The sequence below is a fragment of the Candidatus Bathyarchaeota archaeon genome, assembly GCA_026014725.1.
Classification (GTDB): Archaea; Thermoproteota; Bathyarchaeia; order Bathyarchaeales; family Bathycorpusculaceae; genus Bathycorpusculum.
On record JAOZHV010000022.1, the window covers coordinates 57,672 to 115,342 of the forward strand.

General features: G+C 44.0%; 62 protein-coding genes (2 of these 62 cut by a window edge). 25 read left to right on the forward strand and 37 right to left on the reverse strand.

The window, feature by feature from the left end; translation table 11 throughout:
• From NWE95_02735 to NWE95_02745, 3 genes are all read left to right on the forward strand, one after another.
• Positions 1–335, forward strand: partial view of an aspartate kinase gene (locus NWE95_02735; GenBank protein ID MCW4002811.1) — the final stretch only. It extends 1,072 nt beyond the left edge of the window; 335 of the gene's 1,407 nt are visible here — the last part of the coding sequence; its start codon lies beyond the left edge, outside the window; it ends in the stop codon at positions 333–335.
• A 272-nt stretch (positions 336–607) separates the two neighbouring features.
• Positions 608–3,331: an N-6 DNA methylase gene (locus tag NWE95_02740; GenBank protein ID MCW4002812.1), complete on the forward strand. Its 2,724-nt coding sequence runs from the start codon at positions 608–610 to the stop codon at positions 3,329–3,331.
• Between the two features lie 381 nt (positions 3,332–3,712).
• On the forward strand, positions 3,713–4,012 hold the full coding sequence (locus tag NWE95_02745; GenBank protein MCW4002813.1) for a nucleotidyltransferase family protein: 300 nt from the start codon (positions 3,713–3,715) through the stop codon (positions 4,010–4,012).
• 34 nt (positions 4,013–4,046) lie between these two features.
• Here the strand turns inward: NWE95_02745 and NWE95_02750 are convergent, their stop codons facing one another.
• From NWE95_02750 to NWE95_02760, 3 genes are read right to left on the reverse strand one after another with little or no spacing between them, the layout of a single operon-like run.
• Entirely contained in the window at positions 4,047–5,162 is a 1,116-nt protein-coding gene (locus NWE95_02750) for a SufD family Fe-S cluster assembly protein (GenBank protein ID MCW4002814.1), read from the reverse strand.
• The gene (gene sufC, locus NWE95_02755; GenBank protein ID MCW4002815.1) at positions 5,155–5,913 is read right to left on the reverse strand and encodes a Fe-S cluster assembly ATPase SufC; all 759 of its coding nucleotides are present in this window, start codon (positions 5,911–5,913) and stop codon (positions 5,155–5,157) included. Before sufC ends, NWE95_02750 begins: the two co-directional genes overlap by 8 nt.
• A gap of 60 nt (positions 5,914–5,973) precedes the next feature.
• Complete coding sequence (locus NWE95_02760) at positions 5,974–6,573, reverse strand: DNA-3-methyladenine glycosylase (GenBank protein ID MCW4002816.1); 600 nt, start codon at positions 6,571–6,573, stop codon at positions 5,974–5,976.
• Between the two features lie 142 nt (positions 6,574–6,715).
• On the opposite strand from NWE95_02760, the gene NWE95_02765 reads away from it, so the two are divergent.
• The 4 genes from NWE95_02765 to NWE95_02780 all read left to right on the forward strand — a co-directional run bounded on the left by NWE95_02765 (position 6,716) and on the right by NWE95_02780 (position 9,125).
• Positions 6,716–6,886 (forward strand): hypothetical protein, encoded by a 171-nt coding sequence (locus tag NWE95_02765; protein ID MCW4002817.1) that lies wholly within the window; start codon positions 6,716–6,718, stop codon positions 6,884–6,886.
• A gap of 120 nt (positions 6,887–7,006) precedes the next feature.
• Entirely contained in the window at positions 7,007–7,843 is an 837-nt protein-coding gene (locus tag NWE95_02770; GenBank protein MCW4002818.1) for a restriction endonuclease, read from the forward strand.
• Between the two features lie 125 nt (positions 7,844–7,968).
• Positions 7,969–8,526 carry an Hsp20/alpha crystallin family protein gene (locus NWE95_02775; protein ID MCW4002819.1) on the forward strand — a complete coding sequence of 186 codons (558 nt, stop codon included), beginning with the start codon at positions 7,969–7,971 and terminating at the stop codon, positions 8,524–8,526.
• Positions 8,527–8,651: 125 nt separating this feature from the next.
• Positions 8,652–9,125, forward strand: coding sequence for a hypothetical protein (locus NWE95_02780; protein MCW4002820.1), 474 nt, complete (start codon positions 8,652–8,654; stop codon positions 9,123–9,125).
• A 12-nt stretch (positions 9,126–9,137) separates the two neighbouring features.
• Here the strand turns inward: NWE95_02780 and NWE95_02785 are convergent, their stop codons facing one another.
• From NWE95_02785 to NWE95_02810, 6 genes are all read right to left on the reverse strand, one after another.
• Positions 9,138–9,341, reverse strand: coding sequence for a hypothetical protein (locus NWE95_02785; GenBank protein ID MCW4002821.1), 204 nt, complete (start codon positions 9,339–9,341; stop codon positions 9,138–9,140).
• Between the two features lie 80 nt (positions 9,342–9,421).
• A complete protein-coding gene (locus NWE95_02790; GenBank protein MCW4002822.1) occupies positions 9,422–10,021 on the reverse strand; it encodes a hypothetical protein in 600 nt (199 codons plus the stop codon).
• Between the two features lie 135 nt (positions 10,022–10,156).
• Positions 10,157–10,450 carry an Hsp20/alpha crystallin family protein gene (locus NWE95_02795; protein MCW4002823.1) on the reverse strand — a complete coding sequence of 98 codons (294 nt, stop codon included), beginning with the start codon at positions 10,448–10,450 and terminating at the stop codon, positions 10,157–10,159.
• Between the two features lie 86 nt (positions 10,451–10,536).
• The gene (locus tag NWE95_02800) at positions 10,537–10,929 is read right to left on the reverse strand and encodes a GIY-YIG nuclease family protein (GenBank protein ID MCW4002824.1); all 393 of its coding nucleotides are present in this window, start codon (positions 10,927–10,929) and stop codon (positions 10,537–10,539) included.
• Positions 10,930–10,952: 23 nt separating this feature from the next.
• The gene (locus NWE95_02805; protein MCW4002825.1) at positions 10,953–11,411 is read right to left on the reverse strand and encodes a ferritin-like domain-containing protein; all 459 of its coding nucleotides are present in this window, start codon (positions 11,409–11,411) and stop codon (positions 10,953–10,955) included.
• A gap of 90 nt (positions 11,412–11,501) precedes the next feature.
• On the reverse strand, positions 11,502–13,556 hold the full coding sequence (locus tag NWE95_02810) for a thioredoxin domain-containing protein (GenBank protein MCW4002826.1): 2,055 nt from the start codon (positions 13,554–13,556) through the stop codon (positions 11,502–11,504).
• 208 nt (positions 13,557–13,764) lie between these two features.
• Between NWE95_02810 and NWE95_02815 the strand changes: the two genes are divergently transcribed.
• Positions 13,765–14,583: a hypothetical protein gene (locus tag NWE95_02815; GenBank protein ID MCW4002827.1), complete on the forward strand. Its 819-nt coding sequence runs from the start codon at positions 13,765–13,767 to the stop codon at positions 14,581–14,583.
• Positions 14,584–14,826: 243 nt separating this feature from the next.
• Here NWE95_02815 and NWE95_02820 read toward each other — a convergent pair whose 3' ends face one another.
• The 3 genes from NWE95_02820 to NWE95_02830 form a co-directional block, all read right to left on the reverse strand.
• Positions 14,827–15,666: a hypothetical protein gene (locus tag NWE95_02820; protein ID MCW4002828.1), complete on the reverse strand. Its 840-nt coding sequence runs from the start codon at positions 15,664–15,666 to the stop codon at positions 14,827–14,829.
• Between the two features lie 18 nt (positions 15,667–15,684).
• On the reverse strand, positions 15,685–16,350 hold the full coding sequence (locus tag NWE95_02825) for a hypothetical protein (protein MCW4002829.1): 666 nt from the start codon (positions 16,348–16,350) through the stop codon (positions 15,685–15,687).
• A gap of 348 nt (positions 16,351–16,698) precedes the next feature.
• A complete protein-coding gene (locus tag NWE95_02830) occupies positions 16,699–17,010 on the reverse strand; it encodes an ArsR family transcriptional regulator (protein ID MCW4002830.1) in 312 nt (103 codons plus the stop codon).
• A gap of 434 nt (positions 17,011–17,444) precedes the next feature.
• Between NWE95_02830 and NWE95_02835 the strand changes: the two genes are divergently transcribed.
• Positions 17,445–18,626 (forward strand): archaeosortase/exosortase family protein, encoded by a 1,182-nt coding sequence (locus NWE95_02835; protein MCW4002831.1) that lies wholly within the window; start codon positions 17,445–17,447, stop codon positions 18,624–18,626.
• On the opposite strand, the gene NWE95_02840 is transcribed toward NWE95_02835, so the two are convergent.
• Both NWE95_02840 and NWE95_02845 read right to left on the reverse strand, forming a co-directional pair.
• Positions 18,619–19,404 (reverse strand): glycosyltransferase family 2 protein, encoded by a 786-nt coding sequence (locus tag NWE95_02840; protein ID MCW4002832.1) that lies wholly within the window; start codon positions 19,402–19,404, stop codon positions 18,619–18,621. The two genes, NWE95_02835 and NWE95_02840, sit on opposite strands and share 8 nt — an antisense overlap.
• 17 nt (positions 19,405–19,421) lie before the next feature.
• Positions 19,422–20,471: an NAD-dependent epimerase/dehydratase family protein gene (locus NWE95_02845; GenBank protein MCW4002833.1), complete on the reverse strand. Its 1,050-nt coding sequence runs from the start codon at positions 20,469–20,471 to the stop codon at positions 19,422–19,424.
• Between the two features lie 305 nt (positions 20,472–20,776).
• Between NWE95_02845 and NWE95_02850 the strand changes: the two genes are divergently transcribed.
• A complete protein-coding gene (locus NWE95_02850) occupies positions 20,777–21,796 on the forward strand; it encodes a flippase-like domain-containing protein (GenBank protein ID MCW4002834.1) in 1,020 nt (339 codons plus the stop codon).
• Between the two features lie 97 nt (positions 21,797–21,893).
• On the opposite strand, the gene NWE95_02855 is transcribed toward NWE95_02850, so the two are convergent.
• The 9 genes from NWE95_02855 to NWE95_02895 all read right to left on the reverse strand — a co-directional run bounded on the left by NWE95_02855 (position 21,894) and on the right by NWE95_02895 (position 34,030).
• Positions 21,894–22,718 carry a hypothetical protein gene (locus tag NWE95_02855; GenBank protein ID MCW4002835.1) on the reverse strand — a complete coding sequence of 275 codons (825 nt, stop codon included), beginning with the start codon at positions 22,716–22,718 and terminating at the stop codon, positions 21,894–21,896.
• Positions 22,719–22,816: 98 nt separating this feature from the next.
• Positions 22,817–25,165, reverse strand: coding sequence for a hypothetical protein (locus tag NWE95_02860; GenBank protein ID MCW4002836.1), 2,349 nt, complete (start codon positions 25,163–25,165; stop codon positions 22,817–22,819).
• A 64-nt stretch (positions 25,166–25,229) separates the two neighbouring features.
• On the reverse strand, positions 25,230–28,229 hold the full coding sequence (locus NWE95_02865) for a glycosyltransferase family 39 protein (protein ID MCW4002837.1): 3,000 nt from the start codon (positions 28,227–28,229) through the stop codon (positions 25,230–25,232).
• Between the two features lie 101 nt (positions 28,230–28,330).
• Positions 28,331–29,485, reverse strand: a complete 1,155-nt coding sequence (locus NWE95_02870; protein ID MCW4002838.1) for a M20/M25/M40 family metallo-hydrolase — start codon at positions 29,483–29,485, stop codon at positions 28,331–28,333.
• Entirely contained in the window at positions 29,451–30,665 is a 1,215-nt protein-coding gene (locus NWE95_02875) for an aspartate aminotransferase family protein (protein ID MCW4002839.1), read from the reverse strand. Before NWE95_02875 ends, NWE95_02870 begins: the two co-directional genes overlap by 35 nt.
• Positions 30,658–31,464 carry a [LysW]-aminoadipate/[LysW]-glutamate kinase gene (locus NWE95_02880; GenBank protein ID MCW4002840.1) on the reverse strand — a complete coding sequence of 269 codons (807 nt, stop codon included), beginning with the start codon at positions 31,462–31,464 and terminating at the stop codon, positions 30,658–30,660. The genes NWE95_02875 and NWE95_02880 overlap by 8 nt, the downstream gene beginning before the upstream one ends.
• An 8-nt stretch (positions 31,465–31,472) precedes the next feature.
• Positions 31,473–32,525, reverse strand: a complete 1,053-nt coding sequence (gene argC / locus NWE95_02885; protein ID MCW4002841.1) for an N-acetyl-gamma-glutamyl-phosphate reductase — start codon at positions 32,523–32,525, stop codon at positions 31,473–31,475.
• A gap of 26 nt (positions 32,526–32,551) precedes the next feature.
• Complete coding sequence (locus tag NWE95_02890) at positions 32,552–33,736, reverse strand: hypothetical protein (GenBank protein ID MCW4002842.1); 1,185 nt, start codon at positions 33,734–33,736, stop codon at positions 32,552–32,554.
• A 75-nt stretch (positions 33,737–33,811) separates the two neighbouring features.
• A complete protein-coding gene (locus NWE95_02895) occupies positions 33,812–34,030 on the reverse strand; it encodes a lysine biosynthesis protein LysW (protein MCW4002843.1) in 219 nt (72 codons plus the stop codon).
• A gap of 257 nt (positions 34,031–34,287) precedes the next feature.
• Between NWE95_02895 and NWE95_02900 the strand changes: the two genes are divergently transcribed.
• The 4 genes from NWE95_02900 to NWE95_02915 all read left to right on the forward strand — a co-directional run bounded on the left by NWE95_02900 (position 34,288) and on the right by NWE95_02915 (position 36,316).
• Positions 34,288–34,698 (forward strand): Lrp/AsnC family transcriptional regulator, encoded by a 411-nt coding sequence (locus NWE95_02900; GenBank protein MCW4002844.1) that lies wholly within the window; start codon positions 34,288–34,290, stop codon positions 34,696–34,698.
• A gap of 396 nt (positions 34,699–35,094) precedes the next feature.
• Positions 35,095–35,688: an Hsp20/alpha crystallin family protein gene (locus tag NWE95_02905; protein MCW4002845.1), complete on the forward strand. Its 594-nt coding sequence runs from the start codon at positions 35,095–35,097 to the stop codon at positions 35,686–35,688.
• A 51-nt stretch (positions 35,689–35,739) separates the two neighbouring features.
• Positions 35,740–36,147, forward strand: coding sequence for a hypothetical protein (locus NWE95_02910; GenBank protein MCW4002846.1), 408 nt, complete (start codon positions 35,740–35,742; stop codon positions 36,145–36,147).
• A gap of 46 nt (positions 36,148–36,193) precedes the next feature.
• Positions 36,194–36,316, forward strand: coding sequence for a hypothetical protein (locus NWE95_02915; GenBank protein ID MCW4002847.1), 123 nt, complete (start codon positions 36,194–36,196; stop codon positions 36,314–36,316).
• Between the two features lie 6 nt (positions 36,317–36,322).
• On the opposite strand, the gene NWE95_02920 is transcribed toward NWE95_02915, so the two are convergent.
• Positions 36,323–36,625: a DUF131 domain-containing protein gene (locus tag NWE95_02920; protein ID MCW4002848.1), complete on the reverse strand. Its 303-nt coding sequence runs from the start codon at positions 36,623–36,625 to the stop codon at positions 36,323–36,325.
• 52 nt (positions 36,626–36,677) lie between these two features.
• Between NWE95_02920 and NWE95_02925 the strand changes: the two genes are divergently transcribed.
• Positions 36,678–36,875, forward strand: coding sequence for a hypothetical protein (locus NWE95_02925; GenBank protein ID MCW4002849.1), 198 nt, complete (start codon positions 36,678–36,680; stop codon positions 36,873–36,875).
• A gap of 133 nt (positions 36,876–37,008) precedes the next feature.
• Positions 37,009–37,851, forward strand: a complete 843-nt coding sequence (locus NWE95_02930; GenBank protein MCW4002850.1) for an OB-fold nucleic acid binding domain-containing protein — start codon at positions 37,009–37,011, stop codon at positions 37,849–37,851.
• Between the two features lie 2 nt (positions 37,852–37,853).
• Here the strand turns inward: NWE95_02930 and NWE95_02935 are convergent, their stop codons facing one another.
• The gene (locus tag NWE95_02935; protein MCW4002851.1) at positions 37,854–38,315 is read right to left on the reverse strand and encodes a hypothetical protein; all 462 of its coding nucleotides are present in this window, start codon (positions 38,313–38,315) and stop codon (positions 37,854–37,856) included.
• 188 nt (positions 38,316–38,503) lie between these two features.
• Between NWE95_02935 and NWE95_02940 the strand changes: the two genes are divergently transcribed.
• Positions 38,504–39,451, forward strand: a complete 948-nt coding sequence (locus NWE95_02940; protein ID MCW4002852.1) for a TIGR03560 family F420-dependent LLM class oxidoreductase — start codon at positions 38,504–38,506, stop codon at positions 39,449–39,451.
• Position 39,452: 1 nt separating this feature from the next.
• Here the strand turns inward: NWE95_02940 and NWE95_02945 are convergent, their stop codons facing one another.
• The 3 genes from NWE95_02945 to NWE95_02955 form a co-directional block, all read right to left on the reverse strand.
• On the reverse strand, positions 39,453–39,803 hold the full coding sequence (locus tag NWE95_02945) for a hypothetical protein (protein MCW4002853.1): 351 nt from the start codon (positions 39,801–39,803) through the stop codon (positions 39,453–39,455).
• A gap of 139 nt (positions 39,804–39,942) precedes the next feature.
• Positions 39,943–40,389: a DUF523 domain-containing protein gene (locus NWE95_02950; protein MCW4002854.1), complete on the reverse strand. Its 447-nt coding sequence runs from the start codon at positions 40,387–40,389 to the stop codon at positions 39,943–39,945.
• A gap of 75 nt (positions 40,390–40,464) precedes the next feature.
• Positions 40,465–41,346, reverse strand: coding sequence for a hypothetical protein (locus NWE95_02955; GenBank protein ID MCW4002855.1), 882 nt, complete (start codon positions 41,344–41,346; stop codon positions 40,465–40,467).
• A 446-nt stretch (positions 41,347–41,792) separates the two neighbouring features.
• Here NWE95_02955 and thsB point away from each other — a divergent pair, with 446 nt between their 5' ends.
• Positions 41,793–43,481 carry a thermosome subunit beta gene (gene thsB / locus NWE95_02960; GenBank protein ID MCW4002856.1) on the forward strand — a complete coding sequence of 563 codons (1,689 nt, stop codon included), beginning with the start codon at positions 41,793–41,795 and terminating at the stop codon, positions 43,479–43,481.
• Between the two features lie 11 nt (positions 43,482–43,492).
• Positions 43,493–43,726 carry a DNA-directed RNA polymerase subunit K gene (locus tag NWE95_02965; protein MCW4002857.1) on the forward strand — a complete coding sequence of 78 codons (234 nt, stop codon included), beginning with the start codon at positions 43,493–43,495 and terminating at the stop codon, positions 43,724–43,726.
• Between the two features lie 68 nt (positions 43,727–43,794).
• On the opposite strand, the gene NWE95_02970 is transcribed toward NWE95_02965, so the two are convergent.
• Entirely contained in the window at positions 43,795–44,298 is a 504-nt protein-coding gene (locus NWE95_02970) for an amino acid-binding protein (protein ID MCW4002858.1), read from the reverse strand.
• Between the two features lie 142 nt (positions 44,299–44,440).
• On the opposite strand from NWE95_02970, the gene NWE95_02975 reads away from it, so the two are divergent.
• Entirely contained in the window at positions 44,441–45,853 is a 1,413-nt protein-coding gene (locus NWE95_02975) for a TrpB-like pyridoxal phosphate-dependent enzyme (protein ID MCW4002859.1), read from the forward strand.
• Positions 45,854–45,937: 84 nt separating this feature from the next.
• Positions 45,938–47,074 (forward strand): ATP-NAD kinase family protein, encoded by a 1,137-nt coding sequence (locus NWE95_02980; GenBank protein MCW4002860.1) that lies wholly within the window; start codon positions 45,938–45,940, stop codon positions 47,072–47,074.
• 34 nt (positions 47,075–47,108) lie between these two features.
• On the opposite strand, the gene NWE95_02985 is transcribed toward NWE95_02980, so the two are convergent.
• Entirely contained in the window at positions 47,109–47,720 is a 612-nt protein-coding gene (locus NWE95_02985; protein ID MCW4002861.1) for a hypothetical protein, read from the reverse strand.
• Positions 47,721–47,969: 249 nt separating this feature from the next.
• Here NWE95_02985 and NWE95_02990 point away from each other — a divergent pair, with 249 nt between their 5' ends.
• Positions 47,970–49,076, forward strand: coding sequence for a DegT/DnrJ/EryC1/StrS family aminotransferase (locus NWE95_02990; GenBank protein ID MCW4002862.1), 1,107 nt, complete (start codon positions 47,970–47,972; stop codon positions 49,074–49,076).
• 100 nt (positions 49,077–49,176) lie between these two features.
• A complete protein-coding gene (locus NWE95_02995) occupies positions 49,177–49,560 on the forward strand; it encodes a cyclophilin-like fold protein (GenBank protein ID MCW4002863.1) in 384 nt (127 codons plus the stop codon).
• Here the strand turns inward: NWE95_02995 and NWE95_03000 are convergent.
• The 3 genes from NWE95_03000 to NWE95_03010 are packed head-to-tail and all read right to left on the reverse strand — an operon-like array spanning position 49,557 to position 51,925.
• The gene (locus tag NWE95_03000) at positions 49,557–50,036 is read right to left on the reverse strand and encodes a hypothetical protein (protein MCW4002864.1); all 480 of its coding nucleotides are present in this window, start codon (positions 50,034–50,036) and stop codon (positions 49,557–49,559) included. The genes NWE95_02995 and NWE95_03000 overlap by 4 nt on opposite strands.
• A 37-nt stretch (positions 50,037–50,073) precedes the next feature.
• Positions 50,074–50,397 (reverse strand): hypothetical protein, encoded by a 324-nt coding sequence (locus NWE95_03005; GenBank protein ID MCW4002865.1) that lies wholly within the window; start codon positions 50,395–50,397, stop codon positions 50,074–50,076.
• Positions 50,398–50,434: 37 nt separating this feature from the next.
• Positions 50,435–51,925, reverse strand: coding sequence for a radical SAM protein (locus tag NWE95_03010; GenBank protein MCW4002866.1), 1,491 nt, complete (start codon positions 51,923–51,925; stop codon positions 50,435–50,437).
• 104 nt (positions 51,926–52,029) lie between these two features.
• Here NWE95_03010 and NWE95_03015 point away from each other — a divergent pair, with 104 nt between their 5' ends.
• Entirely contained in the window at positions 52,030–52,782 is a 753-nt protein-coding gene (locus tag NWE95_03015) for a hypothetical protein (protein ID MCW4002867.1), read from the forward strand.
• Between the two features lie 54 nt (positions 52,783–52,836).
• Here NWE95_03015 and NWE95_03020 read toward each other — a convergent pair whose 3' ends face one another.
• Positions 52,837–53,514 (reverse strand): hypothetical protein, encoded by a 678-nt coding sequence (locus NWE95_03020; protein ID MCW4002868.1) that lies wholly within the window; start codon positions 53,512–53,514, stop codon positions 52,837–52,839.
• Positions 53,515–53,610: 96 nt separating this feature from the next.
• Positions 53,611–54,963 (reverse strand): glycosyltransferase family 39 protein, encoded by a 1,353-nt coding sequence (locus NWE95_03025; protein ID MCW4002869.1) that lies wholly within the window; start codon positions 54,961–54,963, stop codon positions 53,611–53,613.
• Between the two features lie 154 nt (positions 54,964–55,117).
• Here NWE95_03025 and NWE95_03030 point away from each other — a divergent pair, with 154 nt between their 5' ends.
• Positions 55,118–56,503 carry a cobalamin-dependent protein gene (locus NWE95_03030; protein MCW4002870.1) on the forward strand — a complete coding sequence of 462 codons (1,386 nt, stop codon included), beginning with the start codon at positions 55,118–55,120 and terminating at the stop codon, positions 56,501–56,503.
• Here NWE95_03030 and NWE95_03035 read toward each other — a convergent pair.
• Positions 56,459–56,833, reverse strand: a complete 375-nt coding sequence (locus tag NWE95_03035) for a DUF1616 domain-containing protein (GenBank protein MCW4002871.1) — start codon at positions 56,831–56,833, stop codon at positions 56,459–56,461. The genes NWE95_03030 and NWE95_03035 overlap by 45 nt on opposite strands.
• Before the next feature lie 77 nt (positions 56,834–56,910).
• Positions 56,911–57,671: the 3' portion of a tetrahydromethanopterin S-methyltransferase subunit H gene (gene mtrH / locus NWE95_03040; protein MCW4002872.1), read on the reverse strand. The gene runs 151 nt beyond the window's last position; only the last 761 of its 912 coding nucleotides appear in the window; its start codon lies beyond the right edge, outside the window; it ends in the stop codon at positions 56,911–56,913.

The following is a 57,671-nucleotide window of genomic DNA, read 5'->3' on the forward strand; positions in this document are numbered from 1 at the left end:
CAGCATCAGAAGCCAACATATCAATGATAATCAAACGCGGACTCTTAGGACGAGCCATCAGCAACCTAGAAATTGCACTGCTGGAGCGCGGCGGAGTAGTCAGCGAAGTCACAGCAGAAGACGACGTGGTAGTCATCGCAGTTATGGGCGCGCACATGAAAGGCACCCTCGGCGTTGCCTCACGCATATTCTCAGTCGTTGCCAAGAAAGGGATAAACATTCGCATGATTGCTCAAGGTAGCTCAGAACTCAACATTTCGTTTGTTGTTAAAGAGAAAGACGGAGCAGCCGTAGTTAGAGCAATACATGAGGAATTTAACCTAGACAAAATATAACCCTTATTTTTGCTATGTCTCTTTTTTATTTTTACATAAAAGATTTTAACGATAGGTAGAAAGGATACTGTTAACTTAAAAGGATATGCCTTCAAAAATAGTTTTTTGAGGTGCTGTTACTTCTTCGGTTATTTCTGCCGATGGGAAAGAGTGTTACTTTTAGGTTGATAAATAACGTGACCGAGCCACACTCCATTTACTAAGTACCTTACTATGACTTTTAAAAGTATGACAAATTTAATAAATAAATCATTGGCACTAAACGGTTAACTATGGACAAAGCAAAGGCTCTAGATGAAATCAAAATTTTAGTTGAAAACTATGAGCGAGTTGTAAATGAAAACAGGGTAAAAACCTACAATGAAGAATCGACAAAGAAGGATTTTATCCTACCATTGTTTGAGGCTCTGGGTTGGAAAGTCAAGGATTCGAGAGAGGTTTCGGCTGAAGAAACAATATCTAAGAAAAGAGTTGATTATGGTTTTAGGATTAATGGCATACCCAAGTTTTTCTTAGAGGCAAAATCATTAAAAGAGGACTTGGATGCCCCTAAATTTGTGGAGCAAGCAATTAACTATTCTTGGCTTAAAGCCTGCACTTGGGCTATTTTAACAAATTTTGAGACTATACGAATTTTTAACGCTGAATGGAAAACAGCGCGTCTTTTTGATAAACATTTTCGAACAATCCATTGCTCTGAGTTTGTAAAAAGATTTGATGAATTATGGTTTCTTTCAAGGGACAGTTTCGTATCAAACGCTTTGGATGATGAAGCTGAAAAGTTAGCTAAACGAACTAAAAGGATGCGTGTTGACAAACAGTTATGGACAGACTTATCACGGTTTAGAGAGATGCTTTCAAAGAGTGTAACTAAGCTTAATCAGACAAAACAACTCAGTCACGAAGATTTGGATGAAGCCATTCAGAGAGTATTGGACAGACTGATTTTCATACGATGCTGTGAGGATAGGGAACTAGAGCCAAGAATTTTGATTTCAAATCTTAGAGACTGGGAAAGCAAAGGTAGAGGACAATTAATAAAAAGTTTGCGAGAAGTTTTCAGTTCCTTCAAAACAATATATAACAGCGAAATCTTTGCTCCCTCAGAATGTGACGAACTAGAAATTGACAATGATAGCCTTCATGAAATTATTCAAGGATTGTATTACACCAAGGATGAGATGGGGCAATATGATTTTTCTGCTATTGACGCTGACATTTTAGGCAATATTTACGAGCAATATCTTGGGCATATCCTAAGAAAAACCGAAAAGAGAGCCACAGTAAAGCAGAACTACAGGCATCGAAAGCAAGAAGGAATCTATTATACACCTACCTACATTGTAGATTATATTGTGGAAAGCACTGTAGGAGAACTTCTCAAAAGAAAGAAGGTGGATGTTCGAAAAATCCGTGTGTTAGACCCTGCTTGTGGTTCAGGTAGTTTTCTGATTAAGGCTTTTGATTATCTTTATAGTAATTACGCAAAAAGTGACGAAGGAAAACAGGCATTATTAGATTTTAAAACGGGCATCATATTTCAGATGGAAGTTCAAATTCTTTTGAACAATATCTTTGGCGTGGATTTAGACAAACAGGCAGTTGAAATTGCAAGACTTAATATTCTGCTAAGACTCGCTGAAAGTGGTCAAAGACTACCGCTGCTGAAACAGAACATTAAACTTGGAAATTCATTAAGTAGCGACCAGACAGTAGCTGGCGACCGAGCATTCAATTGGAATGAACAGTTTAAGGATATAATGAGTCAAGGTGGCTTTGATGTAGTAATGGGAAACCCGCCATACTTAGACTCTGAAGAAATGGTGAGGTCACAACCAGAGCTCCGAAAAGCATATGCTCGTACTTTCGAAACGGCAAAAGGTAATTGGGATATTTTCTGTATCTTCTTGGAAAAAGGAATTAGCCTTCTTAAAGACGGTGGCTATTTGGGTATGATTGTTCCGAATAAGTTGCTGTCTGCCGACTACGCAACCGCAATCAGGAATTACATAAAAAAGTACAGAGTTGTTTCTATACGGGACTATTCAAACGTTCCAGTTTTCCAAGCAAGTGTTTATCCTGTGGTGATTGTTATTCAAAAAGTACCACCAAAAAACAACAAATTAATAGCAGAAGTAATGGAACCCTATGCGGGTGGAGTTCAAATTGAAAACCGTAGAGATGTTAATCAAAAAGACTTAGCTAGCGTTGAAAATACTTGGTCACATATTTTCGGTGAAGCAGGAGAAAAAGTCAGAGATAAGGTTCTAGCAAACTCCGAACGTCTGGGCAACATTGCTGACGTTTCAGGCGCTGCTTCAGTATCCGAAGCTTATGCAATAAAGCCACTAATAACTGAATTAAGGGGTCAACGGAGCTATTTCAAATTTATAAATACTGGGACTGTTGACCGCTACTCTTGCCTATGGTCTATTTTTAAGACTGCTTACATAAAAACAAGATACAACCAACCAATAATAACAAAAAATGACCTCTATAAGTTCTCCAAAAGCCGTTATGAACAAGCCCAAGCAACCAAAATCGTTATCGGTGGAATGAACAAGAGAATCGAGGCTTATCTCGACGATGGAAACTGCTTTGCAGGAAAATCTACAGGAATAGTGCTGAATGCTAAAATAAACCCGAAAATTCTTCTAGCACTCTTGAACAGTAAACTGATGACGTTCTATTACAAGAATGTTTTCAAAACCTTGTCCCTTGCAGGTGGTTTCATGAGAATAGGTTCTCCACAGATAAAAAAACTCCCGATTAGAAATGTTCCTTCCGATGTAGAACCGCGGCTAATTCAACTAGTCGATAGAATAATTGCCCTTAACCAACGATTAAACATGATATACTTCAAAAAAACAGAAGAACACTATTTTGTGGAAGAAGAAATACGTAAAACCGATGCCAAGATTGATGAATTGGTTTACCTGATATATGGAATAACTGAGCCAGAAAAGAAAATCATAGAAAAAAATGTTCAAGTTTAGGTTTTGGGAATTGTAAAGCTCAACTTGCCATTATGATAGTATTCAAAAATGTTCTTCTTACAATTTGGACATGGATACCTTTTAACATGATAATAATGATTATGAAAATCCCATTCTTTAACAGGTTTGTCTGGTACTTCTGAACCGCATCTCGGACATTTCAAACCTCGTCGCCTCTGCCTACTTTACATTCGGTTTATTTATATAATTTTACTTTGCCAGTCACAAAAAACTATTTTTGAAGGCATATCCTTTTAAGTTAACAGTATCCTTTCTACCTATCGTTAAAATCTTTTATGTTGGGTCACTTAACTTATCAGTATCTATTAGCGTTAAAACTTAAAAAGCAAATTAACCCAATTAGTCATGGAAGACTGGTTCATGAAGTCGCTAACAGACATGAAGGCTCAACTCGAAGAGCTAAAACCGATTCTTAGAAAAAGATTCCAAGTGGAAACCATTGGGATTTTTGGCTCTTACTCAAGAAAAGAACAGAAAAAGAACAGTGACATTGACCTCTTGGTTACTTTCGTTGAGCCAAACGATATTGACCTCGTAGATTTTATTGAAATCAAGCAGTTTTTAGAGCGCAAGCTAAAGATGAAAGTAGACTTGGTGACAAGAAGCGCGTTAAAGCCATTGATTCGAGATAGAATTCTTGAAGAGACGATTTACGTTTGACCAGTACCCAGTTCTATCTTTAGTGGATAGCAGATTATTCTGCGTTTGCTGAGGTATCGATAATGTTTTTGATTTCCCTATTCAAGCTGTCTGGCAAGCCCAGGATGCCCACGTCCATGAAGCCGCGAATTATGAGTGAAACCGCTTGTTCTCGGCTTAGTTTGCGTGTCATTAGGTAGGTGATTTCTTTTTCGCTGATTTTGCCTACTGCTGCCTCATGTGTTATTTCCACGCCTTTCTTTTTAGCGATGAGTTCAGGGATTGACTGCATCACTGATTGGTCGTCCATAATTAGCCCCTTGCATTCTAGGTGCCCCTTGCAGTCAGGGTTGTCGCCTTCTATTAGTCCTCGAATAATCATTTTTGAACCTTCGCGCGAGATGGCTCTGCCAACCATTTCGGCTTTGCTTGCCCTTCCAGTCAGCACCGCTTTGGAGCCGATGTCGAGGTTGCTATTTTTGTGCCCGTAGAGTATGCTGTTGAAGCTGACTTTGGATTCTTCGCCTTTGCAGTATGCTACTGGATACATCTGGATATCTTGAACTGGGCGCATGCACACGTAGTTTGAAACGAATGTAGCTTTGTCGTCTATTTCTGCGGCGCTTCTTGGGCGCACAAGCGTTTTTTCGCTCCACTGATGAATCATCGTAAAGTTCAGCATGGCGCCTTTTTTCACGTAAATTTCAGATATGCCAAGGTGCGCTGCGTTGGGAACGCTGGAGTGTTGCAGGCAGCTTGTGATTATGTGGGCTTTTGAGTCTTCTTCGGCTATGATGATGTTGTGCACTCTTTGCTCAAGGTTTTGCTTTGTAATCAGTAGGCACGATTGTAGTGGGAACTCTATTTCTGCGCCTTTTAGGATTCGCATGAAGTAGCCGCCGCTGAAGTCTTGGGCGACTTTTTTTGTGTATTCGTCTTTGTCTTTGTTTACTAATCGCCACCGATAGTCTTCTAGCCACGGGTATTTCTTGAGGGCTGCTTTGGTGTCCATGAGTTCTAGTTTGCCTTCGTAGTACTCGTTGACTTTTGCGGCTACGGTTTCTTGGTTTAGGTGCATGAATGTGGCTGAACGGTTTTTTTCTTGGGTTTCAATGCCAGCTTTTTGTGCTTCCGCGAGGATTTCGTGCGGAATTTTTGTCAGGTCACTCACTTTTCCATCCCTCACGTTCTCTTATTCTGCAGGCGACGCATTCCTCGTATCCTAAACGTTTGATGTCCTCGTAGATGCGCAGTGGCTCTCTGAAGCAGTGGAATTGACCGTTAAGCAGTATGCACCCGTATGAGGCTTTGATGTACTCGAGGATGTCTCCTTTATGCGTTATTAGCAATGCTGCACTGCCCGTGCTCTCAACGTATTTTTGAATTTCAGTGGCAATCATGCGCAAGCTGTCCACGTCAACGCCTGAGTCAGGTTCATCCAACAAGAGCAGTTTAGGTTTGAGGAAAATCAGTTGCAGAATTTCAGAGCGTTTTCTTTCTCCGCCGCTGAAACCAACGTTGACATCTCGGTTTAGAAAATCGGTTAGTCGGAAAGCGTCAATTTGGGCTTTCTCTTGAGGGCTGAATTCGTCAGCGACGGTTTTTCCTAAGCAGAGCTTAAGCAAATCACCCAATTTTATTCCTGTTATCTCTGGGGGCGTTTGGAAGCTGACGATTATGCCAAGTTTAGCTCGTTCATCAACGCTTTTGTTGGTGATGTCAACGCCGCGGAAGCTTATCTTGCCTGAGACCACTTGATAGCCCGGCAACCCCATTAGGGTGCTGATGAGTGTGGTTTTTCCTGAACCGTTAGGTCCAAAGAGGATGTGGCTTGCGCCTTCTTTGAGGCTGAAGGTTAAGCCTTTTAGTATTTTTTTGCCTTCAACTTCAACCGTTAGATTGTTTACTTCAAGAATGTCCATGGTTAGTCAAGGTTAATTATTTTCTATCAAGATAAGCCTTGTGAAAAAACAAGCGCTGGTTTATTTTACTGAAACATAGCTGTTATCTTTAATGTAGAAGCGCCAAGGTTTATTTTTCCACTCGTCTGGGGCATATTCAACCCCTATACGCGTTGCTTCCACAATGTCCTCTTTAGGCACAGGCGGCGCATCCTTGATGTATAGTGGCGAAGCGGTTAGGTCTGTGTTGTTTTGTGCTTTGGAGATGCCCATTGCCATGCATAGCTTGCTTGGACCATTAGTTAAGTTAGTAACGTTACCGTTTGCTAAGGCTCGCCTTTTTATCATAATTTCCTCGCCTACAACTGGCTCAAGCGCTCTCAGTAGGACCGCTTCAGGCTTTCCCGGCACAGCCCCCGCAGTCACGTTAAAGCAAAAGTACAAGCCATAAATGAAGTAAACGTAAGCGTGCCCTTTTGGTCCAAACATAACTTCGTTTCTTGCTGTTCTGCGCCCGCCAGAACTGTGTGCGGCTTGGTCTTCTGGTCCTCGGTACGCTTCCGTCTCAACAATTCTGCCCGCTGTCGTGCCCTCTGCACTTTCATGTACAAGAATTTTGCCAAGCAGGTCTTTTGCTACTGTTATGGTGTCTCGTTGGTAGTATGGTCTTTGCAGGATCATAGCCTTGAATAAGCGTTTATCAGACAAATAAGTTTGTCCTCGCAGAATTTTGCTGTGAAGCGGTTAAAGCTAGTAAGCGTTGAAATGACATTAAGGATATAATCTATGGTGTAGAGATGCTTTATTCAAGAGAGGGGAAGATATGTCTGAGTTTGAGAGAATCGAGAGTAGAGAGCGAAACAGTTACCGAATCGACATTGGCGCTTACGGCAGCATTTGCATCGAAGCCCCAACAAAGGAAGAGTGTTTGGAACTTTTCAAGGAAGTCACCAGCACTAAACGCGAATCGCGCATTGATCGAGCCATAAGATAAATAGGCCGTTTACACCAAGCTATCGTAAGCTAAAAAGGGCATGCCAAGGTAGGGTTTCCGCATAACTTAAAAACTGAATCCTAATACCTATTTTATTATCGCTCGCTTGGTGCAACTCTCTTGGATGTTTTGGTTACTAAAGCCAACGGCTACAAACAACCCTTTGACAAAGGCAAGATAGTGCAGACCTGCTTGCGAATGGGAGCAAGCCCTCAAGTTGCTAATCAAGTAGCGGATATGGTTGAGCGTCGTCTTTATGAGGGCATTTCTACGCGCGAGATTTTGCAGTTGACTTTTAAGTTTATGCGCAAGTACAAACCCGCCGTCAAGCACCTCTTGGATCTTCGAAGGGGCTTAAGCATGATGGAGCCCAAGCCAGAATTTGAACTATACATACAAGCGCTGTTGGCGAACAGCGGCTATGTGGTCGAGCCGAACCTGATTTTGAGAGGCAAGTGTGGAGAGCATGAGGTCGATGCAATCGCCAAAAAGGACGGCGTCACCTACTTTGTTGAGATAAAGCATCATTGCAGCTATCATGCACTAACGGGGTTGGATGAGAGCCGAATCGCTCAAGCAATCCTAGAAGACGCAAACGATGGCTACGCGCTTGGCACGACGAACCTCAAAGTTGACCGCGCCATGATAGTTACCAACACACGGTATTCAGACCATGCAATAAAGTATGGAAGCTGCAAGAACATCCTTCAAATCGGCTGGAGTTCACCGCACACTCTGGGAATTAGGGATATGGTTGAGAACAGCACGCTGTACCCTTTGACTTGCCTGCGAGGCATAAAATACGAGACAAGAATGAGGCTGGTGAAAAGTGGCATAGTGCTGGTAAAGCAGTTGCTTGATGCAGACGCGCATGAACTCGCGAGAAAAGCAGGCTTGCCCAAAGAAGTTGCTTTCGAAGTCATAGAGAGAGCCCACGCCAGCGTAAACACAGTTTAACGATTTAGATGGGCGACCGCTTTGATGCTTGCTATAGATGCGAGTTTGCGTTTGTGACTGCTATGATACAAGCACATATGTTAATACGGCAGTTTTTGGGGTAATAAAAAATGAGGTTTTTAGTTATGAGTGAAGAAAAGAAGAAAAAAATGTACTATTACTATGGCGGCAAGGAAAAGAAAGCCAGAGAAGCCAAAGAAGAAGCAGAAGGAGAAATCATGCCCTACACCTTCGGCGACATTCAACGAGACTTTGACAGGCTCATGGACAGGTTTGAGCGTGAGTTCGAGGATTTTATTCCAAGATGGAGGCGTGGAATGCGGTGGCGTGGGCCAATGATGCCGATGATGCCGTTCGAAGCAAGGATGCCTTCAGTTGACATAGAAGATAAAGGCAAAGAATACCGTTTGACCGCGGACTTGCCAGGTTTTAGCAAGGAAGACGTAGAGCTTGACGTTACCGAAGATTCTGTAACTATCAGCGCTAAGAAAACTGAGGCAAAAGAAGAGAAAGACAAAAACTACGTTCGCAAGGAAAGGCGTGCTCAAACATTCTACAGGCGAGTGCCACTACCCGAAGAGGTTCGCTCAGATGATGCCAAGGCAACTTTAAACAACGGCATCTTAGAAATCACCTTGCCAAAGAAGCAGCCTAAAGAAACCAAAAAAATCAAAATCGACTAATGCCAAACTGAGACCACCATTTGGCATTCTTTTTCTTTTCAACCGCCGCAAGAGCAAGTTTGATTGCGGATAATATTCTGCATAATGCGATACTTTTTTAAAACAAAAAGCTAAAACCAATAGGCATGCGGCTGTCAACACTCGGCTTAGTTCTTGTCATAATCGGAATTGTAACCTTAGCAATAGGAGCCTACACCTATGCCTATCCAACACCACAAACTAAAACGTCAACAATAGCGCCCTCAGCTGGAATTTTTGAACAACTAGAACTAAAACAAGGCGACCAACTCAAAGTTGCCTTAACCGTGATTGACGGCGAAGGCGTAAGAGTAACCGTGGAGGACCCTCTATCAGAGACCGTTTATAATGGCGGAACAGTTTACGCGAATCTTGCTTTCAATTTGAACGCGCAAAGTAATGGTGCGCACAGAATCAATTTTGTAAACATCAGCCCCACAGATGAACTGACTATAGATTATTCGATAATGTATCCAGCGTTTCCGGGGATGCTGACTTACTTCGCGTTAATCTTAGGCGTGGTTTTGGTGGTTAATGGTTTAGTAGTTATATTAATTTTCAAGCGTTCCAACAAACAATAAACTGCTTGGTTCTTACTGCTGTTTTTTCTCGAGTTTGCTCTCTACTTCGTAATTTATTATGTATAAGCCTACGACTGTTAAGAGTACGCCGACAACTAAAAAGACCCACAGGTTTGTGTAGCCTAAATATTGGTCCATTAGAGTCCAAAGGCTTCTGAAGATAAGCACTGACGCGAAGACAAGAATTAACTCGCCTATGAGTATTTTTAGTCGCATAAACTACCAATGCAAGAAACGTTCATAATTAGCTTTCCATAACTCGCCAATCGCTTAGAAAAAATGGAGGGTATTGTAGCTTATTCTACGTTTATGGCGATGTCGTCAATGAAGTACGTCATATGTGTTTCCCATCTGACAGAGATGCCCAACGCAACGTAAACGTCACCTGAACTATCTGCCTGCACCTGTGAGGAAAAGCTGTAAGCCTTCCAGCCTTCCGCTTGGTTAGCGCCACCTAAAATCTCAAAATCCTCTTCTACTTCAGGATTCTCAATACCGACATAGCCTACTACTGCTGCGATTTCATTGAAGCTCTCTGTCTCGCTCCAGAACTGGAAAGACACGCTGACATTTTTGACCGCGTTTGGTTCAATTGAGATTTTTCTCTCAAGCCAAATCGTGCCATCGTCCTGTAACCCGTCAATGTAGAGCAAAGCGGACTTGTTGCCAGTAAAAGAAACGTTGCCTGCAACTTCAATGCTCCAAGCAACAGACTCTCCAGGCCTGTTAGGGTCTTGAGGCACGTCGGCGTCTGGCATCCAGTCTTCTAAGCCATTTTCAAAACCGAACGAAAAGGTTTGTGGCGGCGGTTGCTGTTTTGGCGGAAAAAGAATGAGACTGGTTAATACGGCAACAACTGCAACGACTGCTACAACTGCATAGAGTATCTTTTTCATTTTTTGAACGCTCGTTTCTTAGAGAATTCGCTTTTGGTTAATATATCACTATTTTTTGGAACAAACTGTCTATTAAATGAACAGCCCAATCAGATTTAGGGAAACGAATTACTCATAAAGATATTAATGAAGCGCCTATTGAATTTCTATCTTCTTACCTTCCGCAGGTTCTTTGAGTGGAAGCCTGAGCCTCAACAGCCCATTTTCGTATTTTGCCTCTGCCTTATCGGCATCAACTTCATGAGCCAGCGTATAGCATCCCGCTAACTCGGCATCATCCCTAGAGCCTGTCACGCATAAACTCTGTTCGCTGACGTGTACTTCAATGTGGTCTTTGTCAACTCCTGGCAACTCAAAATTAATCAGGTATTCTTTTTCGTCGTGGCAAAAACATGCAGTTGGAAGATAAACTGGTCGTGTTTCAGACAATTTAGAAACCTCAATTTTATTGCTACCAAGCACTGCGTATAAAACGTATGTGCTTGTATAGAAGCAGTCACAAGAGAAAAAAACTTTCAGCTCTCTAACGGTTGCATGTTTTCTTTGAGGAACTGGAAGCTTTCAGCGCGGAAGAGGTGGCTTATGCAGTGGCAGTCAGAGCATCCAAAGCCCTTGATTGGCACGCTTTCCTCTGCAAGCTTGGCTGCGATTTGGCATTCCTTGGTTTTGTCGTCTTGTGCGTAGAGAACGTCTGTTACGGTTGCTGCTTCATCGTTTAGCAGGTAGTCGATGTGCCAAAACAGCCGCTTGTTTTTACGCTTATGCCTCGCTACCCGAAGCTCCAAATTGTTCTGTGCTGAGCCAACGTAAACATACAAGCCGCCGTCAAAGACAAGCTTGCCTAAAGCACCGACTTTTACGTTTGTGTTTTTGCTTAGTTTTATGATGAGAACGTATATGCCCTTCAACGGTTACTCCAGTTAAACGCGATTTACTCGATTTTTGATGTCCCAGGCTGAGTGAACGGTTCCGTCATGCCGACAAGCAATTTGCCAAACGTGTCGATGTGGGTTTCTTCTTCGGCAAGAATCTCTTCCAGCAGTCTTCTGGTTGTAAAATCGCCCTCATGCGCTGCAACTTGGATTGCCTGCTTGTAGAGGACAATAGCCTGCTCCTCGTCCTGCTCGTCCTGTTTTAGCATTTCAATTAGGCTTCCGCCTACAAAAATCGGGTCTGGTTTAGTTGTAGGTACGCCGTTTAGGTAGTCTAAGCGCTCTGCTAGGCGTTCGGCGTGTTTCATTTCGGCTATGGCGGTTTCCCTGAAAATTTTTTCTACTATGGCGCCTTCTGTTCCTGTGACTTGAACGTGCTGCCACATGTATTGGATACTGACTTGGAGTTCGCGGGCTATAGCTTTGTTTAAAAATTCTAAAAGACTTTTAGAAGCCATTATAATTCACAAAATACTATACGTTTAATTGGTATATAAACAGCCTAGCTTTTGCTTAACAGCGAAGGTTTTGTGTGTCACAGCACTTAATCATGGCTCTATTCCAAGTTGTTTGAGCATTTGCATGGTGCTGTTAGTAGGCGGTAGGCAGGTTTGGTTTTGGCACACATACGCCGTTGCTTTGCCCTCTAACTGCATGTAGCCTGCGCCTGCTTTGCTTGGGTGCTTGAGGGCAATTGTGGTGGTTGGCAGGTAGTGCTTTCGTAGTTGGTTTAGCATTTCTTGTGTGCTTTGCTCTTTTGGTTCACCGACAATCACTACGCTGTAGGATGTGCCCAATTGGAAGTCGAGCGCTGACACAAAGAAAGTGAACGCTTCAGGCATCCCTTCGATTTCTCGCGCAAAAGTCTGAGACATCTGGGTTGCCAGTTTGTCGTATTTGGGTTGGTTGGTTAAGCGGCTCAGCCACAGCAAGTCATGTAGCGCTACTGAATTGCCTGAGGGAGTTGCGCCGTCATAGAGCGGCTTCATTTTAGGCATGGCGGTCTGCTCGCTGGTTTGGTAGAATCCGCCGTTCTCGTTGTCCCAAAACTTTGCTACCATAACCTCAGCTAAATCGGCGGCGGACTGCAAATATTTCTCCTCAAAAGTTGCCTCATAAAGCTCGATTAACCCGTACACCAGAAAGGCGTAGTCATCTAAGAAGCCTTCGATGGCGGTTTCACCTTTTGCGTAGCGGTGGTAGAGCACGTCATCCCTAAACATTTGTGTTAGGATGAAGTCTGCAGCTTTGGTTGCGGCTTCGCTGTATTTTGATTCTTGAAGAACGTTACCTGCTTTGGCAAGTGCCGCAATCATTAAGCCGTTCCAGTCCGCGAGAACCTTATCATCTATTGCTGGCGCGACTCGTTTTTTTCTTGCCTCAAACAATTTGTCTCTTATGCTGTGGAGGCGGTCGATGAGTTCTTGCAGCGTCAAACCCTCGTACGGCGCTAGTTCCTCAAGCGGTTCAGCTATGTGCAGCACATTCTTTCCGCTTTGCCTTCCCGCTTCAACGAAATTGCCCTCAGGTCTCAAACCGTAAATGTGAACTGCCAATTCCGCGTCTGCAGGAGCCAGCGTGTCGAACACTTGGTCTGTTGTCCAGAGGTAGAATTTGCCTTCTTCGCCCTCTGTGTCAGCGTCCTGCGCCGAGTAGAAACCTCCTTGCGGAGACGCCAAGTCACGCATTGCGTAGTCTAAGATTTCTTTGGCTACGAGAGCATAGCGGTTTGCACCAGTTGCTTGATAGGCTTCAATGTAAGCCATCGCCAGCAAGGCTTGGTCGTAAAGCATCTTTTCAAAATGCGGAACCAGCCAGCTCTCATCTGTGCTGTATCGGTGAAAACCAAAACCCAACTGGTCATGTATTCCGCCTTGCCGCATTTCGTTTAGGGTTTTTTCCACCATGGCAAGCGCGTTCTTTTCGTCTGTCCGCTTGTAGTGGCGAAGCAAATAGAGCAGTTTGTGGGGTGTGGGAAATTTGGGTGCTGAGCCGAACCCGCCGTTTTCCTCGTCAAAATCCAGCATCAAACGGTCATAAGTGTCCTGTAGAACTGCGCGGTCTGGTTCTTTTTGAGGTGTTCTTTTTTCCATGGCTACTATGCGGTCTTTAATGTCAGCACCCACCAGTTCCAGTTGCGCTCGTTGCCCCTGCCACAGTTGCATGACTTGTGGAACAAGGTCTAACATGCCAATCATACCGCCCCTGCTGTATTTGGGGATGTAGCTGGCGGCGTAAAACGGGTTAAGCTGAGGCGTCAAAATCACGTTTAGGGGCCAGCCGCAGTTTCTACCCATCGTTTGACACACAGCCATGTACTGAGCGTCTAGGTCGGGTCTTTCTTCACGGTCAACCTTAATGCACACGAACGCTTGGTTTAGCAGGTCGGCGACTTGCTGGTCGCGGAAGCACTCTTCCTCCATGACATGGCACCAATGACAACTAGAGTAGCCAATGCTTAAGAAGATGGGTTTGTCTTCGGCTTTTGCTTTGTCGAGGGCTTGTTGGCTCCACGCAAACCAGTCCACAGGATTGTAGCCGTGGGCGAGAAGATAGGGGCTTTTCTCGTTAATTAGCCTGTTGGGCTTCTTGTCTTGATGCAAAAAGTGATTTCTCCTGCCTTGCTTTATGAGATCGGGGGTTTAATTAACTGTTTGGATAACACACAAAAAAGAAACAAACCAAGTGTACAACAAAAACCCCAGTAAAACAGACGTTAGGAAGTTTTATAACAAACCCCTACTAAATTCATTATTGGTTACTATGAGATGGGCGGTTTTAGCAACTGCTATTCTGGCGATATTTTTTTTAATGGAACCTTTAGCTCAAAAGGGTGCTGTGGAAGCAAATCCTGGACCAGAATACCCTACAATATTCATACAGTCTCCATCTCCCTATCCAATAGAAATCTATCAGGAAACAAGCATTCTCATACAAGTTTGGCGCGAGTTCTCTCCTTTCGAGAAAACAAGGTCTGTGGACATATACTACAGATTAGATGGTGGTCCTAAAACAGAACTAAGTATCACTACGTTTGGAACCAGTACAGACAAATTTGGGGTAGGAACTTTAGAGAACTTGACAGACGGTTTCCATACGGTGACAGCGTATTCCACTGATACTCAAGGAAAAACCATCTCGGATTCAGTAACATTTCTAGTAAACACTACCATAATATTCCCAAAGCTTCTTTTCTGTCCAACCAATACTACTTACAACACCAAGGAAATACCATTAACTTACATTATTGATGACCCAAAATGCGCAGTCACTTACCGCTTAGACCCCACAACTGTCCCCATGATGGATACCCCAAAACCCTTGTATGGCAATACAACTTTGTCAGAACTCTCTGAAGGCAAACATACAATCACGGTTAAAGCAACAAACTCAGATACTGGATTTTTCTCTAAACAAACAGCCAACTTTACCATCGATACCACTAAACCAGCCCCAACACCAACAGTTCCAGAGTCTTCAACACGCTCGCTAAAGTTTCCAGCAGAATTAGCCATAATATTTCTAACTATAATGGCATTAGCAGTTGCAGTTGTACTAATGAAATTTGCCTACAAACGCCGCCGACCAACAGCACAAACAACCCTCCTTGGAGAAAGAAACTATCCCTGAAGAAAAAATACGCTCTGCTATGATCTCTAACCGAAAAACCTACAAATAGAAGGAAATACGCGTTTAGCAATTCTTCTTACCCCTCGCATTTTTATATCAACCCATCGCCCTAAAGAAAGGTATTTTTTAGATCATGCTTTTTGGTCATTAATCAAACGGCATTAGCATCGTTTTAGTGCGTACTTGAATAGATGAGACGGAAAAGAAAAAATTGGGAATAAGAAGGGGGATCTTTACACACAGTTAGCGCTGAGGGTGGAATAAGTCAATTCCCTGTAGCTGTTCGGTTGGCACCAGGTTATTGTAGATAAAGCCGTCTTCATACTTGCTGAGTTGGACCTGAGCTATTGGTTTGTTGTCTATTTCGGGTTCCTCGTGTATAGTGACTGAGCCGTTAGTCATCGTAATATATCCAATCCTGTATACTTCTACCGAGATTGCGTTTGGTGTTCCTGCACTGGATAAGTCAGAACTGCTCGGTTGGGTGAACGTGCTGTTCGTTGTATAAATGCCGACAGAGCCTATGGTTTTGCTTAAGATATATCGATCAGATGCCCAGTTGTAGCACCACGTACCCCCTTTGGTTCGATAGATGCTCTGATGTATTAAGTCACCTCTGTAACTGTTAATTGTAGCAAAGTCATCTTGGGTGAATGCACTATAATTCGCCGTTCCGACAGTCCATCCATAATATTCAGTTATGCCTGTATCTGCAATTATCTTTACTCCATATAACTCAATAACTGCATCAACAGAACTAGTCATAGACGAAACGGGTGTAAAGTCCAAGAAAACTGAAGATGGATACTCACTGCTGTGAACCATGGTCTCATTAGTTTTTGGGTCAACATAGGAAACTTTATCTGGCGGCAGAGGACCGACATACGCATACGCTATTTTTACCTGAAAATTGGTTTCAGGACCAGCTGGTTCTATGGAGGGTATAACCCTGTTAACTGCTTTGCCGCCGAGTGGTGTTAAATGTGTAGAAGCGTATATTGTTGCAAGCAGAGAAAGAATCATGAAAGCCACAACAAAGGCAAATATCAAGGTTTTCTTTCTTAGCGTAATATTTTTTATCATTTTAGCATCTCCTGAATCTTATTGGTACCAAGTATGCAGGTAGCTCCATCCATTGGGGTCACTTGGATTGTAGGGATTCTGCGTATATGCATCTAGGCTCCACATGGGTCCAAAAGTCGGAGGCCATGGTGGATTGCTTGGATGATAGAAGTATGCTGTGGTAGAGCCCTCAACTGAAGCTTTATAGCCTATGTTTACTGGGGTCCCATCGGGCCACCCGTAGCTAGGTGGATCTATTGCGTAATGCAGATAATAGCAATAATACGGATTCCCCTGCCATCCAGGTGGCGCAGGTGGACTTGCCCATTGAGGTGTACCCTGATATTGGTAATAGTGGTGGTCATCGCCGTTAACGCAGGGGTCGATTATAAGACCGCCTAGTATGGCAAGATCGGATGCTCCGTATTGAGCATTAAAATCCCACCATGCATAGTCAAACCAATATTGATTGGCATAGTATGCTCTTACGCCAAGCCCTACTTCAGTGTTATCTGAAGCTCCTGGTTGAGTAGTGTGGATACATTCTGAATAACGGGGAAAATATAATGCTGGATTAGACTGATACTTATTCCAAGAATAGTTTGCTCCGGATTTATGATGATGCTCTCCGCTTGCTAATTGTACTGCAAGTATCGTCATCGCCAATATAGCAATTAGAAGACAAGTAATTGCTTTTTTAATCATTTTTTTGTCTCCTGTTTCTATTTTGGTTTTTTCTTGATTTGTTCTCTTTTAGCCCTTCGCTTAGGGACTGGCGGTGACACGCCTCGAAAGCAGTCAGCTTTCTTTTGAAGCACAATTTCCTTAAAGGTTGGAAAAAGCACTTCGCGTTATGGTTTTCTCGGTTATAATATAAAAGGGAGACGAAAAGTTTCGGAAATAGGAAAGTCAGCACCAATTTACCCCCATAACACGTTAAAATAGCCGATGGAAAGAAGATTATCATTGTTTTCTATAAAACAGGTGATTCTATCTTCTGATGCCCCTGATTATATCCTTCTTTTATTAAAGATAGTATAGGGGAAGATAGAGTCACGGAAAAGCGTCTTTCTGCACGTATTCTTTATGATTGATTTTGAGTAGCCCAATAATCTGAAGCAATAACTTTGTTTTTTCATTTTCTAAATTCAAGCGTATAAGGCATTGTTTGCCTCTGTATCTTTGAGTAACTAAGCCTTCTTTTTCCAAGATAGCCAAGTTACGATTCACTTCATTGTATGTGCTATTGAGCAGCCTGACAAGGAGCATGATGTTCACTTCGTTTAGCGTGGACAGTTTTTGCAGTATCCTAACTCTGCATGTTGATTTTAATATGAAACCAGTATCAAATTTTGACGCAATCACCCTTCACCATTAAAAGATGTGTGATATGAAGCACGGTTTTCTTAAATTCCATATAAAATTTTGCAAAACCCGATAGCCCCAACTGTCTTGTTGAACAATCAGACAAACTCAACATTCAAGTTGCCAATGTCTTGATTGCAGGTGCTCTGCCGCGTTTAAAGGCGCAATTCTGCCGTTGCCAACCGCAACCTGCTTGTACAACGTCCACAACCAATAAGCAACCGAAACCAGACGCAGACACAAAAAAACAATGCGTAGATAACCCCGCTGGAAGATGATGAGTAAGGGAACCACTTTCTTCTTCTACTACTAGAAAAAACAAAACAACCAAACTACAAGTTACCTATGAATCCCTGCAAACGGCAATTCGGCGTTTTTGGCAAAAAACCTAAATGCAGTAGAGTACCAATGCACTATAAAACAGGTTGAATCTAATGAAAAAATACTGGTTCCACATAGCACTAATAACAATCATCATCCTACCCATTGCACTACTATGCATCTTCGACTACTACAACCTCGAAGGCTACAACCTTCGCTACGACGAAGCAACCAACACCTTCCAAAAATGGGACAACACATATTTCAACGAAAACTTCACCTTCGACGTAACATGGAAAGGCAGAATGTTCTACCTATTCTTCGCATGGTTCCTAATAATAGAAACAGCATTCGACTGGAACGAAATAACCGAAAAAAAACCAAAAAACCGCTACCAAACCATCGCCGCCCTAATATTCGCACTAATACCAACAATCTACGCCTTAGCAACAAACTTTCTCGGCTTAGATTTGGCAGTACTACAATACGGACAATCACTAAACATTCCATTCATAAACACCAGCAACAACCCCTCAGACTTCCTACACCTGTTTTGGCCACTATCAGTCGAATACCTCGTGTTTTTCGTTTTCTTCGCACTTGCAATTATGGTGGCTTACAAACCAAAAGCGCTAAAAACATTCTCAATATCCTTAGCCCTCTTAGGCGGAATAGGCATCGCCTACATGCTAGACACTATCTTTCCATTCGGCGTTCTCCGCCCACTCCAAGAAATCGCCCTCCCAATAACAGCCACCACAGCCGCACTCTTTGACATATTAGGCTACAACGTAAGACTAATCTACCCAGCCGCAAGCGGGGGAGAAGCCCTCCCAGGTTTGATAGTAAGTAGCGGAGGAAACACTGCAAGCGTCTCAGTTGCATGGGCCTGCGCAGGAGTCTACAGTTTACTGCTTTACGTGCTGATAATACTGGTTTTCTTTAGAAAAACAAACATCTCAAGCTTCAGAAAAGTACTCTACTTCTTCATCGGACTAATCGGCACATTCTTCTCCTCAGTCCTAAGAATCTTCTCCATAGTTCTGGTTTATCTAAACGAAGGCAGAGAAGCAGCAATGGTCTTCCACGACAGCTACGGAGAACTATACGGCTTCACATGGATATTCACATTCATTATGATAATTGTCTGCATAGAAAGATTCACATTGGTTGAAAAAACAAAAACAGGCATAAATAAAATAAACTCGTACCTTGAAAACACAAAAAATAAACTTGTTTCCAAACTTAAAAAGACAAACCTGAAGACTGAAACTGACTACTCACAGGTCACTTAGCTTTTGACTGCTCTTGTCTTACAGCCCTAAGTGCCTGGAACTCTGAAAAAATAACAGCAGGCATCTTTTTTACACTATAAACCCGACTGCCGCCCAAACGCTCACGATAAGAGATTGGAATTTCTTTAATTTTGTAGCCATTAAGGGACATTCTGGCAGTAAACTCAAGCCAGAAATTATACGGAGAATACTTTACATCTCTCGCTATTTCATGTGCAAGGTCAACTTTCATAAGCCGCATTACGCTGGTAACGTCCTTGCACTTTACAGGGAACATTATCCGCTCCAATATTTGCAGCCCTCGTGAAAGCATCCTGCGGTAAGCTGGTTCCCGCCGAGCCATCCGTCTACCCATAACGATGTCTGGTGAATCACGCTGCATTATACTCCACAGTTTAAAGAAATCATCTGGTTCATACTGCCCATCAGAATCTACAGCCACAACATAATCATACTCTTTAGGACTGATATTTAGAAACGCTTCCCTCATCGCTCGCGGATACCCTTTCTTTTGTCTACTCATTTGTGTATGTAAACCAGAAAATTCATCTTTTAATTTCTCAAGAACCTCTTTCGTTCCGTCTGTACTGCCGTCCTCAAAAACCCATACGTCAACATTACCCATCTTGTTGACGACTTTTTGGTAGAGCTCTCTAACCGTATGCTCGATAGTGTCTGCCTCGTTATAAACGGGCATTATCAGAGCTATTTTACGATCAATTTCGTTTTTGGTGTACTTCTCGTGATTTTTGAGGTCAATACGCACTTTGTTTCGCACTCTGCGTTTACTTTTGTTCACCGCTCTAACAATAATTTCTCTAGATTAGCTTTGACTTCTTCTACATTACGGTGAGCGTAGTACCAATCTATAGTTTTCTTGAAACCTTCCTCGTAAGAAACCTTAGGAGACCAATTCAGAACTTTACGCGCCCTAGTTAAATCTGCAGCTCTTGACGCAACCCCTTGAGGCTTACTTAAATCACGCTTAATCTTTTTCGGTTTCCACCCAACCAGATTAAACACTACTTCGATAGCCTGATTAATAGTTAGGCGGTCGCTACGCCCAGCATTAACTGGCGAACCATCCTCAATTTTTTCCGAGGCCGCCACTAAAGCATCCACAATATCTTGGACGTAAGTGAAGTTTCGGTCCTGTTCACCATTCCCCCAAATCACGTATGGGTCCATTTTGATGAAGGCTTTAGCAATTAGAGCTACAATAGCATGGGTCTCATTCTCTCGTGGTCCGTAAGCAGTGAAAATGCGAACAGCCGCAGTCTTCATGCCATATTCTTTGTGGTATGCTTTTAGAGCCATTTCACCCATAAGCTTCGCCCAACCGTATTCTAAGTCAGCGAATGCCTTGTCCCTAACAAACGGGTCAGCATCATCCTCCTTAAGCAAATAATCAGAGCCTGCCTGTTCTTGAAGATAAGAAGGATACACACACGCGGAACTGGCAAAGCACAATCTATCTACGCCTGCCTTGCATGATTCCTCAAAAACCAGCTGATCCAAAATCATGTTTGAGCAACATTCAGCTGGGTGCGTGTCTATGTAACCTCTTCCGCCGTGAAGGGCTGCAAGATGAAAAACAACATCCACTCCGTTTACCATACGCCTTGTAAAACTTCTGTCTTTGAGGTCGCCTTTGTAAACGGTCAAATTTTTGGATTCCCATTTATCTGGGCTTTTTTGAGTAAATGGATAATTCAAGTTTTCCAGTTTCCCGCTGGAAAAATCGTCAGCTACCAAAACATCAGCGCCTTGGTTTAGGAGGGTATCAACCAAATGGCTTCCAATGAAAGACGCACCGCCTGTTACAAGGACCATTTTTCCTTTCATACTCAACATACACCACAATTGGATAGACTCATGTTCTATCTGCTCTTTTTATGTTTTTTCATAACCTACGGAAAAAACCTTCAAGATAGGAACATAAAATACATTTTTCACCATAGTTGGAAAATGTTCTATATAGTTAATTTCAACAGTATCATTTGCTTTAGTGGGTAGTCAGCACGTACATATTTATGGGTACTAATAGGAGGTGGTTTAACGCTATCTTATTAAGGAGGAAGACCGCAACTCATACAATTCAAGCGTTGGCGAGGCCTCGCATAATTGCAATGGAGGAATAGCTGATCGTTATGCATGTTCGGAAGAGAACCATAATTCAACTCATCGTAGGTATCGCCATACTGCTTTGGTTGCTTCAAGTCGCAAATATCGGTGATACGTTTAACGCAATCTTGCAAGTTAACGCCCTCAATCTGGTGGGTGCGGCATTTCTTTTTGTGGTTTCTTCCACAGTGGTTGGATTTGCGTTATATGTGCCCTTGCGAAACTCTAATCCGAACGTCTCTATTCGAAATGTAATATTGGCTAGTTTTGGAGGTCAATTGCTGAGTGATGTTACTCCGGCGCGTTCAGGCTATTTTTTGACGCCGATTTTTATCAATCGTTTAGCCGGTGTTCCAGTTGAGCAAGGCATGACGGGGGTTCTTGCAACTGGAAGCATCAATGCGCTTGTTAAGGCTGTAGTGTGCTTGCTTGGTTTGGGATACTTTATTAGTTTTCTGCCTCTGCCAGCCACGGTTGTCAACTCGTTGATCGTTGGAGTTGTGATTTTGCTGGTTGCAGGAGTCTTTTTACTTTTGCTTATGTGGGAAAAACGGATGTCAAAGCTTGTTGTTAAGCTTGAAAGTTTGCCTTTGATTGGGAAGAAATTGCACAAGTTTACTGAGATGTTTACGAATGTTCAGCGGGAAGGTCGAAGAGTGAGAGGGGCTTTGATTGTTGTTGCGCTTTTGATTTTGTTGTCCCTGATAGCGAATGCGGGTGCTTTGTATCTTATTTTCACCGGGCTTTGGGGCAGTAGTTCGCTTAGCATTCTGGATTTCTTTTTGATGGCGTCTTTTGCTTCAGCACTAACTTACATTCCAATTACAATTGCTGGTTTGGGAGTTCAAGAAGCAGGGTACGTGCTTCTGTTGCAACTGTTACTGGGATTGGGTTTAACGAGCGTTGACCCAAGATTGCTGGCTTTCGCGTTCATTACTAGAATCTTGTTTACGGGAACAGACATCATCGGGTTAACGCCGCTAATCAAAGTTGGACTTAACCCAGATGCAGAAAAAGTTTCCCAGCCAAACCCAATTTCTCAATAATATAAATGTAAAAAAAGGCAAAAGTTTGCAATAATCACTGGGTTGGTAAAGATTCATTAGTTTGAATAAAAAAAGAAAAAGGAATCAGATTCCTTTTCTAAAGTCCTATGGTACGTTTACTTGCAAGATTTGCCACTGAACGTTTTCGTAAAAGCACTGAACCAGCAATGACAGCGACAGACGACACCGCTATTAAAACAGCCATGTTTAAACTTTCAGGAATCGGATCAGTAGAATATGGAACGTCGCCCCATTGATTGGGAACATCTGGGGAAGTTGGAGGCCAAGCTTGTAATCCAGAGCCACCAGCGCGTGCATCGTTAACTGCTACTCTCATTGCAAATTGAGCGGGGACTCCTACCGCCTGTTTTTCGAATCGGATTTCATAAATGTAGTGGTTCGTGGCTATTGTGGGCGAGGAAGCCAAAGTGCTGTTTATTTGGACAGTGGATGGCGCAGTGGCGGCTACCCAGCCGGTTCCTGTTCCTTTATACCATGTTGGAGTGCCGTGTCCCATTATTTCTAGTTTCCAATCGTTTGTTTGTGGTGCTGTTCCTCCATCGTATATCATTTCTGTGCTTCCGTCAAAGCATATTTGCAAATAATCGCCTGCATCATTTGTGGCATCTGTGCTTTCAACTAAAATTGCTAGATAAATAAGGAAGCTTGAACCCTCCATTTGAAATTCATATTTTGTTCTGAAGGCAGCGTTTGTCCCAAAACTAGTTGATTGAGCATCAACCCATTCAGTCGGGCTAGTCCATGCTCCATCTACAGTGACGGCGTTTGTTTGTGAATAACAAGTATGTGTATAGCCTGCTTGTACTGCATTGACTGTGCCTGCAAGTGTTAGCAAACATACCGCTATCAAAGGTAAGGCAATCAGCGTTAACCTTTTAAATAGAAATTTCGCATTTTTCATTTTCATTTTTCTCCTGTTTAGTAAATGGTTTTCTGTTATTCAACGTAATGTGCTTAAAAGTTTTTCCATTCATTCATTTCGGCTAACTCTGCAAATGCTTAAGCGCTTATAAGTTGAGGATGCAAGTTAATGTAGAACCTCAAATTTACGGTTACAATAAAAGTGTTTGCCGGGCTTTCTTCAGCATCTATAATGTAGAATGTGTAATAGCCTGCTTTTTCTGTTCTCCATATGAACCCTGAGCTTTCTAAACCTAACGTGTTATTGCATAGTCCAGAGCGTGTTCTTATTGGCTTGTAGTCTTGGATGTTATCGACTAGCCCGTTATATAATGTGACGTTGACGGGTTTACAACTGGTAACTGTGGCAATCATTAATCCGCCTCGGTAGTCAACAGGAATAGGCAGGTAAAATTTGCCCATACTAGGCTGTGTGGTGTTTGTAATTGTCAGGTTAAATGTTACGTCTTTTAGTGGTGGAACCATGCCGTTCTGTGCGAAAGCTTGGTAAAGTGTTTCTTTATCAACTGGTCCCACATGATAGACAGCTGTCCCGTTTACTCCAACAAAGAGTGGTGGCAGATAGCGGCTGTCGCCGAGGTATTTTGTGAGGGTGCAGTTCTCGTAAGCAGGCGGCACCCTATTGTCTGTTGGGCTAGCCCATGGCACGCTGAGAAGGTGTGTTACGCCTCTTTCTTGCAGGAACCTTATATTTTCTTCAATAGTCTGCATTTTGTATAGTGGTGCTGATTCATTTCCGTCCAAGGGCATGACGTCCCGTTCAATATAGTAGTATTTTATGTCAAAGGTTGCGATTCGAGCGTTTGCTGGAGTGTTTTCGTTAATCCATTTCCAAGCATCGCCTTCTTCAAATGTCCGCGACAGGTAGAGCCATTTATCTGCTCCAGATTCAGGTTGAGGTTTAACTGTAAACGGAACCATCAATACGCTTGAAAGAATAATCAGCGACAGAAGCGTTCCAGCGGTAATTTGTGAAACTCTCGGTGCTCTCGGCTTCAGTGTGAAAATTGTGGAGAAAAGCACCGCCAAGATTGGGGATGCAATTATTAGGTAACGTGGAAACGCCACGTGAAACGCCATTATCGTAAGGCAGAGAAGTAACACGTAAACAGAGAGCGCATAAAAAAGGTTTTTTCGCTTAGAAAAAGTAAGATACACTATTGCCACTATCGTTAGGCAAGCTCCCAGTTGGCTTAGCACAGTAGCTAAGCCGTGTAATGGAATTAAGGTGTAGTGCTGGAAGTGGAGTAGCGTCGAAGTTCTTAACAGGGGGTCTAAGTATTTGCCGATACCAAAAAAGGGATACAAGGGATTGCCGAGCAACATAAAATTGCGAGTGTACCAAGGTAAAACAACAACTAAACCAAGCCCAATTAAGCCCATTAAGCGGTTAGGGACTAATTTTTTGTGTATTGCGTAAAGTATCAAAATACCAAAAGAAACTAGACCAATATAACTTGTAAGCGCTGCGAAACCACAAAACAATGTGCCAATAAATTCATATTTTTTGGCGTCAGACGGGTTTGCATGGTGTGCCTTAAAGAAGAAAAAGGCTGCCATTGTAACCATGAATGTTAGAGCCATGAGATAGGTTTCCAGAATGAAGAGTTCCCAAAAATAGGGAACAGCACACAATGCAGAAACTGCAAAGATTGAGAAGGTTCTGTTTTTGTTTAGTGACATTGCAAATTTGTATGTAACCAATGCGGTAGCCAAGCTAAAGATTGGTGAAAGAATTCTGTAGTAGAAATCATTAGAAGCCCCAGCCAGTGCATACATAGAGACAGCGGTAAGTTGAACTCCTGGTGGGTAACTTGCACTCATTTCTAAACCTATGGATGGTCCAGCAATGAGCGGAATTTTGCCGTTTTGAAAAATAATTTTGGCATAATATAGTCCATATCCTAATGAATCCCATTCTGTGGCTGGTAATGCCAATGTTTTGTATAATCCAAGAAGAACTAGTGCGCCGATAATAACCATCAAGGCTACGGTTAAAATGTTGAATCTTGTTATTCGAAAATCGATTTGTGTGTTTAACGAGAAAGGGGCAAGTTTTATTCGGAATCCTCTCAACACCGCAGTTGAACTTAAAGTGATAAAGAGAATCAGTTGAATCAAGAGCACTGTTAAAAATGAATATTCCCATAAAAGTCCCAGCAGAATCATGGCTACAAAGTTAATTCCAAAACCTAAACCAATCGAAAGCAACAACCGCTCTATAACGCCTAATTTATTTTGATATAGTATAACCGACAAAAAAAAGCCATTGACAAATATGAAAAAGAGACCTCCCCATCCGCCGTCGAGGGGAATTGATTCAATTGGTGTGGGGAACACGTTATTTGAGCTTAGAAATAAAAAAAGAACGAATAAGGAAACGATGCTGAGACTTGCTAAGAGTAGACTGATTTTCCGTGTGCTCATGGATTCCACATGTCTTGTGCTGTAAAAGCTGAACATCGCTCAGATGCTTCAAAAGTTAAATTAGTTAAGGTTTGCCAGAATATGTAGCGTTTCCCCCTATCGATATATGCACGTCCACCTTTGGGTTCTCATATGTCTCTCTCATTATTACAACAACTGTGTATAGACCAGATTTTTCCGTTTCAAAAACTATTGATGGGTTAATTTCTCCCCTCGTTATAGAGTTAGGAGTTCTATCGACCAGCGCATGGCGTGCCCACCAGTTTGTAGTTTCCGAGGGGTGGATTATGCCTTCGAAGACTTCTATGCAGACTTCTTTTTCATAAGAATTTGTGGCGACTTCGATTTGTTTGCTGTAGTTCCACATTGGAACGTAAACGGTGAGCGTATAAGGACTGGTGCTATTCATTAACTCCATGCTTAAGGTGCTGTTAAAGGAAGGCATTAGGGCCCTTCCCTGCGATTCGTAAGGTGCAGCATAAATCTTGCTTACCGTGAAATCTTCTTTGTAGGCATGGAACCCGAACTCAAAAAAGCCCTGTTCGACCACAGGAGCCATGATTTCATATTCCCGCCATTGCCCCGTGTTATTTCTTGGAATAACAGCGTACCCATTAATCCAATTTTGGGTATATGGGTCATGCAAGTTTACACTAACAGGGTCTTTGCCGACATCAAGATAAGTTATTTTTAAACTAGTCAAGTTAGTAGCTTCGACAAACAGTCGTGAAGTATCATTTCCAGCCGCGATAGACTGCGCAGCCACGCCATTGATTGATTTAACTTGGCTCCATCCCTCTTTACTTATAGAAACTGGGGTTGAAGAGTTATCTGTTAGTGGACTTTTCAAAGGACCAACATTGAAAATCCTGCTATTAAGTTCTGGGTCCAATATAGTTGGGAAATATGGAGACGGCGCACCCAGATACTTAGCCAGTGGCAGTATATCAAAATGACCGTGAAGTCGCGCCCAGTCAACATCAAGGATGCATGTTACGTTTTGGCTACGGAGAAACGCAACCATCTCGTTTGGGTCAGTAATATTATACAGTTCCCTAGCTTCCCAGCCGTCTAGATAGAAGAAGTATTCGTTACTGCAATTTTTTATATAGTAAATTCTGTTGTCGATAGTGGCTACTTTTTGTCCCTCAGCCAAGTTTTCATTTAACCATTTCCAAGAGATTGTTTCATTATACCACTGATTTAATGAAAGCCACAAGTCACCGTTAGGATTTTTTAGAAGCCACAAATAATCCTCAGACACCTTATCAACAAGGTTCTCTTCATACAGTTTCCCACCCATACAAAGCGTTAAGCTGGGAAAAATAAAAGATGCAAACAATATTGCCACCAAGCCCACCCTAATGAGGGTGCTCTTGCGGATAGAAGGCAAGCGATTATAAATTTGGCGTAAAGTATCTTTTGGATAACTAATTTCGTATCGCTTAGTCATTTCCAATACTTTCATGATTGGCAAAGCGCTTACGAAAGCAAATCCCGGCATTGCAAACACCATGTGGTGAGGAAAACCCCACGTGATACCGCTCATGATGAGCAGGCTCAAAGATAAAGGCCAGATTGCTATTAGCCACAATTTTTTGTTACTAACAGTGGGCAACAGAACAAGTCCTAGTATTGTAAAGAAGGAGATTGCTGGAAAACTTGTCCTATAAGTCAGGAAAATCATTATTTGGTCGAATAAGGGAACTCCGGGTTCTCCGAAGTAGCTGTTGAATGCCGACTGTTTTATGCCGTTGATTGTTGTTTGCATAATTAGCGGGTCGATGTTTATTCCGCCTAACACGGTGTAGGCGTTGGGATAGATTGGGTTGCCGACTAAGACAAGGTTTCGCAGGTACCATACGCCGCCGATGATTAAAGCGGGAACGAGTACCAACAGGATTCTTTTGATAAGGACGGTGTTCTTGATGATTTGCAGCGAATGTTTCTTGTGCAGAAGATATGCAAGTAGTGCAATGAGTAAAAACGGTGCAAGATACAATGTTATGTATGAAGTTAAGAGGGCAAAGCCATAGAATACTCCGCTACTTATCCAGTATTTGTTGTCTCCTTTGGTTATGGCAAGTAACAGAAACAGTATTGAAACTGTGCAGAAGAAGGTAAGAATCGCGTAGCTTGTTGCATAGATGGAATAGCGGAAAAATAATGGTGTAAGGGAAAGAATCAAGGCGGATATCAATCCGAATTTTTTTCCAGCGATAACCTCTCCAAGTTTGTATGTTGCAAGAACTGTGAGAAGACCCATCACTGGTGGAATTACTCGTAAAAAGAAATCTTCGATTGTGCCTATCTGAATGTAATAGTATGCTCCGAGCGCAGAAAACAAAGGTGGAAAATTTGCGCTCATCTGGATTCCGATTGATGGCCCTGCGATTACTGGAATGCCGTGTTCTTTGTACATGATGTTAGCCATTGCTGCATGGTACACGATAGCATCCCAGTGTATAATGACTGTTAAAAGTGCGTGATAGAAGCAAAGGAAGAAAATTACACCGATAGCAACGCAGATGGGTAACCAAAATTTCCAGTTTGGCGGCCTTGCAATTTTTAATGAGAAGTGCGGTGTGACGATTTCTTTTAAGGTTAATCTTTCCTTTAGTTTTTTTCTTAAGAAAATAGTTAACAGAAAGCTAAGGCTGACAATCAGTATTACGGCGTTTAAAGGTAGTGCAAACAGGTTCTGCAGGATGCCAAGGATGATTGTTATGAATCCTGTGAAGCCGAAGCCTAAACCTATTATGCTTAGGAGTTTTATGCTTGTGTCTTTCTCATTGTGCAGTAGCAGGCAAGAAGATGCAAAGCCAAGAATTAATACTTCGATGGTAGCTAAAAAAGCCCAGGGAACCCCAGCAATTTGGACTGGAGTATAATTTATTTGGGGGTTAAGTATCCAAGCGACGCATTGATTGAGCGCGGGTATCCATGAGCGGTTTTCGAACGTGTACACAAGCCAAGCGCATGCTAGAAAAGTCAATATCAATGGAAGGACTAACAGACTTTCCCTGTTTTCGCTTGCACGGTTTTCTGGTGCTTGGGTTTGCACGTTCCATCCTCGAAATAGCCAAATTCGGTAGAGATGCATCCCTTATTATTTGGAGGGGGTATAAAGCAGTTACCAAAAAAACGCAAGCTAATGCCCTATAATCATGCGTTCAAGTTGTTCTCGGCTTTCTGTGTTTGCCCATTCTTATTGTTGTGCAGTTCGGACAGTTTTAAGAGCGCTTCTTTGTAAACCTGAATAGCTTGCAAGTACTCGTCGATGACAATGTGCTCATCAAAAGTGTGGTCAAGATGGGACTCGCCAGGACCATACGTGACAATGGGCAGGTTCATGGCTTTGCCTAGAATGTTCATGTCGCCTGTGCCGGTTTTCCGCAACAGTTTTGCAGGTTTGTTTAGTACTTTGCGAACTGAAGAAGACAGCACGTGCACAAGTGGTGAGGACGTGTTTGCTTCGAACGGTTCCACAGTATCCATAACCATGGGTTTAATCTGCACCTTAGGGTTGGCAGCTTGGTAGTTTGCTATTATTTTTAGCATTTTTTCGTAAACTTGCGATGTGGAGAACTGGATTGGCACACGTACATCAAGGTTCATTTCAACCTCGAAGGGAATAACCGAGTTGCCTTTTCCACCCACAACACGCACAAGGCAGACTGTTATGGCTCCGAACGGGGTTTCCTCAGGTTCAAGGGAGGGATATGGGCAGGCGGCTTTAATTTGCGCCCAGAGTTCATAAGCCTTCTCTAATGCGTTTTCAAAGAGCCAAGGAGTGGACGAATGGCCAGTTTCTGTTTTAATTACGATTTTTAGTTGAATCTGACCTTTATAGCCGATTGTAACGTTCTCAACGCCGCTGGGTTCACCAAAAATTGCGTAATCAGCTTTGATGCCCTGTGTTATCAAGTGGCGCACACCTTTGCTTGTGGCTTCTTCTTCAACCACACATGCGACCAGTATCTTACCTTTAAAGGCGGGTTCTTTAGCGGCTTGTGCAGCGGCTATTATCATTGCGGCAAGTGGGCCTTTAGCGTCTACTGCGCCTCTTGCGTAGATTTTTCCTTCTTCTATACGTAGGGGCGTGTGCCCTGCTACGGTGTCCATGTGTCCGCATAAGAGGATGACGGGTTCGCCTTCGCCGACAACACCGATTACGTTGCCAATGTCGTCTTTGCCTACTTCAAACCCCATCTTTTTCATGCTTGCCGCTATGAAGTTAGCTATGTCTTCTTCTTCGCCTGAGGGACTGTAGATGCCTAGCAGGTTAGTTAGGAACCGTACTGCTGCTTGCTCGTTCATTTTCTTCTTCTCCAAGGACTAAATCTAGAACGCTGATGGCTTTATCGATTTGTTCTTTTTCGATAACCAGCGGCGGAAGCATGCGCACTACTGTTCTGCCAGCGTCAAGCACAAGAACACCTCTACCAAGCGCCTTTAGAATAACGTTAAGAACATCAAAACGAAGCTCCATGCCGAGCATGAAGCCTAAACCGCGAACTTCCTTGACGATTTTATGCTTCGCCTGTAATTGTTCAAGTTGGGTTTTGAAGTATTTGCCGTTGACAGCAGCTTTTTCAACCAGCTTTTCTTCCAAGAGCGCGTCTATGGCGGCGCATCCAGCGGCGCAAACCAGTGGGCTACCACTAAAAGTGGTTGAGTGTTCGCCAACTTTGAGTGCTGACATGATGTTTTCTTTAGCTATGGTTATGCCGATTGGTAAGCCTCCAGCAAACGGTTTCCCCATGCACATTATGTCTGGTGTGACTCCCCAGTTTTGGCAACCGAAGAGTTTGCCTGTGCGACCGAAGCCTGTTTGCACTTCATCAAAGATAAGCAAGACGCCTTTTTCATCGCAGATTTCCCGCACTGCTGGCAAGTATCCGTCAGGTGGGACACGTACGCCGCCTTCGCCGCGAATTGGTTCCATAAGGACTGCGGCTGTTTTTTCCGTTATGGCTTCTCGGAGTTTGTCTGGGTTGTCTGGGGCAACGTGTTTGATTTCTGGAACAAGCGGCATGAAGGGTTCGCGGTATTTTTTGTCCCATGTGGCTGATAGGGCACCCATCGTTTTTCCGTGGAAAGCGCCCATGAGTGCGATTATTTCTGGTTTGCCTGTGGCTTTGCGGGCTAGTTTTATGGCGCATTCAACTGATTCGGCGCCGCTGTTTGAGAGGAATGCTTTGTCTAAGCCTTTAGGCGTTATTTGGACTAGTTTTTCTATGAATTCTGCTCGTTTATCGCTGTAGTAGCAACTATGCGAAGTTATTAGTTGTTCAGCTTGCGCTTTTATGGCAGCGACAACTTTTGGGTGACAATGCCCCAGCAGTGCCACACCGTAGCTGGTTGCGCAGTCAACGTATTCTTTGCCGTTAATGTCCCAGAGCAGTGCGCCTTTGCCTTTTGTGAAGACGACTGGTTTTTTTGAGAATACGTTTGCTAAGTAGCGGTTTTCAATGTCCATTATTTCTTTTTCATTCACTTGTTATCACTGTACCGACTTGATGATTCAAAACTGATGTGATGGGCTGTTTAGCTGTACCTGAAGTTATGAGGACTTCTTTGACGCCTTGATTTAGCGCTTCTAGCCCAGCGTGTACTTTGGTGCTCATGCCGCCGCCGATTTTGGAGAGCACTTCTTTAACTTCGGTTGCGGCGATTTTTGGAACACGCTCACCTTTAAGCATCAAACCTTCCACATCTGTGAGTAGGATTAGTTTGTCTGCTTTGAGTGCTCCTGCGACTATGGCTGCGGTGCGGTCGCCGTCAACGTTTAGGGGTTCGTTGTCTTGGCTTAACGCGACAGGAGTCACTATGGGCACATAGCCTTTCTCAAGCAACAGGTTTAGGAGTTCGGTGTTGACTTGTGTTATTTTGCCTGTGTATCCGCCATCTATGACTTTCTTGCGTCCGCGTTCATCTACAACGATGAGACGGGCTTTGCGCTCAGCCTTTAGGATTGCCGCGTCTAATCCGCTTAAGCCAACTGCTTGGATTCCTTGGCTCTGCAGTGCCAAAACGATTTGTTTGTTCATTTTACCTGCCATAACCATGGTGTAGATTTCGATTGTTTCTTTGTCTGTGTAGCGGCTTCTGAAACCCTCAGGGGAAATGATGAATTTTTGTTCTTTGCCCAGCTTCGAGGCTATCTCTGTGACTTCCACGCCTCCGCCGTGGACAAGGATAACTTTGTGTTGTTTTGTGATTTCTTTTAGGTCTGCGACTAAATCGGTTGATGCGCCCTCTTTTAGGATGCTTCCGCCCATTTTTATTACAAGCAACATACCTATCACATCGGGTGGAACCCAGTGCTCTTGAGGCCTGTGGTTTCATCTATGCCCATGAGTAAGTTTAGGCATTGCACGCCTTGCCCAGAGGCACCTTTAACCATATTATCTAACGCTGAGAAGAGTATGAGACGGTTTGCATGCTCGTCGATTTCAAAGCCCACATCGCAAAAGTTTGTGCCCATGGTTACTTTTGGGTCGGGCAACTGGAATTGTCCTTTCTGGTATTTCACTATACGTATGAAGGGTTCGTTGCCGTACATGCCGCGGAAAGCTTTCCATAAATCCTTGTTAGCGATGGGTTGCGTTGGGAAAGTGTGAATAGTTGCTAAGATACCACGTACAATATTGACTGCATGCGGGGTAAACGAGATTTTGACTTTTTCGCTTCCAATAGCGTTTAATTCCTGCTCAACTTCGGCGATATGGCGGTGCCCAACGACTTTGTAGGGACGCACACCGTTAGAGCGTTCAGGGTGATGAGAAGCAGGTGTTGCTTTACTGCCGCCACCAGAAGAGCCAACCTTTAGGTCCACTACGATTTTGTCTTTGTCAATGAGTCCAGCCTTCACGATGGGCGCTAAGCCTAAGATGGCGGCTGTTGCCTCGCAACCTGCACAGGCGACAAGTTTTGCTTTTTTTATTTCTTCTCGGTGAAGTTCTGGCAGTCCGTATGCGGCTTCTTTTAGCATTTCTGGGTGAGCGTGTGTCCAACCGTAGTAGGTTTCGTAGTCAGCGGGGTTTTTGAGGCGAAAGTCCGCGCTCATGTCTATGACTTTTAAGCCTGCTTCAAGCAGTTTTGGGACTAGGTTAACTGCGCCACCGTGTGGGGTAGCTGTAAACACTAGGTCACAGTTCTTTTGTAGTTCAGCCATGTCTTGGGGTACAAATTTTAGTTGTGTTAAGCCTCGCAGGTTTGGGTGTACGTTGAAGATGAATTCTCCTGCGCTTTGGCGAGAAGTAACCATTGTTACCTCTACCTGCGGGTGCATCAGTAACAGTCTTAGGAGTTCTCCTCCAACGTATCCTGTTCCGCCGATTATTCCAATTCTCATCATTCTTCTTTTTCTCTCCCGTTAATTTAATGGTCAATTAGGCTTTGAGCACCCTTCAGCAATGGGATAGCCACGTTGAGTCCTGTTGCGAGTCTTGTGTTCTCCCAAAACTCTGGACAGGAGTTTGACTCATGAAACACAAGAGCGCTCTGGTTGTTTTCTACGCTTTCTTCAATTATGTTTTTAATATTTTCGTAAGCAGAAGTATTAGTATATTTTTGGAAGGCTTTTTCAAGTTTCTTGTTCCATTCCTCAAAGTTTGTTAGGCGTGTCTCATCTGCCTTTACTTTTTGAACGGCTAGAAAAGCTTGCGCTGCTTTCTCAAGTTCAGCTTTGAGGTAGGACTCGTCGGCATTCTTGTTTTCTTTTACGTTAACCATGGCGTCAAGCGCGAATATCCAAGCATCGCTACCTTTGCCAAGGGCATCCCCACATTTCACCGCTAACTCCTGAACACTAAGGGGCAGTTTAGCGTGGAAAACCAAGTTGCCAAGGAAAGTGTTTGTACGGAAATCTTTGAAACCTGCTCTTGCCATAGCCGTGTGGTAACAAACAGGTTGTTTGCCTTTTTCTTTGGAAACAATTATTCGCAAATCGTAGAACCATTTTTGGACTAGTTCTTGAGCGACTACACCAATTGGGTTAATTATGGATGGCTTTGTTTCTTGGATGTTGGCGATGAGTTCGTCTGTGCTTTTTGAGAGCATTATCATTTTGCCGTGAGTGCCAGCGTCAGCTTTGATGACTATGCCTTCTTCTTGGGGGATTTCCTGCTGGAAGAGGTCTGCGATGTCTTTTTCGTTGTGGATTTCTTTGCCGCTTTTCATTAGGTCAACTGGGTCGCAGGGCACGAAGACGGTTTTGGGGATTGGTATGCCTGCTTTGTAGAGGTTCAGTAGTGTGCGGAGTTTACTATAGCATAAGAATTCGACTTGCGATGAGTTGAAACTTTTTTTGCCAAGCGCTTCCATGAGGTAGGCGGCTTGGAGGCGGCGGTTTTTGCTTTGTGCACGGTTGAGCACGACTTTTGTGTCAAGTATTGTTTTTGTGTAGTCTTTGCCCTTGGTTTTGGCAGTAAAGCCGTCTTTTGAGATAGAGAGCGCGATTTTGCGGAATGGAATGTAGGTTAATTCTATGCCGAGTTGCTGGGCGGTTAGTTTTATGCCGTTTTCGTCGTTCTCCGACCGCTCGTACAAAAGCGCAATGCTCATCGCTGTCTACTTCCGTGAAAAAATTTTACCTTAAAAAGGAGAGTTTTCAATTGAAAATGGGTTTGTGGATACTGTTTATTCGCCCCAGTCTTCCCCTTCAATCGTTAACTCTTGAAGGTCTACGCATCCGCCTTTGATCTGTTTAACTTCCAGTTCTAGTCCGCAGCCGGGGCAGCTTAAGATTTCTCCTTTCTCTGTATCCGCTGGAACATCGAGGTCTGCATCGCAGTCTGGGCATTTTGCTTTGTTGATGGTTTTCAACTCTTCGGGTTTGGGATTTACTTGTTTTATCATTTTATTCGTCACATTATATTTTATTGGAAATGTCATTTTCATTTATTCGGGAACCTTTTAAACATTGCGACTAATTTGTTACAAGATGGGTTCCTAATGTATCATTTGGTGCAACATTTTTGACACACAGAACCGCCACATTTGATGAAAAACGCAAGCATAAACAATTTATCTTAACGAAATTCGAAGGGAATATTAAAAACTTGTAATGAAAAACGTTAAATTTTTCCAAACCAATAACAACGCAGCTGGTAAACATGGATGATAAAGACAAGCAAATCATAAAAATCCTAAAAGACGACGGAAGAGCTGGCTACGGTGACATCGGCAGTAAAATAGGTTTGTCCGAAGGAGCAGTGCGTAAGAGAATCAAGACACTCAGCGACGATGGTGTCATAAGAAAGTTCACTGTTAAAATAGGTGTTGCAGAGGGAGCCGAAGCCATCACTTTGCTTGCGATTAACCCCTCGTTTCCGACACAGGAAGTGTCAAAGAAAATTCGAAGCATCCCCAACGTTGAGACAATTTATGAGGTAACAGGCGAATACGACATTGTGGCAGTCATCGGCGGCATGAATGTAACTGAAGTTAATGAATGCCTAGAAAAGATACGCCGCGTCGAAGGCGTCATGAAAACCAACAGCATGATTGTACTGCGAAGCTGGTAAATCATCCCGCTACCCAAATTTGCGTAGCTCACCATCCTATTTGGCGTCTATTAGTATCCTATTTGGATGCTATTAGAAATTCTATGCAGAAACTATAGAGGGGTAGGTTGCTGTTGCAGTTTACGTTTTGGTTTACTACGTACATTCAGGGTTCTCTATTTACTGCGTACATCGCAGGGTTGATTGTACGTAATAACAGGCACAGAGCTCATGTACGTAGTAAAAACCAGACAATTCACCCCTTTAAATAGGGGGATAGGGTAGTGGGCAGAGCAACAAAGTCACAATCAGCTATACCGCTAAAAACGCTTAGGAAAGACATGTTGAAAGACTATTATTTCTAACAATAAATTTATTGGATTGAAAAAACAAACTCTAATGTAAGGTGACTTGTGAATGTCTTCAGATATAGACGATTACCCTGACTGGTTCAGAAAAAGGCGCCCAGCCAAAGACCCGTTCTTTAGCGACATAGACAGCATGTTCAAAGAAATGGAAAGGATGATGGATGAAGAACTCAAAAACTTCGCGCAGAGAGTCCCCAAAGAATACGTCAAAGAACGCCAACTGCCAGACGGCAGCACCGTCAAAGAGCTAGGGCCATTCGTTTACGGTTACAGCATGAAAATAGGCCCAGATGGCAAGCCTGAAATCCAAGAGTTCGGCAACCTCAAAAAAGGCCTCAAAGGCACACCCCAAGTAAAAGAAGAACGCGAACCACTCGTGGACATTGTTGAAACAAACGATGAAGTCCGCGTGGTCGTGGAACTCCCAGGCGTGGAAAAAACTGACATAAAACTTCACGGCACTGAGGATTCACTGGAAATTTCAGTTGATACACCGCAATACAAGTATTATAAGGAAGTTGAGTTACCCGCTAAAGTTAGGGTTAAAGAGGCAAAATCCACCTACAAAAACGGCGTCTTAGAAGTGGTTCTTCCAAAATCTGAGCCCCAAAAGCCCAAAGGCGAACCAATCAACATAGGCTAAAAAGCCTTAAAACCCCCATTTCGCCATCTCTTTACAGTAGCCAGTGTAACAATGAACGACTCTGAAATCGACACGTTAAATGCTATTTGTAGAGAAGCAAAAACAGCAGGAAAACTCTCCGGCGAAAATCTCACCCAACTCTACGAGCTTTTCGGCTCAAGATTCACCAAAGCCCTTGATGCGCTAAAAGAAGGCAGAGTAAAAAAGTACGTTTTTCATCCAAGCGAGCGTACAGTTTGGATAGTCATCGGCAGAGAGCGTGATTACCTGATTATGCCTGAAGCCGAGTTCTGCCCCTGCGACGACTTTTACTTTAGAGTGCTTGACAGGAAGGTTCACATGTGTTACCACTTGTTGACGCAGAAAATCGCGCAGAATTTGGGCTGGTTTGAAATTATTGAGGAAAATGATGAGAGTTATGACATGTTGATGAATGACTGGAAAAAAGCTACTCCTTAAATATGAAGAGTTACAAGAATACTGATAAAATGCAAGGAGAACCCAGATGGATTTAAGCGCGTACTTCGTAACACTCCAATATGTTCTGATGGGCTCAGTGTTTATTGCTCTACTGTTAATCTTCCTGTATGCTTATTACGGCAAAGAAGAAGAGCAAGAACCCGAGTAGGAACTTTTAACCGCTAAACCTTCTTGACCTGCGGTTCAACACAAAAAACAAGATTAGGCTTATCACCGTAAGAATTACGCTAATTATTATTAGCCAGCTTGCGTTGGGTCCAGAGCCGAAGATAATAGGGATTGGGCCGATGAGGATTACTCCGCCGACGCTTCCTGAACCGCCGAGCGCCGACGAGACGACAACCAGAACAATTATGCCGATGAAGACCAAAGCTACGCCTAATAGCAGAAAAACGAAGAGCCTGTTAGAAAAACTGTCGTCCTCATCCGCATATTCATCGGTTTCCCCATCATTCATATCGTTTTACCTCAACCACCAATAATACAGCAACATTATAATTAGCATCACAATGGTGAGCGCTAACGCCAGCGCCAAAACCGTTTTAACTGATTTTTTGTCTGTACCAAAAATTATCGGCACTGGACCAATCATGATGACACCTGCACCGCGCACCTTCCCCTTGGCACCACCACGCGTGGAAGCGAGGATTAGGACGATGACTATGATTACGATTCCGACAACAATTAACGCTAAGGCAAGCGCGTAAAAAGTTTCAAGGGTAACCGTGGCATTCAGCGCTCCAAACTAAAAATAAACTGCCGTTTTAATAAACGTAGCCAGCCACAAGCGAGAATGCAAAATATTAAAAACCCCTAACGCGCTAATCGTTTCGGCGCAAAATGACCACACAAGACATCATCCAAGAGATTCTGCAGAAAAACCAGCAAATCAGCCAAGAACAAATTCTGGAGAGGCTTGAGGCTGAAAGGGCCAAAACAGGCGGGTTGCTCGGCGACGAGACGCTGTTGAGGTTGATTGCCGCCAAATTCGGTGTCCAAGTCCAGCAAAACTCGTTCCACAACAGTGGAATATTATCAACAGGTCGTTTGTTTGCTGGGTTGAATGATGTTACGGTGGCTGGACGCTTAATCGCTGTTTTTCCTGTTAAAACCTTTCAGGGCGCTGAGAAATCGGGCAAGTTTGCAACCGTGATACTGGCGGATAACGAGGGCTTACTTCGGGTGGTGCTGTGGGATAAAAAAGCGGATGCGATTGAAAGTGGCGAGTTGAAAGCTGGGCTTGCGGTGCGGTTGTTGCATGGTTACACGCGGCAAGACAGGTACGGCAAGACAGAGTTACATCTTGGGGGTAAAAGCCAAATCGAAATCACACCAGAAGACACTGCTTATCCATCCCTCGAAAAGTTTACCGCGAAAATCAAGAGCCTACACAAGGATTCGGGCAACGTGCACCTGCTAGGCACCGTGAAAGCGATTTTGAGCAGAAACACTTTTCCACGAAACAGTGAAGGCGAGGGAGCGGTGATGCGGGTGGCTTTAGCGGACGAGTCAGGCGAAACGACGCTGGTTGTTTGGAATGAGCAAGTGCTTGAGTTGGAAAAGAAGCTTGAGGTTGGCATGCGTTTGCTGGTAGTTAACGCTAGAGTGAAAGAGTCTCAAAATAGCTGCTTAGAGGTTCATGTTGACTCGAACACATTTGTCGATGCCCAAAAGGCAAACTAAAGTTATTGCTTGCTGTACCTGTCGCAGTAAACGTCAGTGTTTGGGAAAACCGATTTCACCCGTTCAAAACGCTTCTTTGCGTTAATTTTCTCTTCAAGCATAATGACGTCTTTGGGTTTGCTGAAACGCTCGGTTTTGCCGTCTTCACGTTTCCGCTCCACTTTGATGCAGTCGTCCACCATACAGCAAAGCACACAGGCACCACAGTAAACGCACAGATCCTCAGTGATGCCTACTCCGCTTGCGGTCCAGTACAAGGCATTGGTTGGGCAAGCTTTAATGCATAGTTTACATTGTCCGCCGACACAGGTAAACTTGTTGATGGAGATTTTGCCATCTTTGAAAATTTCTTTTACGCCTGTAGGCTCCAAAAGCTCTTGCCGACGCTTCTTCTTTGCCTTCTCCTCAGTATCTTCTGATAGTAAACCGAAGATGTCGAAGGCAGAAGAGTCGTTCTTTGGCACTGTTTGGAACCACGCTTAAGCTTTGTTATTTCTAAAGAAAGGCTTTATGAATTATTAATTACTTATCCATCAACCGCAGAATTTTACCATACCATCATGCTTAGTCAAACGCAAAACCGACAGGAAATATGCCAAAACCTATTACTGCCTATTCCAAATAATCTTCACAGCTTAACGGTGGCAAAAGTTTGGCTAAACTGAAATTCGGAGTATTCCTGCCTTTCTATGCATTCCAAGCCAAAGAACCCAAAAAGTACTACGACCACATCAAAAACATAGTGCTGGAATGCGAAAAAACAGGGTACGACTCGGTTTGGCTAGACGACCACCTCATGTACAACAACTGGTCCATCCTTGAAAGTTGGACAACACTCTCTGCGCTCTCAAGTCTGACGAGCAAGATTCGCCTTGGAACAATGGTCTCATGCATTCAACACAGAAACCCCGCTTTGCTTGCCAAAACCGCGGCAACACTGGATGTCATATCAAACGGCAGGTTAGAGTTCGGCATCGGAGCAGGAGTCCAAGAAGCAGAGCATGTTGCTTACGGTTTCGGTTTTCCCAAACCGAGTATTCGAACAGAACGCTTAGGCGAGGCTTTGGAAGTTATAATTCGGCTGTGGACGCAAGAAAAAGCAAGCTATGACGGGAAGTATTATACGCTCAAGGATGCAGTTTGCGAACCAAAACCACTACATAAGCCTCATCCGCCCATAACCATTGGCGGAAGCGGAGAAAAACTGCTCAAAGTAACTGCACAGTACGCTGACAGGTTCGATTGGGGATATCTGCCATCCATTGAAATCTATAAACATAAGCTTGAGGTGTTAGAAAATCATTGTAGAGCAGTCGGCAGGAAATTTGCTGAAATTGAACGTTCATGCTGGCCTAGCGGTCAGGTGCTTATTGCAGAAAGTGAGGCATCACTTGCTGAGAAAATCTCCAAGGCAAAACCTGCTAACTTTAGCGTGCAAGAGTTCAAGAAAACTGCTTTAGCTGGGACACCTGAACAGTGCAGGGAACACTTGCAAGTTTACGTTGATTTAGGCGTGACGTACTTTATGCTGTTCTTTGCCGACTTGCCCAGCGTTGAGAGCTTGCGATTATTTGCAGAAACTGTTGCTGGGAAAATTTAGGTTAGAGGTCGCCTTTAGCAATGTGCGAGAGCTCATGCAGAAGGATTTCGTCTAAACTGTGATATGGGGTTTGCCTCACAAGTATAATGTATTGGGCGTCATCGGTTTCGTCAGCGTTAAACACGCACGCATCCGTACCCTTAATTGAAAGAATCCTGCCCCATTCCACAACTTCCCGCAATGCATCCTCAGGGCAGTGCCTGTGTTCGATGGCATGGTTAAAATCTTCATCGCTCAATTGCAGAGCCTTAACTTTTGGCAACGGTTTACTACTCAGCGTTTTCCATATAGCGTTAAGCTGCTTTTTTGGTATACGCTTAACTTTCATTTTGATGCCTTCAACTAAAACCATTAAAGCCCCAACCACTATACTTGCCTTTTCCAAAAACCATCATGCCAGTTCAGAGGCAAGTTGCTACAGAGAAACAACGGGTTTTAAAGTAAAAGCGTTTGCAGTAGTGACGCCACTACCACAAACAAATAGCCAAGGGCTAAGGCTTAGCTTTAACCGATATGACTTTAATGCCGTTCTTCTTCAGCAACGCCGCAGTTACCCCATTACCCTCAACGCATTTGTCAGAGAATGTGCCATCAAAAATCAACCCGCAACCACACGAAGGACTCTTCTCAATAAGCAAGGCCTCTTTTGCACCAATGGACTGAGCGATTCTCAAAGTTGCAGTGGCTCCAGCAACAAATTGCCGTGTAACATCAACGTCTCTCTCATTAACCACTTTTGCCTTGCCAGCTAATACGTCTGAGCCGTCGCCGCCCTGAATTTCAGCGGGCACCCGCGGCACAGGCAAGTCGCCTAAAACTTCTGGGCAAACAGGAAATAAATCACCCTTCAAAAATTCTTCGAGCAGGTTGGGGTTTAACCAGTTTTTCCCTTCAAAGTTACAGTTAACGCCGATTAGGCAGGCACTGACGAGTTTCATACCTACACAGGCACAATATGAAGCTTAATACCTTTGTATTTCAAAACCTTTCTAAAAAGGAGCGTTTTGGAATCATCAAGGTTTCGTATGCTCGACGAGGATTTTTTCTGAGTAAATGATAGATGCTCCGCTTATGCCAGTTGCTTGCATCGTAGTTTCTTGTGTTAATTCTGATTTGATTAAACGGCAGGTTCCATATTCAAGGTACGTTTTGCCAGTTAGCTGCAATATAGAGTTATCCAAAATACTTCCGCTTATAACCCCGTTGTCTGGACTAATATGCATAGTCAGGTTGTTGCTTGAGAGTTCCACCACGAAAACCTTGTAGGTACCTGCTGGAACGGTGATTTCTTGGATACCGGCGAATTTGAGTGTTATTTCGCCTGTTAAGCCGAGGCTTGCGTTGCCTGTGCTTACTGGAAACTGCCAAACATCACCGAGGTTCACCTGCGTTTTCGCCAAATATGCTTCAAGAGCGGGATTACCAGTAACGTTTAAGAAAAACGCTGGTGACCCTGATGGCAAAAGATTGTTATAGTACGTTGATTTGCGTGTGTTGTTTGTTGTCAGGGGTATAGAAATGGTTTTTCCGTTTATTTCTGAAGTTATTGTGAGTTTGATGGTGTAGTTTTCGCCGTCAAAGCCAAGGATTTCATAGCTACCTGTTGAATTGTAGGTTTCTGATATGGGATTAGTTTGTACGTCTATCGTTGTGTTGCTCATTTGGTTGGTAACCGTGTTTGTGGTTGTGTACAGCATTTTTTCTCCAACCGAGTAGTTTAAGCCTAATTCTATTGTTGAGCCTAAAGCTTGCGGAACAAAAAGGGCTGAAGCGATAACTATTGCCGCTATGACTCCACAGAAAGTGTAAAGTCTTTTTCGTCCCTTGTTTGGAATCGGAAGTGCAGATGTGGTTGACGTATTGGAGGGTTGAGAGCTATCTGCTTTACTAAACATTATCTTCATCCTCTAAAAAGCTAATTTGCGATTAAACAAATTTAAGTTCTTTTGACTAAAAAAATAGTCAACAATACCTAAAGTATCGTATTTGCCTAATACATAATGGCTGATATGTTTCATTTTGGCGAAGACAATAAACCTCGCGCTCGGCAAAAAACAACAATTCAATTCATGCTTTTATAGGGGGATAGGTCTACCGCAAACAAACAAGCCCTCGCTTTTTTCTGCATACGCTTCCATATACCGCCTATATAATAGGGGGCTATAGAAAAAAATCCCGCTTAAGCCCACTCACAACTACTAAAAAAACAACAACACAAAAAAACAAGCACACGATACAAAAACCACAAACAAATAGCTACATAAACACGCCATCACTAGAAAAACTTATATTGCAAGCCACATTTTCTTGTTGTTCGCACTAACTGGAGGCTAACCACACTTTGTCAACAGCACCAACCCAAGCAAGCGGCATACCCGTTCTCGTCCTAAAAGAAGGCTCAAACCGCACACGCGGAAGAGAAGCCCAACACGGCAACATAACAGCCGCAAAAATCGTAGCCGAAAGCATCAAAAGCGCTCTTGGCCCAAAAGGCATGGACAAAATGCTCGTTGACAGTTTCGGAGACGTCACCATCACAAGCGACGGACGCACAATCCTCGACGAAATGGACATCCAGCACCCAGCAGCAAAAATGCTCGTCGAAGTCGCCAAAACACAAGACAAAGAAGCAGGCGACGGAACAACCAGCGCCGTCATAATCGCAGGAGAACTCCTAAACCGCGCCGAAGAACTCATCGACAAAAACATTCACCCAACCATCATAATTGACGGCTACAGAAAAGCTGCAGAAAAAGCCCTTGAAACACTTGAGAAAATCGCCATCCCCATCGACACAAAATTAAAAGATTACCTCAAAAAAGCAGCAACCACATCCATGGGCAGCAAAATCGTAGCTGAACACAAAGAATACCTGGCTGGCATCGTTGTAAAAGCCATGCTTGCAGTAGCCGAGAAAACAGGCGGCTCTTACAAAGTGGATGTTGACGATGTCAAAGTTGAGAAGAAAACAGGTGAATCCACAAGCGACACCACCCTAATCAACGGCATAGTTTTAGACAAAGAGATCGTCCACACAGGCATGCCAAAACGCGTAGAAAACGCCAAGATTGCATTGCTTGACGCTTCACTGGAAGTTGAAAAAACCGAGTTAGACGCAAAAATTAACATTGAATCGCCCGAGCAGATTGAAGCGTTCCTAAAACAGGAAGAAACCATGCTCAAAACGATGGTGGAAAAAATTGTGGCTTCAGGCGCCAACGTCGTTATCTGCCAAAAAGGCATTGACGACATGGTGCAGCATTTCCTTGCTCGAAAAGGCATAATCGCTGTTAGAAGAGCCAAAAAATCAGACATGGAAAAGCTCGCCAAAGCCACAGGCGGCAAAATCCAAAGCAACATCGATGCACTTTCAGCTTCTGACCTTGGTTGCGCTGCGGTTGTGGAAGAGCGCAGAGTTGGTGATGATAAAATGACGTTTGTTGAGGGCTGCAAGAACCCGAAGGCTGTGACGATTTTGGTTCGCGGTGGGACTCAGCGTATGACTGCAGAAGCTGAGCGTTCGATTCACGATGGCCTCTGCGTTGTGAAGGATTTGCTTTTGGAGCCTAAAGTTGTTGCTGGTGGTGGGGCTCCTGAATTGGAGGTTGCGAAAGCGCTTAAGGGTTATGCTCAGACTTTGCCGGGGAGAGAGCAACTTGCGGTTAGGGTTTTTGCTGATGCTTTCGAGTCGATTGCTGTTACGTTAGCGGAGAATGCTGGTTTGGACCCTGTTGATGTTTTGTCTGAGTTGCGTGCTCGGCACGAGAAGGGTGAAACTTGGGCTGGAATAGAGATGCTCAGCGGGAAGGTTGTGGATATGTCTGTGGTTGGGGTTTTTGAGCCGCTGGGTGTTAAGAAGCAGATTGTTAAGAGTGCGGTTGAGGCTGCTTCGTTGATTTTGAAGATTGATGATGTAATTGCGTCTGGTAAGATGAAGAGTCCTCCGATGCCGCCTGGGGGAGGTATGCCTGGTGGTGGTATGGGAGGCATGGGTGGTATGGGTGGTTATCCTGGTTCTGGAGAGTATTAGGTTTGGTTGATGTGAAAGTTAGTGTTGGTCCTCCGAAGGCAACTCGGTTTGAGAAGGCTCGGATTGTTGGTGCTCGTGCGTTGCAGATTTCTATGGGTGCGCCGATTTTGGTTGATGCTGCTGAGAATACGAATCCGATTGATATTGCTATGTCAGAGTTTGATGCTGGGATTTTGCCGATTACGATTCGCCGCACGTTGCCGGATGGGACTTTCCAAGATATTCCTTTAAAATGGCTGTCTTAACGCCATTCTTTTTCTTTTTGTTTTTTTCTGTTGCGATTTTTTTCTATACCTCTATTATAAATAGGTGCTTAGTAGACTGAGACTTTGGCTACTCCTGGTGTTTTTAGGATTTCTGGTATTAGTTCTCCGGGGATTTTGCGTTCTACGATGAAGGTGAGTTTGGGTTCTGGGCTCAGTTCGGGGTCGTCTACGATGGCTTGGCGTATGCTCAACCCTGCCCTGTTTAGGACTACGGCTGTGTTGGCAAGTATGCCCGGCGACCTCGCGTTCGTAGGAGTAATTTCAACCACGCCTAGGTTGAGGGGTTTGGCGATTTCTTTGAGCGAGTGTCCTGCGGGGCGAAGCTCTTCAAAAATCATGCGCAACTCAGCATTTTCCTCAATAGATTTTAGTGTCTCATTCACGGTGCGACGGTCAACACCCGCGACTCTGGCAACGCGCACGGGCGGAATCTCAATCTCATTTAGGTAGATTTTGTCGCCTTTCGCGCTAAGTCCATTCTCGATTAGGACGCGGGCAACTTTTAGACGCTCAGGGTACTCTTGGAGTTGGCTTTTTATTTTGTTCCACATTTTGATTCGCTGATGCATGTTTCTGTGCGTTTAAGTATAAATGTGTTGTTAGCGCCAAAGAAACACACGTACAAAACTGTACACAAAAGCCTTAAATAAAACCTTAAAGTACCCTTTCTAACTCAAATTAAAGGCGAACCACATGCCAAGCAAAAAAATCTTACTAAAAGAAGAAGACATACCAAAACAATGGTACAACATCGTCCCCGACCTACCTCACCCGCTCCCACCCTTCATAGACGTAGCAACAAAGGAGCCAGGCGTCGGCATAGTCCCAAGAATCTTCCCCAAAGAAATCATCGGACAGGAAATCAGCCAAGAACGCTGGATAAACATCCCTGAAGAAGTCCGAGAAGTCTACCGCATCTGGAGACCCACACCACTCATCAGAGCCACAGGTCTAGAAAAAGCGCTCAAAACACCAGCAAAAATCTACTACAAATACGAAGGCGTAAGCCCAGCAGGCAGCCACAAACCAAACACTGCCGTTCCACAGGCTTATTACAACATGAAAGAAGGCACCAAACGCCTCAGCACAGAAACAGGCGCAGGACAATGGGGCTCAGCCTTAGCGTTTGCAGCCATGATGTTCGGACTACAATCCACCATCTACATGGTACGCGCAAGCTACGACCAAAAACCCTACCGCAAAATGCTCATGAAAGCCTTCGGCGGAGAATGCATCGCCAGCCCAAGCAGCAGAACAGAAGCAGGAAGAAAAATCCTAGCTGAAGACCCAAAAAGCAAAGGCAGCCTAGGCATAGCCATCAGCGAAGCCGTAGAAGATGCGCTTGTTAACGAAGCAGAAACCAACTATGCCATCGGCAGCGTCTTCAACCACGTATGCCTACACCAAACCGTAGAAGGCCTAGAAGCCAAAAAACAACTCGAAATGGTAGACGACTACCCCGACGTAATCTACGGATGCATCGGCGGAGGCAGCAGCTACAGCGGTCTAATGTGGCCATTCTACTACGATAAAGTCGCAAAGAAAGCACCTAAAGAATGCAAATTCGTAGCTACAGAAGCCACAGCATGCCCCAAGGTCACCAAAGGCTGGTACCAATATGACCACGGCGACACAGCCAAACTCACTCCCCTTGTGCCCATGCACACACTAGGACACGACTTCATTCCAGCGCCGATACACGCAGGCGGACTACGCTACCACGGCATAGCACCAACCATCAGCGTACTCACACAAACAAAACAAATGACAACCGAAGCCTACAGCCAAATAGAAGTCTTCGACGCAGCAAAAACATTCATCCAAGCAGAAGGCATCATCCCAGCGCCAGAACCATCCCACGCCATCAAAGGCGCCATAGACGAAGCACTACGCTGCAAACAGACAGGCGAAGCAAAAACCATCCTCTTCGTACTCTGCGGACACGGCTTCTTTGACATGGCAGCATACGACGAATACTTCAGCGGCAACCTTCAACCCTACGAATACCCAACCCAAAAAGTAGCCGAATCCATGGAAAAACTGCACAAGCTCTATCCGTGGCTAAACGAAGTAAACAAGAAATACATAAGCTGCGAACCACTCTAAAACGTAGCCTCCCTCCCCCCTTTCCATTCTTTCATTTTCTTTTTATTTAACCAGCCAACCTATACTATCAAGGTTAAATTACACTTGAATATCAGTGAAACCAAACCACAAACAAAAACAATCGGCTTCATAGTTAATCCAGTCGCAGGCATGGGCGGCGCAGTCGGACTAAAAGGCACAGACGGCAAAGCCACCCTAAACAAAGCCATCGCTCTGGGCGCAAAACCCGTGGCAACAGAGCGAGCAGAAACCTTCCTTGCCGAATTGGTCCCAACCAAACCACACATAACCCTGCTTGTTGGCGCCGCGGAAATGGGCGAAAAACAAGCAAAAAAACACGGCTACAACTACATCGCCATCGGCGAGCCCAAACAAGAAACCACCCCAAAAGACACACAAGACACCGCTAAACAAATTGCCCAAGCAGGAGCGGATTTGCTGGTTTTCTGCGGTGGAGACGGCACAGCCCGCGACATCCAAAAAGCCATTGACCTAAAACTGCCCGTGCTCGGAGTGCCCACAGGTGTTAAGATGCACAGCGCCCTATTCGCCATCAGCCCCCAAGCAGCCGCAAGAGTCGCAATCAGGTTCCTGTGGAGCGGGCTACCCATCAGAGAAGCCGAAGTTATGGATGTGGACGAGCAAGCCTTCAGAGAAGGACGCCTCTCCGCTGAGCTTTACGGGTACACGCTAAGCCCCTACGAGCCACACCTGATTCAAGGCAACAAGATGGCTTCTCCAATGACTGAGAGCGAAGCGGAAAACCAAGTAGCCATCGCCCTATACATTATTGAGCAAATGCAACCAAATACGCTTTACATTGTAGGTCCGGGAACCACCACACGTACAATCGCTGACCTCTTAGACCAGAAAAAAACCCTCCTAGGCGTAGACCTCATCGAGAACAAGAAAATAATCGCCACAGACGTAAACGAGAAACAAATCCTGCAGGCGATAAAAAGCAAAACAGTGCGGATTATTGTAACGCCCATCGGTGGGCAAGGCTTCATTTTCGGCAGAGGCAACCAGCAAATAAGCGCCAGAGTAATCCGTCAAGTAGGCATAGAAAACATCGTCGTGGTGGCAACCAAAAGCAAGCTGGACAGGCTTGAGAGCTTGAGAGTTGACACTGGCGACGCGGAGTTGGATGCGGAGTTTAGGGCACGCGGCATAAAAGTCATAGTTGACTATAAACGAGCACAAGAAATTCCAATCGAATAATTATTGGGCTATCCAGTTTGGAGAAAACTTTTGCTTACTTGTTTAGCTTCCTTTTACGTTGGTAATAATATAGGAGCATAATTAAAACAGCCGTTGCAATGGTGACTGCTGTGATTACTTTAATTAGGCTACTTGGGGAAAAAACAGGATCTTGTTCCACAGTAAAAATGATTGAAGCATTTGAACTTGGGTAGTATTCAGACGAATAAACCATAGCCATTACCATGTATACATAGCCCTCTACTGTGATTGCTAATTGATGTGTTCCACTGGGAATGCTTGACAGAGTAACATTAAACTCAAGAAAATTATCGGCAGATACATTGAATTTTGAATCCGTGAAATACAGAATTTGCGTCTCGTTTTGCCAATCACCCTTAAAGCAAACCTTAACAATATGGGCGAGATGAAAATCAACCCTTGGTGCCATATCAATTACTTGTGGTCCAGAAACATTGAAAATCACTGAAATGTAATCGTTATTTATTACGGTGTTGTTGTGTGGAGAGGTAACTGATATACTTGGTGAAATCATTGTGGCGCCATCAATGTCATAATACTCCTGAGCATCCACAACTGCTGGATTACATATGGTAGCTAACACAATTAATCCCGAAATCATAGCAGCAGTTACTATCTTGCTCATAGGTAACAAACAAAACCTATTTCTTAAGAGCTTTTTCGTCAAAGTTTCTTGACTGAGATACCTCATACCACTTAGAATACACGAAGCATGCAAAGTCGAGGACGAAAAAGTATTAGGAAGAAACAAACAATTATGGATTTGTTCGGATTTAAACCGAAATCTAAAGAAATAGCCATCAGAAAAAGATAGCACCTGATTGGTAATGGAAATATATCAGTCCCCAATAACATAGAGAGCGAGGCGCACCATTTGATCCCGATTAACAAGCCAGAAGTCGGCGAAGAAGAAGCCCAAGCAGTCTTAGAAGTCATCCGCAAAGGACCCCTAACCAACGCGCTGGGCGCAGGCCCAAAAGTCTTAGAGTTTGAAGCAAACTACGCAAAATTTGCAGGCGCTAAACACGCTGTGGCGGTGAACACGGGCACTGCCGCTTTACACGCCGCGGTTATGGCTGTTGGAGCTAAGCATGGTGATGAAGTTATTGTGCCAAGTTTCACTTTTGTAGCTACCGCTGAAGCTGTCGCCTTAGCAGGTGCGAAACCTGTTTTTGCTGACATTGACCCAGAAACTTACAATCTTTCGCCTCAAGCGGTAAAGAAAGCGATAACCAAAAAAACGAAGGCAATTTTGCCCGTAGACTTGTATGGTTTTTCGGCGGATATGAAGCCGCTTCGAGAAATCGCTGACAAGCACGGTTTAGCTTTGTTGGAAGATGCAGCTCAAGCACATGGCACAACCTATGATGGGAAACCTGCGGGAGCTTTTGCTGATGTGGCTTGCTGGAGCCTCTACGCAAGTAAGAACATGATGACAGGCGAAGGCGGCATGATAACCACGAACAATGACGAGATAGCAGAAACTTTACGCATGATTAGGACTCACGGTGAAAAAGCCAAGTACGCTTCCCTGATGCTTGGAACAAACTACCGCATGTCAGAAATCCAAGCCGCCATAGGCAATGTGCAACTCCAGAAACTGCCTTCATTCATCAAAAAACGCCGCCAAAACGCACAACAACTAACCAGCATCCTCAAAAAAAGCAGTCGCCTAGTTCTGCCTTACGAATCAAAGGATAGACTGCACAGCTGGTACCTGTACACTGCACGACTAAAAGATGGCACCATGGAGGAACGCAACAGCCTCTTAGACGAATTAAAGAAAAAAGGCATAAGCGCCGAGGCGTACTATGTTAATCCAGTGCATGATATGCCGTTTTATCGGGAAAACTTTGGAAGAGCAGTACTGCCAGAAACTGTCAAAGCCGCAAAACAAGTTTTCTCGTTGCCGATTCATCCTAGCGTCACCGAGGAACAGATTAGTTTTATCGGGGAAACCGTGCTAAGCCTCTTGCAATAAACAAGCCTACTGCTATGTACTGTAAGAGTTAAATTGAACTTCCCCTACTATACCTCTGATTTACAATCTTATTCAATTTTCTTGAAAGGAGAATGAAGCATTGAGTGAAGAAGGCGTCTCACGGGTAAAAGTCAAATTCGTTATTGAGGGGTTAGGTACAGCAGAAGGCGAACTAGTCAGGTTCCTTGCCCCCAGAACCATTGACTTTATCGTGCGCAAACTACCGATGGAAGGCAGAGCCGCCCTGTGGAAAGAAGAGGTTTACTTTGAAATCCCAGTAAAAATGGGCGAAGAAAAAGCCAAGCCCACCGTAGAAGCAGGCACCATTGCTTTTTGGCCCATGGGCAGTGCATTGTGTGTTTTCTATGGAAAATCTCAACCCTACAGTCCAGTGAGTATACTGGGCAAAATTACAAGCAACTTAGAACTTTTTAAGCAAGTTAGAAGCGGAGCAACAATAAAAGTTGAGCTTTTGAATGCTTAAAAGGCAAGTGAGCTGTTTTCCCACATATCAAGCAGACGCGCGCATTCTTCTTTAACACTGCTGTCGTTGCTTTTTTCTTTGAGCGCTTGCAGAAATTCCATGCGTTTTGCGACTGTGCGTTTTTCTGCGTTGCCGCCGTAGTAGAGTTCGCCTTCGAGGTATTCTTTCATGTGGTAAGCTTTTTGGATAAACAGGCTGGCGGCATCAACCGTGTTTTCGACGGCGAACTTGTTTGCCCAAATAGTTGCTTCTGTTTCGCGTAGTTGTGTTATGCCATCCATTTCAAAGATTTTGCGAACATATGTTCTTAGAAAGTCGTAGTAACCAGCGGTTTTTATGAGTTCGAGGGCATGGTTGACTTTTTCTTTGAAGTCTGGTGTGCCTTCAACTGTTAGTTCATGTTTGTACCCTTGGTCAACTAGCTTTTTTGCAGTTTTTACTTCTTTTGTTGTGTAGATTCTTTCTGGAAAACTCAAAATAAACTACTCCAATTAAAGTGGGAACTTAATGCAGTTATGCTGCAGGCTTGTAGATTTTTATGTTGTGACTACCTGAGACAAGCTGTATTGCACCGTTAGCCTCAAGCTGTTCAAGGAAGTCTTTAGCCGCGCTAATTCTTATGCCGTAGCGTGTTGCAACTGTGTACGGTGTTAGAACGTTCATTTTTTTGACTTCGCTAATGACTTTGCTGTCCTTTGCGTCAGGTGTCATGATGCCGACTAGTTTCTTTTCTTTTGGCGGTCCAGCTTTCTCTTTCTTCTTCGCATCTTTGGTTTCGTCTTCTTTTACCTGCTGCTTTTCCATCTGCTTTAAGCCAAGCTTCTTTTTTCCACCCATGCTTTATTCACCTTACCGAATTTTTGATTCTCAACATCTAGATTGGCTGGCTTATTTCAACCTTATGTTTTTCTTTCCACTCTTTAATTGGAACGCCAAGTTTCTTTTCCACTTCAGTCCGGTGGATGGAGTTCATTGTGCAGAAAGGAATGATTCTGCCGTCTGGCACTGCATAATGGATGACACAGCGTTGGACTCGTTCAAGGTCAAAATTGTAGGGATCCATAAAGTGCATTGACGAAACCATGAGCGCGCTCCTTGCAAAGTCTCCAAGCGAGCTGTAGTCGCCTTCCATTAAGACCTTAAGAACGTACTTTCTTAGGAAAGAGAACTTTATGTGGCGAGCGGAGCCGACAAGGCGAAGTTTTGCTTTACTTTTGCTACCTTTCACTGCGTCAGCGTAAACCTGCTTGAGTGAGCCTGTGAACTTTTCGATGTTGCCCATGCGTGTAATAGGCGTTATCTTGCCGTCTTCTATGAACACGAAGGTTGCCATACCACAGTGAGGATGCGCTGTAAACTCCACATACCGCTTGTCTTTCAATGCGCCAACTGCTTTCGAAACCGGCACAACGACTGGAACAGGATAGAAGTCTGAAACTTTAATCTCGCCGCTGGTTTGCTCTTCAACAAGACGCATAAAGTCAGTGATTGTGATGCGCATTTTCTCCCGTTCTTGCTGAGGTAGTCTGCCACAGAGCGAAACAGGCTGAACGTTAACGCATCTTATTACATCGAAGTTTTTGGCGGCAAAACGAATAATGTCTCCAAGCTGGTGGTCATTGACACCTTTAACCAATGTGACGACTAACACGATGCTGTTATAGCCTGCTTGGCGAAGGTTTTCGATAGCTTTCATCTTCGTCTCAAGCAAATCCAAACCTCGAATAAACTTGTAAACATCAGGCGTCAAACCATCAAACTGCAAATAAATTGTGCTAACCCCAGCCGCCTTCAACTTCTTAGCATACTCGGGGTCAGATGCCAGTCGAACACCATTCGTATTAACCTCTACATGTTTAAAGCCAATCTCTTTTGCCTTTCGAACAAAATCGAAAAGCTCATTGCGGATGGTTGGCTCTCCACCTGAAAACTGCAGGGCTGTTGCGGGGACAGGCTTGTTATTGTGAAGGTTCTCAAGCATGCTTGTAACTTGCTCTGCTGTGGGCTCATACACGTAGCCAGCTGCTGACGCGTTAGCGAAGCAAACTGGACACTTTAGGTTGCAACGGTTCGTAACATCAATAATAGCAAGCGCAGTGTGCGACTTGTGTTCGGGGCAAATGCCGCAATCGTAGGGGCAACCGCGCTTTTTCTCGGTGCGCGGGTTTTCCAGTCCGTCGCCGTCATAACGGAATTTTTCTGCCCGAACGTATTGGTCGTAGTCAGACCAGTAAAGCTCATGGAAAGCTCCATGCTCAGGGCATTCTTTTCTGATGAAGACTTTGCCGCCGTCTTCGTAGATGATTGCGTCTAATTGTTTTAGACATTCTGGGCAAATGCTTCTTGTAGATTTAATATCTTGCATACTTTTTGCCTTCTTACACGTAGCGCTATTGCAGAAGTGCTTAAGAACAAATATCACCATAATAAGGTTTCCAAACGTTTCCTACGGTGATTGAGGGGAAAAACATGTCAATAAACGAGAAAACTCGGGATGTCTTGCATGAGATGGGCTTAAACGCCTACGAAATCGACTCTTACATAGTGCTACTGGAAGGCGGGCAGATGACCGCTATGGAGATAAGTCAAGAAGCCCAAGTGCCCTACAGCAAAATGTACGAAGTCCTCAATTCACTCAAAGATAAAGGCTGGATAAAAAGCAGCGAAAGCCGACCCTTCAAATATTACCCAGTACCACCCTTAGAGGCGATGCGTTTTACAAAGTTGCAGTTGGAAGATAAGTACCTCAACTGGGAAAACACGGTCACGCAGGAACTGCAACCTCTCTACGAAAAACGCGAACTTGTCGAGCGCCCAGATATGCTTATTCTGCGCGGTCAACAAGCTGTATTGAGCAAGATTGAAGAGGTCTTGTCTAAAGCTTCCAAGGAAATCGTCATTGCTGCCCCAGAGTTCGCTAAACCACTAATCGCAATAGCAGAACCCCTATTGAGTAGCGGCTTGAAAAAAACGGTCAACGTTAAACTCATGGCTGCTGGCAACAAAAAAGACTGGCTTTTCATAAAAAAATTCGCAAGCCTAAACGAGCTACGCATCCGTGACCACATGTTCGGCGGCGGCATAATCGCGGACGGCAAAGAAGCCATGCTGTTTTTAGGCGAAGACAAACCAAACCTCGTCATCTGGAGCAACCATGTGGGCTTAGTCGGCTTCGCACGGGAGTACTTCCAGTTTCTCTGGGACTCCTCCCAAACAGCATAAAAAAGACCCCGTAGGAAAAACCAACAGACCATGCTTAACAGTAAGTTCTGCTTGCTATTGAGACGCCAAGTTCAGCGCCTGTTTGTCATCTTTGTCTTTGTGTTTTCTTGCTTTAATAAATGGTAGAATAAACTCTAAAACCACGAGCAGCAATATTAGCCCAACGACTACAGGATAACCTAAAGGATTTCTCCGCATTATAAGAGTAATCCACCCAAACCACGGAATACGCAGGACCACCCGACCCACCACAAGGTCTTGCGAAACACCCTGCCCAGTTCTCCAAAAACGGTTTGAATCATACTCGTCACTTGAAGGAACTGCTGGCCAAGGAGTGTCGTTGCCGTCGCCCTTCGTTTGGAAATAAAACGTACCGTTAATCTCTTCACCGCTTACTATTCTGTGAACAATGGGCGTTCCTGAAGGATTAGCTGGATTTCGATAAACGATAATGTCGCTGTCAGGGTAATTTGTGTTCAAATCTTTAGCATCAACTCCCTGAATAATTATTATGTCCCCTTCATGCAACGTTCGACTAAACGGATGGCTCCAGCCATCACAGTAACTACCGGAAGGAATACACATACTACCGCTATCCACCACCAACATCGGAGAGGAGGTGTTCAGCACTACCTGTAGACCCAACATAAAGCCAGCAATTACTACAACGATTACAACGATGATTGTTATTAGTTTGAGGTAATCGTTTTTCCAAATTTTTTTAACGTTCAAATTTTTGCCTTCGATAGACTAGCAATCATGCTGCTGTCCCATAAGAATTTAGCTGTTAAAAACCTCAGTTCCCCTAACTAGCAAAAGAAAGGAACACTATCTAACGCGCCACAGCACACGCCTGAAACCACGTGCAATCAAAGGAAAGAGCAAACTGACTACAATCACAGCAACCGCGGCATAATGGAAAACATGGAAAAAACTCTCAGGTGGGGCAGAGAAGAGGTTGAATGGGAAATAGTGCCCAGCTGAATCAACCTCAAAAGCCACAAACCCATCCCACTCAAGGAGGAAAGCTAAACTCTCAACCAAACAAGTCAACAACAAAAATAAACTCAGCCCAACAAGCACCAGCTTAAACTTCCCGCTCCAACTTTTCAAGTTTTTAGACTGAACTAAGAGGACACTTTTTCCAGCCAATGAAGCCGCAAGCAAACAAAAAAAAGGCAAAGCAAAATAGTTGTACTTAAAAGCGCTAACGTAGGGCACCAGCAAATGGAAGCCGAAAACGAACAGTAAATCTAATCCTGCAACCGCTAAAATCGTCACAACACATAAGGCGTCTATCCTTGTTATTCTTGAAAATAGTTCCTTGTACGCAAATGAAAGAGCGAGCGAAAAACCAACAGCAATCAGCAGAAACCAACCTAAACTTCCAACCAGCAATCTTGGCAGGAACGTTAATGATGGATTATCTATCAACACTGGATGAGAAAAATCAGTGCTGAAATAAACCGCAAAAAAATTCTGAGGAGCAAAAATGCCATACCAAACCACGTGCATAACAAGTGCAGGCACAAGAAAAATCGCAACTTTTCTTAAAGAAAGCCGAAAAACGCTTTCCTTTCTCTGTAAAAATATAATCAACAACAGGGGAACCAACAGCAATACGGCAAAAAGCTTGGTCATTAACGCCGCGGCAAAAGCAACCCCGCAAAACAGCGCTAATTTCTCAGAATTTCTTCGAACCGCCAAAATGCCCAATATCAAAAAAAACAGACTGAAAAAAAGGCATTTAACATCAATCAAAAAGATTCTTGACATGTAAACTTGCCATGGAACCATGCCAAAGAGCGCGGCAGCAACCAACCCAGTCAGTTTCCCATACAACAACAAACCCAAAACATAAACAAGAACCACACAACCAAGCCCAAACAAACCCACAAAACCAACCCCGTTCTCATAGGACAAACCAAACAAGTGAAAGACAGGTGCATCCAAATAGAAACCCAACGGCGGCTGATTAATCATAAACCCAGATGAAACATAAGGAAAACCGCGGTTAACAACGTTTGAGGCCGCCTCGAACTCAAGCTGTGCATCCCAGTTGGTATAAATTCCTGTTGAAACCAAAACAAGGAAGACACCGATTAAAACTCCGATTAACTGATAATGAGCACGCAAAAGAGCCCAAAGATTTCTCGCTTCCACGTTAAGGCTTCCCAGCATAGCATACTTTCAACGTTTTATATTTTAAGAATTTCTTTTAATAGCCCTCTATTTCTCCTAGAAAAGGCAACTTTTGCATTCTTCGACTTTATCTAGAAAACTATATAATGCGTCTTGACGTCTAACCACTCACCACAAAAAGGGCGAACCACCGTTGAAGGTTACTCTCATTAATCCTCCGTATCCACCCAACGTTCATTCTCATCCACCTTTCATTCCACTGGGCATAGCCTACCTTGGCGCCATAGCAGAACAAGAAGGACACGAAGTCAACGCCATCGACTGTCAAGCAGAAAAACTAACCTATAACGCCTTCAGAGAACGAATCAGCAAAGAAACACCGGACGTCATCGGAGTAACCGCCACTACACTTCTCTACAAGTCGGCCATGAAACTAATCAACATAGCCAAAGAAGCCCACCCAAGCGCCATAACGATGCTTGGAGGGAGCCATGGAACCTTCTGGGATGAAAACGCCCTAAACGAGTATCCAACTCTAGATATTGTTGTGCGTAGAGAAGGAGAAATAACCTTCAAAGAGCTCCTAAACAACCTGCAAAACAAAATCAGCCTCGCAAACGTATTAGGCATAACCCTCCGCCAAAAAGACGGCAAAATCATACGCACACCAGACAGACCATTCATTGAAGATTTAGACAAACTTCCCTTCCCAGCCCATCACCTTCTTCCGCTTGACGCCCTAAAACGAATGGGCAAAGTCCTCTTCCCACTAATCACCAGTCGAGGTTGCGTTTTCTGGTGTGACTTCTGCAGCACAGTGCGTATGTTCGGCAGAGGTTACCGCTGGCGAAGCCCAAAAAACGTTGTTGACGAAATGCAACTTGTCCACGACAAATATGGTGTCGAACAGGTAACATTTTATGATGATGCGTTTTCAGTTGACCGCAACCGTGTTCTTAAAATCTGCGAGGAACTCCATGCGCGAAAGTTGGATATGATTTGGGATTGCGGAACACGGGTAGACATGGTTGACCGAGACCTCCTCAAAACCATGCGTGACGCAGGCTGCATTGCAGTTTGGTTAGGCGTCGAATCAGGCTCAGAAGCCATCCTAGGCGCAATGAACAAAAAAATAAAGCTTGACCAAACCCGCTTAGCCTACAAAACAGCTCACGATGTTGGACTAATGACAATCGCTAACGTAGTTTTAGGGTTCCCAGGTGAAACCGAACAAACAGCCAAAGAAACCATCCGCTTTGTCAAAGAACTAAACCCAGACGATGTTGGCTTCTACGTTGCCACACCATACCCGGGAACACCAATGTATGACCAAGTAATCAAAAACGGCTGGCTTCGCGTAACAGACTTCGACAAATATGACACGGCTGGACCAACATTCGAAACGCCTTGGTTGAGCATGGAGAAACTTGCTGAACTCCGCTACAAAGCCTACCAACAATTCTACCTACGCCCAGGCTACGTGTTAAAAATGATGCGCAGAGGCGGGACATATGGAATTTCAGCTGTTAAAACTTCAGGCGCTTACTTGCTGCGGGCTCTGCACCTGAAGTACTGGTAGGTCTTTTCTTTTTCTTACGAACGCCACAACAGCCAAAACCAGAACTAAACTACCGAGAGAAACAGTGATTGAAGTAAAGTTGATCCCAATAGGCGATAGTCCTAAGAATAGACCTACCAAACCAGCTAATCCAAAGCTCAATGCAACCGACAAAACGATTTCTTCAACCAAATCAAGCTTATTCTTGTTAAGGAACAGTATGTTGACTAAACAGTAACCAGGTACAAAAGAAACAAAAATAAACCCGAAAACATAACGCAAAAACACAAGCAACGAATCATTCGGAATAAGATAGGTAACCAATAATGTCAAAACGGTGAACGCGACGATAATTTCAAGCCATCTTAATGCGTTCAGATTTTAACACTTCATTTGCTCTCAAAAAATAAAAAATAAGGAAGGGGGGTTTACATGAACATCTTGTAGATTGGATGTGTCTCGTCTAGCGGTCTTGTGCCTAAGTCGCCTGCGGCAGATGCAATATATGCGTCTGTGACTGCAACAGCTGGGAACACATATTCCGCTTGTTCGGCTGGTCCGATCATTAGCCAGTTTGCGCCTACAGTTTGCATGATTGCGTTGGTTGCGGTTCTGCATCCTAATCGGAATTCTTTACCGACGTTTGCTTTAACCCAACCCATGGTTGTGACAACGTTTCCGCTGCCTAAGCCGACTGGGTGACCATACTTTTCTTTCATGATGGGTATGGTTCTTACGGCTGTACCCATGTCTGGAGCGAACGCGGGGATAGCTGTGTCGATGAGTGGTTTTGTGATTCCGCCTTTTTCGGCTAATGCGAGAGCTTCAACGATGACTTTCATTTTGCCTTCTAAAGTGGTGTCTTTGGGGTCATCTGCAAGGACAATTGACATTTTTATGCCGCTTTCCTTGAGATTTGCCAATTCAGCATCGGTTACGCCTTTGTAGACAGAGTTGTAGAAGCATCTGTCTTGTAGACCCATCTTTTTCGCCATTGTTGCGGCTGCCATTCGTGTCTTTGGACTCATAGCATCGAGCATTAATGGTGCGTCAGTGTGTTTTGCAACGAAGTCAATGTACTTCTCAAAAGCGAGTTCGGTTGTGCCGACGATGTCAAAAGCGAATGGGACACCTGTGATGTCGCTTTGAGTTTGCATAGTGTTTATGATTTGTTCAGCAGCTTGTGCAT

Bases quoted from the DNA above. Each gene is read 5' to 3' on its own strand.
- NWE95_02955 (MCW4002855.1), bottom strand. From the start codon at position 41,346: ATGTTTAGTAAAGCAGATAGCTCTCAACCCTCCAATACGTCAACCACA.
- NWE95_02820 (MCW4002828.1), bottom strand. From the start codon at position 15,666: ATGATAAAAAATATTACGCTAAGAAAGAAAACCTTGATATTTGCCTTT.
- NWE95_03005 (MCW4002865.1), bottom strand. From the start codon at position 50,397: ATGGGTGGAAAAAAGAAGCTTGGCTTAAAGCAGATGGAAAAGCAGCAG.
- NWE95_03010 (MCW4002866.1), bottom strand. From the start codon at position 51,925: ATGCAAGATATTAAATCTACAAGAAGCATTTGCCCAGAATGTCTAAAA.
- NWE95_02765 (MCW4002817.1), top strand. From the start codon at position 6,716: ATGTCTGAGTTTGAGAGAATCGAGAGTAGAGAGCGAAACAGTTACCGA.
- NWE95_02760 (MCW4002816.1), bottom strand. From the start codon at position 6,573: ATGATCCTGCAAAGACCATACTACCAACGAGACACCATAACAGTAGCA.
- NWE95_03015 (MCW4002867.1), top strand. From the start codon at position 52,030: ATGTCAATAAACGAGAAAACTCGGGATGTCTTGCATGAGATGGGCTTA.
- NWE95_02920 (MCW4002848.1), bottom strand. From the start codon at position 36,625: ATGAATGATGGGGAAACCGATGAATATGCGGATGAGGACGACAGTTTT.
- NWE95_02975 (MCW4002859.1), top strand. From the start codon at position 44,441: ATGCCAAGCAAAAAAATCTTACTAAAAGAAGAAGACATACCAAAACAA.
- NWE95_02805 (MCW4002825.1), bottom strand. From the start codon at position 11,411: ATGGCTTCTAAAAGTCTTTTAGAATTTTTAAACAAAGCTATAGCCCGC.
- NWE95_02785 (MCW4002821.1), bottom strand. From the start codon at position 9,341: ATGCGACTAAAAATACTCATAGGCGAGTTAATTCTTGTCTTCGCGTCA.
- NWE95_02910 (MCW4002846.1), top strand. From the start codon at position 35,740: ATGAACGACTCTGAAATCGACACGTTAAATGCTATTTGTAGAGAAGCA.
- NWE95_02870 (MCW4002838.1), bottom strand. From the start codon at position 29,485: ATGAACGAGCAAGCAGCAGTACGGTTCCTAACTAACCTGCTAGGCATC.
- NWE95_02815 (MCW4002827.1), top strand. From the start codon at position 13,765: ATGGAACCTTTAGCTCAAAAGGGTGCTGTGGAAGCAAATCCTGGACCA.
- NWE95_02905 (MCW4002845.1), top strand. From the start codon at position 35,095: ATGTCTTCAGATATAGACGATTACCCTGACTGGTTCAGAAAAAGGCGC.
- NWE95_02835 (MCW4002831.1), top strand. From the start codon at position 17,445: ATGAAAAAATACTGGTTCCACATAGCACTAATAACAATCATCATCCTA.
- NWE95_02950 (MCW4002854.1), bottom strand. From the start codon at position 40,389: ATGAAACTCGTCAGTGCCTGCCTAATCGGCGTTAACTGTAACTTTGAA.
- NWE95_02745 (MCW4002813.1), top strand. From the start codon at position 3,713: ATGAAGTCGCTAACAGACATGAAGGCTCAACTCGAAGAGCTAAAACCG.
- NWE95_02890 (MCW4002842.1), bottom strand. From the start codon at position 33,736: ATGAGCATTGCGCTTTTGTACGAGCGGTCGGAGAACGACGAAAACGGC.
- NWE95_02900 (MCW4002844.1), top strand. From the start codon at position 34,288: ATGGATGATAAAGACAAGCAAATCATAAAAATCCTAAAAGACGACGGA.
- NWE95_02985 (MCW4002861.1), bottom strand. From the start codon at position 47,720: ATGAGCAAGATAGTAACTGCTGCTATGATTTCGGGATTAATTGTGTTA.
- NWE95_02780 (MCW4002820.1), top strand. From the start codon at position 8,652: ATGCGGCTGTCAACACTCGGCTTAGTTCTTGTCATAATCGGAATTGTA.
- NWE95_02915 (MCW4002847.1), top strand. From the start codon at position 36,194: ATGGATTTAAGCGCGTACTTCGTAACACTCCAATATGTTCTGATGGGC.
- NWE95_02740 (MCW4002812.1), top strand. From the start codon at position 608: ATGGACAAAGCAAAGGCTCTAGATGAAATCAAAATTTTAGTTGAAAAC.
- NWE95_02790 (MCW4002822.1), bottom strand. From the start codon at position 10,021: ATGAAAAAGATACTCTATGCAGTTGTAGCAGTCGTTGCAGTTGTTGCC.
- NWE95_02925 (MCW4002849.1), top strand. From the start codon at position 36,678: ATGGTGAGCGCTAACGCCAGCGCCAAAACCGTTTTAACTGATTTTTTG.
- NWE95_02930 (MCW4002850.1), top strand. From the start codon at position 37,009: ATGACCACACAAGACATCATCCAAGAGATTCTGCAGAAAAACCAGCAA.
- NWE95_03025 (MCW4002869.1), bottom strand. From the start codon at position 54,963: ATGCTGGGAAGCCTTAACGTGGAAGCGAGAAATCTTTGGGCTCTTTTG.
- NWE95_02970 (MCW4002858.1), bottom strand. From the start codon at position 44,298: ATGTGGAACAAAATAAAAAGCCAACTCCAAGAGTACCCTGAGCGTCTA.
- NWE95_02845 (MCW4002833.1), bottom strand. From the start codon at position 20,471: ATGAAAGGAAAAATGGTCCTTGTAACAGGCGGTGCGTCTTTCATTGGA.
- NWE95_02860 (MCW4002836.1), bottom strand. From the start codon at position 25,165: ATGAGCACACGGAAAATCAGTCTACTCTTAGCAAGTCTCAGCATCGTT.
- sufC (MCW4002815.1), bottom strand. From the start codon at position 5,913: ATGGACATTCTTGAAGTAAACAATCTAACGGTTGAAGTTGAAGGCAAA.
- NWE95_02945 (MCW4002853.1), bottom strand. From the start codon at position 39,803: ATGGTTTTAGTTGAAGGCATCAAAATGAAAGTTAAGCGTATACCAAAA.
- NWE95_02825 (MCW4002829.1), bottom strand. From the start codon at position 16,350: ATGATTAAAAAAGCAATTACTTGTCTTCTAATTGCTATATTGGCGATG.
- NWE95_02775 (MCW4002819.1), top strand. From the start codon at position 7,969: ATGAGTGAAGAAAAGAAGAAAAAAATGTACTATTACTATGGCGGCAAG.
- NWE95_02850 (MCW4002834.1), top strand. From the start codon at position 20,777: ATGCATGTTCGGAAGAGAACCATAATTCAACTCATCGTAGGTATCGCC.
- NWE95_02855 (MCW4002835.1), bottom strand. From the start codon at position 22,718: ATGAAAAATGCGAAATTTCTATTTAAAAGGTTAACGCTGATTGCCTTA.
- argC (MCW4002841.1), bottom strand. From the start codon at position 32,525: ATGAGAATTGGAATAATCGGCGGAACAGGATACGTTGGAGGAGAACTC.
- NWE95_02895 (MCW4002843.1), bottom strand. From the start codon at position 34,030: ATGATAAAACAAGTAAATCCCAAACCCGAAGAGTTGAAAACCATCAAC.